Genomic DNA, 57,671 nt, shown 5'->3' with positions numbered 1-57,671 from the left:
ATCGAGTACGGGCCCTTCTCGGACTCGTTCTCGTTCTCGACCGTGGCGGGGTTCGTCCGGGAGTTCAGCCAGTTGCCGCGGCAGGTCGTGACCGGGCTCGGGTAGTCCATCTTGTACGGCGCCGGGTACACCTGCGCCGGGTCGGTGCCCTGCTCGATCGCGGCGGCCGCGGTGATGGCCTTGAAGGTGGAGCCCGGCTGGTAGCCGGCGCCGCCGCCCATGGACTGGCCGACGGAGAGGTTGATCTGCGTCTGGTTCTTCTTGAAGCCGTACGGGCGCGACTGCCCCATCGCGACGATCTTGCCCGTGCCGGGCTTGATCAGCGTCACCGCGGTGGCGACGTCGTCGCTCTGGTAGACGTGATCGCTTATCGACGCCTGGACGGACTGCTGGGCCTTCGGGTCCAAGGTGGTGCGGACGATGAGGCCGCCCTGGTTCCAGCGCTTGGCGCGGTCGGTCTTGGTCTTGCCGAAGGTCGGGTCGGTGAGGAAGACGTCGCGCACGTAGTCGCAGAAGAAGCCGGCGCCGCTGACGGCCGTGATGCAGCCGTTCTTGGGCTGGCTGACCTTGAGGCCCAGCGGCTTCTTCTTGGCCGCGTCGGCCTGCGTCTGCGTGATGTCCTTCAGGTCGGCCATGCGCTGCAGCACGATGTTGCGGCGCTGGGTGGCTTCCTGCGGGTCGTTGACGGGGTCGAAGCGGCTGGGCGACTGGACGATGCCCGCCAGCAGCGCGGACTCGGTCAGCGTCAGGTTCTTGGCGGGCTTGCTGAAGTAGCGCCGCGCGGCGGACTCGACTCCGTAGGCCTGCTCGCCGAAGAAGGTGATGTTGAGGTACTTCTCAAGGATCTTCTCCTTGCCCAGCTCCTCCTCGAGCTGGATGGCGTACTTCATCTCCTTGATCTTGCGGCCCACGGTCTGCTGGGTGGCCTGGGCGACCTTGGTCGGGTCGTCGCCGGCCTCCTCGATGAAGACGTTCTTCACGTACTGCTGGGTCAGCGTGGAGGCACCCTCGGAGACGCCGCCGTCCTGGGCGTTCTTGTTCAGGGCGCGCAGGATGCCCTTGACGTCGATGGCGCCGTGCTCGTAGAAGCGGGCGTCCTCGATGGCGACGATGGCCTGCTGCATCGTCTTGTTGATCGCGCTGATGGGGACGACCTTGCGGTCGCGCGAGTAGACGGTCGCGATCAGACCGCCCTTGGAGTCCAGGATCTGGGTGCTCTGGGAGAGCGGCGGACGCTTGAGTTCGCCGGGCAGCGAGTCGAAGCCGGCCGCGGTCCCCTTGGCGCTCAGCCCGAGCGCTCCCGCCGCGGGCAGCGCGATGCCGGCCAGCACGACGCCGGACAGGACACTGACACCCAGGAACTTGGCGGCCTGCTGCGCGGTGCTGATGCCACCGCCGCGCGTGCCGCCTGATCGCTTGTGACCCATGAGGTGCAGCTTACGTTGCGATTCCTAGGACGTGGGCATGCTTGTTCGCCTAGTCTGTAACAGACAGGCGCCAAAGACGCGCACGCGTCTGTCTTCCGACCTCACTCTTGTGGGTGATGAGAACTGCCCGAATTCCTGTCATATGCCAGCCATATGGCGTGAAGCTCGGGGCGCCAAGGGAGTGGCTTGACCGCTTATGCGCGGTTAGTCCGTTTTGCCACCCGCTCACTCCCCAGGGTGATCTACCGCTGACCCATAGTCCGTTCGGGCCATTCAAGATTGGGCCTGAAAGGGCTGTTGCGTCGTGCCCACCTTCCGTAACGTCCTCAACTGGCAACGGTGAATATGCCGCTTGCCGCCGTGGGGGAGCCTCGATTCGGGAGAGGACGGCGCCAGCATGAGCAGCTGGGTTACGGACTGGAGTACGCAGGCCGCGTGCCGCACGACGGATCCGGACGAGCTTTTCGTCCAGGGAGCGGCCCAGAACAGGGCCAAGGCGGTGTGCACGGGGTGCCCGGTACGCACGGAGTGCCTGGCCGACGCCTTGGACAACCGGGTGGAGTTCGGTGTCTGGGGCGGGATGACCGAGCGCGAGCGCAGGGCACTGCTGCGCCGGCGCCCCACGGTCACCTCGTGGCGCAGGCTGCTGGAGACCGCGCGCACGGAGTACGAGCAGAGCACCGGCGTGCACCTGGGCGACGACGACTACGACGGTGAGTACGACGACTACGCGGCCGTCGGCTGACCCTGCGCGAGGCGTTCGCCGATCTCGCGCAGGCCCTCCAGGTCGTGCACGTCGCCCGGCAGGGCGGCGACGTCGACCATGGGCACTTCGGGGTGTACGGAGACGAAGCGGTCGCGGGTGCGTCGTTCACGCGCGACCAGCTGCATCCGCTCGGCGTGCAGGCGCAGCAGTCCGGCGGCGAGGCGGTCGGCGCTCCACGGATCCGCGTCCGGATCGGTGGGGTCGGAAGTGCTGTGGTCCGTGCTGAGGGTCCCTTCGGTGCCGTCGGCCGTACGGAGTCCAGCCTTCCCGCCGGGCTGATCCACAATGCCGCGGTTTTGAAGATTTTCTGTTGATTCGTCAAACTCCCTGGTCAGCTGGGGAGTTGATGGATTCTTTCCGTCGGGGAAATCGGAATCCCACTCGGCGGTCATGGAGTCGCTGTCGGCGGGGTCGGCAGTGTCAGCTGTGTCCTCGGCCAGCGCCTCCGCCGCGGCCAGCGCCCGTTCGGCCGTGAGCTGCGCCGCACCGCTGCTGTGCACCCGGTTCAGCACCAGCCCGGCCAGCGGCATGTCCTCCGCGGCGAGCCGTTCCACGAAGTACGCCGCCTCGCGCAGCGCGTCCCGCTCCGGCGCCGCGACCACCAGGAACGCGGTGCCGCGGGCCTGGAGCAGCTTGTACGTGGCGTCCGCCCGGGAGCGGAAGCCGCCGAACATCGAGTCCATCGCCGCCACGAAGGTCTGCACGTCCTTGAGCAAGTGGGCACCCATGACCTTGCTGAGCACCCCGGTCATCATCGACATCCCGACGTTCAGGAACTTCACCCCGGCCCGCCCGCCGACCTTCGCCGGGGCCATGAGCAGCCGGATGAAGCGGCCGTCCAGGAAGGACCCCAGCCGCTTGGGGGCGTCCAGGAAGTCCAGCGCGGAGCGGCTCGGGGGCGTGTCGACCACGATCAGGTCCCAGGCGTCCAGCGCCCGCAGCTGGCCCAGCTTCTCCATCGCCATGTACTCCTGCGTGCCGGCGAAGCCCGCGGAGAGCGACTGGTAGAAGGGGTTGTCGATGATCGCGCGGGCCCGGTCGGGGTCGCTGTGCTGCACCACGACCTCGTCGAACGTCCGCTTCATGTCCAGCATCATCGCGTGCAGTTCACCGCCCGCGGACTCGTCGATGCCGGCGACCCTGCGGGGGGTGTTGTCCAGCTCCGTGAGCCCCATCGACTGGGCCAGCCGGCGTGCCGGGTCGATGGTCAGCACGACCGCCCTGCGGCCCCGCTCGGCGGCGCGCACGCCCAGGGCGGCGGCCGTGGTGGTCTTGCCGACCCCGCCGGAGCCGCAGCACACGACGATCCGGGTCGCCGGATCGTCCAGCAGCGCGTCGATGTCCAATACCGGACTGTCCAGACTCATGCGACCCCCAGCCCCTGTTTCCGCAGATTTTCGGCCAATCTGTACAACCCGCCGAGATCGACGCCGTCGGCCAGCTGACCCAGCTCGTACGACGGCAGGCCGAGCCCGGCGAGCTCCGCGCGCTGGGCTCGCTCCAGCGCGACCCGCTCGGCGTGCTCGTGCGCCTGCGCCAGCAGGGGGTCGATCAGCCGCTCCGCCAGCCCGCCGCGGCGGGCGCCGCCCAGGCCGGCCTGGGAGAGCGCCTTGGCGAGGGCGGTGCGCCGCTCGCTGCTCGCCGCGGCCACGGCGTCGCCGTCCATCAGCACCGGGCGGACCATGTTGATGATGACGGCACCGGTGGGCAGACCGGCCGCGTGCAGCTCCGCCACACCGTCCAGGGTCTCCTGCACCGGCATCTCCTCCAGCAGGGTGACCAGGTGCACCGCGGTGTCGGGGGACTTCAGCACCCGCATCACGGACTGCGCCTGATTGTGTATCGGACCGAACCGGGCCAGCCCCGCGACCTCGTCGTTGACGTTCAGGAAGCGGGTGATCCGGCCGGTCGGCGGCGCGTCGAGGACAACCGCGTCGTACGTCCGCCAGCCCGCGCGGTCCTTGCGGCGCACGGCCTCGCACACCTTGCCGGTGAGCAGCACGTCCCGTACGCCCGGGGCGACGGTGGTCGCGAAGTCGATGGCGCCGAGCTTCTTCAGCGCCCGGCCGGCGCGGCCGAGCTTGTAGAACATGTCGAGGTAGTCCAGGAGCGCCTGTTCGGCGTCGATGGCCAGCGCGTGCACCTCGCCGCCGCCCGGGGCGACGGCGATCTTCCGCTCCTCGTACGGCAGCGCCTCGGTCTCGAAGAGCTGCGCGATGCCCTGGCGCCCCTCCACCTCGGCCAGCAGGGTGCGCCGTCCCTCGGCGGCCAGTGCCAGCGCCAGCGCGGCGGCGACGGTCGTCTTTCCCGTCCCGCCCTTGCCCGTCACGATGTGGAGCCTCACGTCTTCGAGCCTAACCAGTGGAGGGCGGGGCTACTCGGGGGCTCGGCTGTGCGAGGCATTACAGTCCCCTCATGACCAAGTGGGAATACGCGACCGTGCCGCTGCTGGTACACGCGACGAAGCAGATTCTGGACACCTGGGGCGAGGACGGCTGGGAGCTCGTCCAGGTCGTGCCCGGCCCCAACAACCCCGAGCAGTTGGTGGCGTACCTCAAGCGGGAGAAGGGCGCGTGAGCGCCGTCGAGCAGCGGCTCGTCGACCTCGGGCTGACACTGCCCGAGGTGGCGGCGCCCCTGGCGGCGTACGTGCCCGCGGTGCTCTCCGGGTCGTACGTCTTCACGGCGGGCCAGCTCCCGCTGGTCGACGGCAAGCTGACGACCTGCGGCAAGGTCGGCGCCGAGGTCACCCCCGAGCAGGCCCGGGACCTCGCGCGCATCTGCGCGCTCAACGCTCTGGCGGCCGTCAAGTCCGTGGCCGGCGACCTCGACCGGGTGAAGCGGGTCGTCAAGGTCGTCGGTTTTGTCGCCTCCGCCCCCGACTTCACCGGGCAGCCCGGGGTCGTCAACGGCGCGAGCGAGTTGCTGGGCCAGGTCCTCGGCGACGCCGGTGTCCACGCGCGCAGCGCGGTCGGCGTGGCCGTGCTCCCGCTGGACGCCCCCGTCGAGGTGGAGATCCAGGTCGAGCTGGAGCCCGCGGGCTGACCTCCCGCGGTCCGTGTCCAGGGGGCCCGGCCCCCTGGACGCCCGGCCCCCGGCGGGGGCGCACTGTCGAACATCCCCGCGCCAGCGCATAGCATCCGCCCCATGACCACCACGAACGGCCAGTGGTTCCCGCCCAGCTGGCCCGAGCGGATCAGGGCGCTCACCCAGGGCACGCTGGAGCCCGTCGAGCCCCGCCGGGCGGCCACCGTCCTGCTGCTGCGCGAGACCGGCCGCGGCCCCGCGGTCCACATGCTGCGCCGGCGCGCCTCCATGGCGTTCGCCGCGGGCGTGTACGCCTACCCCGGCGGCGGTGTCGACCGGCGCGACGAGCGCCCGGTCGCGTGGGCCGGCCCGGCGCCGGAGCAGTGGGCGCGGCGCCTGGGCGAGGGCCTGGGACCGGCCGAGGCGCAGGCGATCGTGTGCGCCGCGGTGCGCGAGACGTTCGAGGAGTCCGGTGTGCTGCTGGCCGGCCCGGACGGGGGCTCGGTCGTGGACGACACCACCGGCGAGGACTGGGAGGCGGACCGCCGCGCGCTGGTCTCCCACGACCTGTCCTTCTCGGACTTCCTGGACCGCCGCTCGCTGGTGCTCCGCTCCGATCTGCTCGGCCCCTGGGCGCGGTGGATCACCCCGGAGTTCGAGGAGCGCCGCTACGACACCTGGTTCTTCCTCACCGCGCTGCCGCCCGGTCAGCGGACCCGCGACGTGTCGGGGGAGGCCGACCGCACGGAGTGGCTGCGCCCGCAGGAGGCCGTCGCCGGTTACGACCGCGGCGAGATGGTCATGCTGCCGCCGACGATCGCGACGCTGCGCGGGCTGCTGCCGTACGACTCCGCCGAGGCGGCCCTGGCGGCCGCCGGGGAGGGCAGGGACCTGACACCGGTCCTGGCGAAGGCCGAACTCGTGGGCGAGGAGATCGTGCTGAGCTGGCCCGGCCACGAGGAGTTCACCAAGCGCATGGGAGCCGGCGAATGACCTCGTCCCTGCCTCCGGGCAACCCCCGCGGCGCGGTCGGCGGCCGCGCCACCGAGCGGGCGCTGTGCGTGCTGGCCCCCAACCCCTCGCCGATGACCCTGGACGGCACCAATACCTGGATCGTCGGCGAGCCCGACTCCGACCTCGCCGTCGTCATCGACCCGGGCCCGCTGGACGAGGGGCACCTGAGCACCGTCGTCTCCACGGCGCATTCGCTCGGCAAGCGGATCGGCCTGACCCTGCTCACCCACGGCCACCCCGACCACGCCGAGGGCGCGGCCCGCTTCGCCGAGTTGACCGGTACCGCCGTACGGGCCCTGGACCCGGCGCTGCGCCTGGGCGACGAGGGGCTGGGCGCGGGGGACGTGATCACCACCGGCGGCCTGGAACTGCGTGTCGTCCCCACCCCCGGGCACACCGCGGACTCCCTGTCGTTCCATCTCCCGGCCGACGGGGCGGTGCTGACGGGCGACACCGTCCTCGGCCGCGGCACCACCGTCGTCGCCCACCCCGACGGCCGCCTCGGCGACTACCTCGACTCCCTGCGCCGGCTCCAGGCGCTGGCTGTGGACGGCGGGGTCACGACCGTCCTGCCCGGGCACGGGCCGGTGCTGGCGGACGCGCGCGGCGCGGTCGAGTTCTACCTCGCCCACCGCGCCCACCGCCTCGCCCAGGTGGAGACGGCGGTGGAGGAGGGGCGCACCACCCCGTCCGAGGTCGTCGCGCACGTCTACGCGGACGTGGACCGGGCCCTGTGGCCGGCGGCCGAGCTGTCGGTGCGCGCGCAGCTGGACTACCTGCTGGAGCACGGGCTGATCTGACGCCGTCCCTCCCCCGGCACGGAACGCGTAAGGGGCGCCCACAAGAGTGGGCGCCCCTTACGGATGTAACGGGTCAGCGCGAGCGCTTGGCCAGCCGCTCGACGTCCAGCAGGATGACCGCGCGGGCCTCCAAGCGCAGCCAGCCGCGGCCCGCGAAGTCGGCGAGCGCCTTGTTCACGGTCTCGCGCGAGGCGCCGACCAGCTGGGCCAGCTCCTCCTGCGTCAGGTCGTGGACGACGTGGATGCCCTCCTCGGACTGCACGCCGAAGCGGCGCGACAGGTCCAGCAGCGCCTTGGCCACGCGGCCGGGCACATCGGAGAAGACCAGGTCCGACATCACGTCGTTGGTGCGCCGCAGGCGGCGCGCGACGGCCCGCAGCAGGGCGGTGGAGACCTCGGGCCGGGCGTTGAGCCAGGGCTGGAGGTCGCCGTGGCCGAGGCCGAGCAGCTTGACCTCGGTCAGTGCGGTGGCGGTCGCGGTGCGCGGGCCGGGGTCGAAGAGCGACAGCTCACCGATCAGCTCGCCGGGGCCCACCACGGCCAGCATGTTCTCGCGGCCGTCGGGGGACGTGCGGTGCAGCTTCACCTTGCCCTCGGTGACGACGTACAGCCGGTCCCCGGGTTCACCCTCGTGGAACAGCGAGTCGCCGCGCGCGAGCGTGACCTCCGCCATCGAGGCGCGCAGTTCAGCGGCCTGCTCATCGTCGAGCGCCGCGAAAAGCGGTGCGCGCCGCAGAACGTCGTCCACGTGCTCTCTCCTTGTCGACATCGCTGGGTCGGTCCCCATCATGCCCGACAGTAAAACAGTGCGATCAATCACAAGTCTGTCTTATGTGTTCGCGGGCGAGCGCCCCGGGGGTCCTTTCGGGGGCCGGATCGCGGCACTCCAGGGCGATTGTCGGTGCCGAGGCTTAGGCTGGCCGGGTGTCTGATACGCCGAGCGTGCGCAGGAAACAGCAGGGTGGAGGGGCCGGGCGGGTGACGCCGGAGGCCGATTCAGCCCTGAGCGAACAGGCTCCCGCGAAGCCCGCCGGCGGCCGTGCGCGAGGTGCCCGGAAGCCCGAGTCCCGTCTGGCGATGGTGCGCCGGGCCCGCCGCATCAACCGCGAACTCGCCGAGCTGTACCCGTACGCCCACCCCGAGCTGGACTTCGAGGACCCCTTCCAGCTCCTGGTGGCCACGGTGCTCTCCGCGCAGACCACCGACCTGAGGGTCAACCAGACCACGCCCCGGCTCTTCGCCCGGTACCCGACGCCGGAGGACCTGGCGGCCGCCGACCCGGAGGAGCTGGAGCAGCTGATCCGCCCCACCGGCTTCTTCCGCGCCAAGGCGCGCTCGCTGCTCGGCCTGTCGGCCGCGCTGCGCGACCGCTTCGGCGGCGAGGTCCCCGGCCGGCTGGAGGACCTGGTCACCCTGCCCGGCGTCGGCCGCAAGACCGCCAACGTCGTCCTGGGCAACGCGTTCGGCGTCCCCGGCCTGACCGTCGACACCCATTTCGGGCGGCTCGCCCGCCGCTTCGGCTGGACCGCCTCCGAGGACCCGGAGAAGGTCGAGCAGGACGTCATGGCGATCTTCCCCAAGAGCGAGTGGACGATGGTGTCCCATCGGCTGATCTTCCACGGCCGCCGGATCTGCCACGCCCGCCGCCCCGCCTGCGGGGCCTGCCCGATCGCCCCGCTCTGCCCGTCGTACGGGGAGGGCGAGACCGATCCGGAGAAGGCGAGAAAACTGCTGAAGTACGAGATGGGCGGCGCCCCGGGCCAGCGGCTGAAGCCGCCTCCCGGTTACCCGGGCACGGCGGCGCCCCCGCTGGAGGTGGAGTGACCGGAGCACGTCATGGCGTCGACGGCATCAACAGCGTCAACAACGTCGAAGGCCCGGGGATCAACGGCGTCGAGGTGCGGCGCGAGGGGCTGCCGGAGTGGCTGGAGCCGGTGGCCCGAGCGGCCGACGCGGTGGAGCCGGAGCAGCTGAGCCGCTTCCTGCCGCCGCCCACCGGAGGGCGCCCCTCCGCCGTCCTGGTCCTCTTCGGCGACGGGGGCGGGACGGGACGCCCCGAGCTGCTCCTGATGGAGCGCGCGGCCTCGCTGCGCTCGCACGCCGGGCAGCCGTCCTTCCCCGGCGGTGCGCTCGACCCCGAGGACGGCGACCCGGAGGGCGCCGGACCGCTGCGCGCCGCGCTGCGCGAGGCATGGGAGGAGACCGGCCTCGACCCCACCGGAGTGCAGCTGTTCGGTGTGCTGCCGCGGCTGTACATCCCGGTGAGCGGGTTCGTGGTGACGCCGGTGCTGGGCTGGTGGCACACCCCGAGCCCGGTGGGCGCGGTCGACCTCGCCGAGACCGCGCGGGTGTTCACGGCGCCGGTCGACGAGCTGACCGACCCCGCGAACCGCGTCACGGTCCGGCACCCCAGCGGCTACCGCGGGCCCGCGTTCCAGGTCGGGGGCGCCCTGGTGTGGGGCTTCACGGCGGGCCTGATCGACCGGATTCTCCACTTCGCGGGCTGGGAGCGGCCTTGGGATCGGGCAAAGACGGTCCCACTGGGTTGAGTGGCCATGAGACGGTGTGCAGGTGAATGTGCTGGACATCGTGCTGCTGCTGGCCGCCGTGTGGTTCGCGATCGTGGGCTACCGCCAGGGATTCATCGTCGGCGTGATGTCGGTGATCGGCTTCCTCGGCGGTGGTCTGGTCGCGATCTACGTGCTGCCCGTGATCTGGCACGAGGTCACCGGGAACTCCGCACCGGGCACGGTCGCGGTGGTCGCCGCCGTGGTCCTGGTGATCGTGTGCGCCTCGGTGGGGCAGGCGTTCACCACGCATCTGGGCAACAAGGTCCGCACACACGTCAGCTGGTCCCCCGCCCGCGCCGTGGACGCGATCGGCGGGGCGCTGGTCAACGTCCTGGCCATGCTGCTGGTGGCCTGGCTCATCGGTTCCGCCCTCGCCACGACCACCACGCTGCCGACCCTGGGCCGTGAGGTCCGCTCGTCCAAGGTGCTGCTGGGGGTGGCGCGGATCGTGCCGCCGGCCGCCGACACCTGGTTCGCCGACTTCAGTTCCGCGCTCGCGCAGAACGGACTCCCGCAGGTCTTCTCGCCGTTCGGCACCGAGCCGATCACCGACGTGCCCGCGCCGGACCCCGCGCTCGCCGGCAGCCGGGTCGTCGGCGAGGCCAGGCGCAGCATCGTGAAGGTCGTGGGCACGGCGCCCAGCTGCGGCAAGGTGCTGGAGGGCACCGGCTTCGTCTTCGCGCCGCACCGGGTGATGACCAACGCCCATGTCGTCGGCGGCGTCGACAACCCCACCGTGCAGATCGGCGGCGTGGGCCGGGTGTACGACGGCAAGGTCGTGCTCTACGACTGGCAGCGCGACATCGCCGTCATCGACGTCCCCGCGCTGTCGGCGCCCCCGTTGGCCTTCACCGGCGGCGACGCCAAGTCCCGCGACGGCGCGATCGTGGCCGGTTTCCCGGAGAACGGCGGCTTCGACGTCCGTGCCGCCCGGGTGCGCGGCCGCATCTCGGCGACGGGCCCGGACATCTACCACCGCGGTACGGTCCACCGCGACGTCTACTCCCTGTTCACCCTCGTACGGCAGGGCAACTCCGGGGGCCCGCTGCTGACTCCCGACGGCCGGGTGTACGGCGTCGTGTTCGCCAAGTCGCTGGACGACGCGGACACCGGCTACGCCCTGACGGCGGACGAGGTCCGGGCCGACGTCCAGGCCGGGCGTACGGCGGACCGGCAGGTCGACACGCAGGCGTGTGCCCTGTGAGAGCCCGTGCGGGCGGGGTGCTTCCGCCGGTGGCGGGGGAGTTCGTCAGCCGCTGCGGGTGTGCCGGAGGCGGGCGCCGACCCATCGGGCGCGCCGCCTCAGGATGTGCGGGATGCCGAGCCCCGAGTCGCCCGGCCGGTGGTCCGGGGCCGCGGTCCCGGTGATGTTGCGCGCTCCGTTGGCGCGGCGATCGCGTGACACGTCACGGTAGTCGTGCGTCCAGCCCATACCGAGCTGTCTGCCCGGGGTCCAAGGTCCGTAATCGCCTGTGGGTCCATCAATTGGCCTATGCGTCCGGCATTTGGCTGATGGTCATATGGGATTAACGGCCGACGATCAACGGTCGGGCTCGGGGTCCTTCAGCCAGTTGATCAGCTCGGCCGAGAACGCCGCCGGGTCCTCCTCGTGCGGGAAGTGCCCGAGACCGTCGAACAGCCGCCAGCGGTAGGGCGCCTCGACGTACTCACCGCTGCCCGCGGCGTGCCGCGCGCGCATCGCCGGGTCGAGCGAGCCGTGCAGATGCAGCGTCGGCACCCGTACCGGGCGCTTCATCCGGCGGTTGAACTGGAAGCCGTCCACCCGGGCCAGCGAGCGGACCATCCAGCGGTACGGCTCGATCGAGCAGTGCGCCGTGGACGGGATGCTCATCGCCCGGCGGTAGACCTCGACCACCTCGTCGTCCGGCATCCGCGGTCCCGACCAGTCCCGCAGCAGCTGCCCCACGAGCGCGGCGTCGTCCGCGACCAGCCGGCGCTCGGGGATCCACGGCCGCTGGAAGCCCCACACGTACGCTCCCGCCGCGCTGTGCCGCAGGTCCGAGAGCATCGCCGTGCGCCAGCGCCGCGGATGGGGCATCGAACTGACCGCCAGCCGGCGCACCAGCTTGGGCCGCATCGCGGCCGCCGTCCACGCCAGGTAGCCGCCGAGGTCGTGGCCGACCAGCGCGGCGTCCGGCTCGCCGAGCGAGCGGATCACACCGGTGACGTCGAGCGCCAGGTTCGCCGGGTCGTAGCCGCGCGGCGTGCGGTCGCTGCCGCCCACCCCGCGCAGGTCCATCGCGACCGCGCGGAAGCCCGCGTCGGCCAGGGCGGTCAGCTGGTCCCGCCAGGTCCACCAGAACTGCGGGAAGCCGTGCAGCAGCAGCACCAGCGGCCCGTCACCCGCCTCGGCGATGTGGAAGCGCGCTCCGTTCGCCGCGACATCCCGGTGGGTCCAGGGCCCGTCGATCCGTACCACCGAGGAACTGTCAGCGACCGTCATGCCTTGAGCGTGTCATACCTTCGCCTGGAGCGTGCCCTCCGTTTCCGAAGGGCGGGGGTGCGGCTTGACGCCCTGGAGCACGGCGGCGGTCTCCTTGGCGGAGGCGATGCTGCGCTCCGGCTTCTTGATCTTCTTGAACTTCGCCATCGCCAGCAGGCCCAGCAGACCGGCCAGCACCAGGAACGCGCCGCCGACGATCAGGAACGACCAGGCGAGCCCCAGGCCCAGGTTGTGGATGCCGTAGGCGGCCGCGAAGCTCAGCACGGGCAGCGCGAAGAGCGCGAGGATGCCGGCCGCGCCGATCGCCCCGCCACCGATGCCGGCACGCTTGGCGTCCTGCCGGAGTTCGGCCTTGGCGAGGGCGATCTCCTCGTGGATCAGCTCCGAGAGATCCGCCGTGGCCGCGGCGAAGAGCTGGCCGAGACTGCGGCCGCCGTTCGCGGTCACGGTCACCGCCACGGGCTTGTCCACGTCCGCTGGGCTCATCGCGTCCTCCGTCGTTCGTCGGTTCATCGTGAAGTCATAACGGGCAAGTGGGTTACGGCTACCCCCCGATCATGCCCGACTCATCCTCGTCCGCGCCGCCGGAGCGCGCCACTTCCGCGAGCCTGCGGTGCTCGGCCGCCTTCGCGTCGTGGATCGCGGCCATGCGCAGATGGAACTCCGGGTTGCCCCATTCGTAGACGTCGGGGATGCCGTCCGCGTCGGTGTCCCGCTCCTCGTCCTCGCACATGCCGCGGTACTTGTTGTCGCGCAGCTTCAGCAGGACGGCGGCGCACAGGGCCGCCGTGCACGAGCCCACCAGCACCGCCGCCTTGATCTCCGGCGTCAGCACCTCGTCCCCCGCGAAGGCCAGCTCGCCGATGAGCAGTGACACCGTGAAGCCGATCCCCGCGAGCGAGGCCACGGCCAGCACGTCCGCCCACGCCAGGTCGCGATTGAGCTCCGCCCTGGTGAAGCGGGCCGCGAGCCAGGTGCCGCCGAAGACACCCACCGCCTTGCCGACGACCAGGCCGAGCACCACTCCCAGCGTCTCCGGACGGGTGAACACCTGCCCGAGCGCTCCCCCGGTGACCGGCACCCCGGCCGAGAAGAGCGCGAACAGCGGCACCGCCAGCCCCGCCGACACAGGCCGCACAAGGTGCTCGATCCGCTCGCCCGGCGACTCCTTCTCACCCTCGCGGTGGTGGCAGCGCAGCATCAGGCCCATCGCCACGCCCGCGATGGTCGCGTGCACCCCGCTGGCGTGCATCAGGCCCCAGTTGGCCACGGCCAGCGGCACGTAGACGTACCAGCCGCGGACCTCCTTGCGCAGCAGCAGCCAGAACAGGAAGAGGCCGGCGAAGGCCAGGCCGAGGGCCGCGAAGTCGATGCCGCTGGTGAAGAAGACCGCGATGATCAGGATCGCGAGGAGGTCGTCGACGACGGCGAGCGTGAGCAGGAAGGCGCGCAGCGCGGAGGGCAGCGAGGTGCCGAGCACCGCCAGCACCGCGAGCGCGAAGGCGATGTCGGTCGCCGTCGGCACCGCCCAGCCCTGCAGCGAGCCCCCGCCCGCCGCGTTCACCACCGCGTACACGGCCGCGGGCACCGCCATGCCGCACACGGCGGCGATGACGGGCAGCGCCGCGGCCGACCGGGTGCGAAGTTCGCCGACCACCAGTTCGCGCTTGAGCTCGATGCCGGCGACGAAGAAGAACACCGTCAGCAGGCCGTCCGCGGCCCAGTGCGACACCGACAGGTCCAGATGCAGGACGGCGGGGCCGAAATGATGGCCGACGGTCGCCGTGTACGAGGCGCTCACCGGGCTGTTCGCCCAGACCAGGGCCGCCACCGCCGCCAGGAGCAGCAGCATGCCGCCGACGGTCTCCGCGCGCAGCGCCTCGGCGACGTAGTTCCGCTCCAGGAGCGGGATGCGCCCCAGGAAGACGGAACGGCGGCGGTTGGACGCGTTCACGGGTGGACCTCCGGTCGGGTGCGGCAATGGCTGTACACCTCGCCGACCAGACTTCCCGGCACGCCCTGTTTTCTGTCGCGTTTCTAACGCGCTTCCAGCCTAACGGGCGGGGCCGCCGGGCTGCTCCGGCCCTGCTCACCTTACGGACCTCCCCCAGGCGTCGCAGGACGCGCGCGGACAGACGAAAGGCCCCCGAAGGGGCCCTGCGTCCGCACCGCGGAGTGTGCTCAGTCCTCGCCGGGGGCGGAGGGCAGCTTCGCCTGGATGAGGTCCATGACCGTGGAGTCGGTCAGCGTCGTGACGTCCCCGAGCTGCCGGTTCTCGGCGACGTCCCGCAGCAGACGGCGCATGATCTTGCCGGAGCGGGTCTTCGGCAGTTCCGCCACCGTGAGGATCCGCTTCGGCTTGGCGATCGGGCCGAGCGTCTTGGCCACGTGGTCGCGGAGCTGGGCGATCAGCTCGTCGCCGTCGTCGCCCAGGGCGGCGCCGCGCAGGATCACGAACGCGACGATCGCCTGGCCGGTGGTGTCGTCGGCGGCGCCGACGACGGCGGCCTCGGCGACCTTCGGGTGCGACACGAGCGCCGACTCGACCTCGGTGGTGGAGATGTTGTGGCCGGACACCAGCATCACGTCGTCGACCCGGCCGAGCAGCCAGATGTCGCCGTCGTCGTCCTTCTTGGCGCCGTCGCCCGCGAAGTAGCGGCCCTCGAACCGGGACCAGTACGTGTCCAGGTAGCGCTGGTCGTCGCCCCAGATGGTGCGCAGCATCGACGGCCACGGCTCGGTCAGCACGAGGTAGCCGCCGGCGCCGTTGGGCACCTCGTTCGCCTCGTCGTCCACGACGGTCGCGGAGATGCCGGGCAGGGCGCGCTGCGCGGAGCCGGGCTTGGTCTCCGTCACGCCGGGCAGCGGGGAGATCATCATGGCGCCGGTCTCGGTCTGCCACCAGGTGTCCACGATCGGGCAGCGGCCGCCGCCGATGTGCTCGCGGTACCAGATCCACGCCTCGGGGTTGATCGGCTCGCCGACGCTGCCCAGGACGCGCAGCGAGGACAGGTCGAACTTGGCGGGGATGTCGTCGCCCCACTTCATGAAGGTGCGGATCGCGGTGGGCGCCGTGTAGAGGATCGAGACCCCGTACTTCTGGACGATCTCCCAGAAGCGGCCCTGGTGCGGGGTGTCGGGGGTGCCCTCGTACAGCACCTGGGTCGCGCCGTTGGCCAGCGGCCCGTACACGATGTACGAGTGGCCGGTGACCCAGCCGACGTCGGCCGTGCACCAGTAGACGTCGGTCTCCGGCTTGAGGTCGAACACCGCGTGGTGGGTGTACGCGGCCTGGGTGAGATAGCCGCCGGAGGTGTGCAGGATGCCCTTGGGCTTACCCGTCGTGCCGGAGGTGTAGAGGATGAACAGTGGGTGCTCGGCCTCGAAGGGCTCCGGGGTGTGCTCGGTGCTCTGCGCCTCCAGCGCCTCGTGCCACCACACGTCGCGGCCCTCGGTCCAGGCGACCTCCTGGCCGGTGCGGCGGACGACCAGCACCTTGCTCACGCTCTCGGTGCGGTCCACGGCGTCGTCCACGGCGGGCTTGAGCGCCGAGGGCTTGCCGCGGCGGTAGCCGCCGTCGGCCGTGATGACGAGCTTCGCGTCCGCGTCCTGGATGCGGGCGGCCAGGGCGTCGGCGGAGAAGCCGCCGAAGACCACCGAGTGGGCGGCGCCGATGCGGGCGCAGGCCAGCATCGCCACGACGGTCTCGGGGATCATCGGCATGTAGACCGCGACCCGGTCGCCGGCCTGGACGCCGAGCGCCGTGAGGGCGTTGGCGGCCCGGCTGACCTCGTCCTTCAGCTCGGCATAGGTGACGGCCCGGGTGTCGCCGGGCTCGCCCTCGAAGTGGAGGGCGACGCGGTCGCCGTTGCCGGCCTCCACGTGCCGGTCGACGCAGTTGTACGCCACGTTCAGCGTGCCGTCGGCGAACCACTTGGCGAACGGCGGGTTCGACCAGTCCAGCGTCTCGGTCGGCTCCTTCGCCCAGGCCAGCCGGCGGGCCTGCGCCGCCCAGAAGCCCAGCCGGTCCTCGCCCGCCTGCCGGTAGGCCTCCGCGGTGACATTGGCACCGGCCGCCAGGTCGGCGGGCGGAGCGAACCGGCGCTCCTCCTTCAAAAGGTTGGCCAGGCTCTCGTTGCTCACGCCGTGCTCCTTCGCAGGGGTCCTCGTGTGTCCCAGGCCATAGCTCACCAGCACGGGGGCGGGATGACAAGGGTTCGCGGCGAATATTGGTTTAGACCTGTCATGGTGGCGGCGCGCGCGATCCGCACCCCGCGCGCACCCCGGCCCGCCGGCGGACGGCCGGCGGGCCGGGGGACAGTGGGTGCGGCGGGGGCTCCGCCGGTCAGCGGACCGGGGCGGGCTCCTCCGGGCGCACGGCGGCGAACGTGCCGGTCCCGGCGTCGAGGACGTACGCCTGGGCCTCCGCGACGTGGAAGTACATGCCGTGCAGCTGCAGGGACCCCTCGGCCACCCTGCGGGCGACACAGGCGTGCGCCATCAGGTGGTCGAGCTGCTGCACGACATTGACCAGGCAGAGCCGTTCCAGGTCGTCGGTCACCGGGCGGTCGGCGACCGCGACCTCGCCGCGCCCCAGCCGGCCGATCCGCTCCATCCGGGCCAGGCTCGGACGCCCGTGCCGCAGCCAGCGCGCCAGCGGCGTCTGCGCGCCCGGATCGCGGCCGGCGCCGCCGAGCAGCGCCTGCATCGCGCCGCAGCCGGAATGGCCGCACACGGTGATGCTGCCGACCTTCAGCACCTCCACCGCGTACTCGATGGCCGCGCCGACCGAGTCGCAGGAGGCGTCGGCACCCGGCGGCGGCATCAGATTGCCCACATTGCGCACCGTGAACAGGTCGCCCGGGCCACTGGAGGTGATCATGCTGGTGACCAGGCGCGAGTCGGCGCAGGTGAGGAAGAGCTGGGTGGGCCGCTGACCCTCACGGGCGAGCCGTGCCAGTTCCTCCCTGACCAGCGGGGCCGTGTTGCGCTGGAAGGCGCTGAGCCCGCCGACGAGTTGCCCGGCCCCGCCGGATCCGGCACCCGGCTTGGTGCAGTGGTGGTTGCGCCACGGCGTCCACGGGCGGCACGCGTGCGTGCTGGCCGGGACCGTGATCGGCGTACCGGTGCGGCCGGTGAGCGTCGCCCAGCCGCCGCGCGCCCGGTGCGCCTCGCACCAGTGGTGCAGGCTTTCGTACGCCGCGTGGTCCATGAAGGAGCCGTCCAGCGTGATCACCGCGTTGGCCCCGTCCGGGACCTCCGCCAGTGACCGGGTCAGCCGGGGCACCGCGAGGAACGTCAACTGACCCCGTACGTGCACCCGGTGGACACCGGACTCCTCCAGCACCGTGATCCGGGTGTGCGTCAGCCGCCGCAGCGACAGAAAGACCGCCACCACGATGCCGGTCGTCACGCCCGCGAGGACGCCGAAGGCGACGACCGCGACCAGCGTGGCCGCGTACACCGGGAACTCCCGGTGCCGCTGCACATGCCTGATGTGCGCGAAGCTCACCATCTTCACGCCGACCACCATCACCAGCGCGGCGAGCGCGGCCAGCGGGATCAGCTCCAGCACCCCGGCCAGCAGCCCGGCGCACACCAGCACCCACACGCCGTGCAGCACCGTGGCCCGGCGGGTGCGGGCGCCCGCGGCGACGTTCGCCGAACCGCGGATCGCACCGCCGGCGATCGGCAGCCCGCCGAGCAGTCCGGAGAAGACGTTCGAGGCGCCCTGGCCGAGCAGTTCGCGGTTCAGGTCGGCGCGGCCGCCGGTGCCGTCGCCCGGTTCGGCGCGGCCCGTACGGAGCTTGTCGATCGCCACCGCGGACAGCAGCGATTCCATGCTGGCCACCAGCGTGACCGTCAGGACGGCGGCCGCGATACCCGCGACCGGCCCCTCCGGCAGCCCCGGCAGCGCCACCGCGTGCAGCGCGGGCAGCTCCACCCGGGGCAGGGCGATGGGGACGCCGACCGCCGTCGCCGCCGCGATCGCGGCCAGCGGCGCCGGCAGGGCGGAGCGCAGCGCGTGGCCCGCCCTGCCCGGCAGCCGCGGCCACAGGACGAGGACGGCCACGGTCACCGCCCCGACCAGCAGCGCCCCGGGATGCGGCGCGGCCAACTGGCCCGGCAGCGCGGCCAGATTGGCCAGGGCGGAGCTGTCCGGACTGCCGCCGAGGGCGACATGGAGCTGGGCGATGGCGATGGCGGCGCCGATGCCGGCCAGCATCCCGTGCACGATCGCGGGGCTGACGGCGAGTGCCGCGCGGGCCACCCGTACGGTGCCGAGGGCGAGTTGGCAGATGCCGGCGAGCACGGTGATGGCGCAGGTGGTGCGCCAGCCGTAGCGTTGGACGAGGTCGGCGGTGACCACGACCAGGCTGGTGGCGGCGCCGCTGACCTGGAGCGGGGCGCCGCCGAGCAGTCCGGCGACGATGCCGCCCACCGCCGCGGCGACCAGTCCGGCCTGGAGCGGGGCGCCGGTCGCCAGGGCGATGCCCAGCGACAGCGGTACGGCGATCAGGAAGACGGCGACCGAGGCGGACAGGTCGTGCCGCCACGCGGCGGCGGAATGTCCGCCGCGGGCTCCCGGCGACGGCTGGGGACGGGCCCCGGGGGCCCGCGGTGGTTCTTTCGGGGAGCCCTGCGGGCGGCGGGGACGGCCGGGCGGCTGGGCTTTCGGCTGGTGCGTGGGGTGCATGTTCCCGTCTCCTCCGGGGCGGCGCGGCTGCGTGCGGTGTGCGCGTACGCGGTCGTGGTCACGGCTGTGCGGCGGGTGCTGTGCTGAGCTGCTGCTGCCGAATTCTGGGCAGGGGTGTCGACGGAACGTGACGGTCTCGTCACTGCCAAGAGTCGGTAAATGGAGAGTAATCCACACAAATGGACTTTGGATGAAGATTCGCCCGTCCGGGCGAGCGATTACCTCGCGAGGGTGAGCCGTTCGTCCAGGACGAAGGCCGGGTCGACCTGGGCGGCCAGATCGGCGCCGGTGCGCTCGTTCCCCCAGCTCTCGGCGTTCTTCAGGTGGAAGTGGACCATCTGCCGGGTGTAGCGCTCCCGGTCCCGCGACCCGTACGAGGCGTCCGCGGTCTCGTGCATCACGCGCAGGGCGCTGCGGTTGGGCTCCTCGAGCGAGGCGAAGTGCGGCGGCCGGCCCTTCTCCATGGAGCGCACCCAGTCGGAGTGGCCCACGGTCACCAGCAGGTCGTCCCCGGTCTCCGCCCGCAGGAACTCCAGGTCGTCCGGCCCCTGCACCTTGTTGCCCACCACGCGCAGCGCGACGCCGTAGTCCCGCGCGTACTCCTTGTACTGGCGGTAGACGGCGACGCCCTTGCGGGTCGGTTCGGCGACCAGGAAGGTCATGTCGAAGCGGGTGAACATCCCGGAGGCGAAGGAGTCGCTGCCGGCCGTCATGTCGACGACCACGTACTCGTCACGGCCGTCCACCAGATGGTTGAGGAACAGCTCCACCGCCCCGACCTTGGAGTGGTAGCAGGCCACGCCGAGGTCGGACTCGTTGAAGGGGCCGGTCACCATCAGGCGGGCCTTGCCGCCCTCCAGGGGCAGCGGGCGGGCGCACGCGCCGTAGACCGGGTTGTCCTCGGTGACCCGCAGGAGGCGCGAGCCGTGCCCCGGCGGGGTGGTCTTGATCATGGTCTCGGCGGACGCGATCCGCGGATTGGCGCCGCGCAGGTACTCCTTGATCTCCGGCAGGTGCGCGCCCATCGCGGGGAAGGCGGCGGCTTCCTCCTCGTCGAGCCCGAGCGCCGGGCCGAGGTGCTGGTTGATGTCCGCGTCGACGGCGACCACGGGGACGCCGGCGGCGGAGAGGTGGCGGACGAACAGGGAGGACAGCGTGGTCTTGCCACTGCCGCCCTTTCCGACGAAAGCGATCTTCATGTTCGTTAAGCGTAGTCGTGGCCATGCCGCATTTCCGCGTGTCACGCCGGGAGTTCACCCGTCGGTGGACGCGCCCGTCACGCGGACGGGCCTGTGACCGGGCGGCGGGTTCGCCGCTGGAAGCCGTCCGGTGTCCTGCCCGGGGGCGCTGCCCGCGCCTGTGGCCCGGCGGCTTCCGGTGGCCTTTGGCCGCCGCCGGCCCGGGTGACGAACCCCACTCGCCCGCCGGGGCACCGACCGGGGTGCGTAGGGTCGTACTCATGGGTACGACAGCTGATCCGCTCGCCGTTCTCGGCTCGCTCCCCGGAGTCGCCGATTCCGTGGCCCTCGTCCGCAAGGCCGTGGACCAGGCCTACGGGCACCGGGTGATGCGCCGCCGCTCCGACGAGGTGGCCTCCGAGGCCGCGCTGCGCGGGGCCCGCGCCTCGGCCGCGCTCGCCGGTGCCGACTGGGCGCTGGAGGAGGTACGGCGGCGCAGCGACTTCTCCGTCGACGGCGAGGCGCGCACCGTCGGCGCCGCGCTGCGGCTGACCGCCGAGTCCGGCCAACTGCTCGGCGTCTGGCGGCAGTCGCCGCTCCAGGCACTGGCCCGTTTGCACCTCGTCGCGGCCGGCGGCGCCGCCCCGGACGAGACCGTCGGCCGCCCTCGGCTGGCGGGCGAACCGGTGGACGAACCCCTGCTGCAGGAAGCGGAGTTCCCGCTGCCGGCCGCCTCGGAGGTCGTGGCCCGGCTGGACGGCCTCGCGGACCTGCTGCTCGCGGGCAGCGACGCGCCCGCGCTCGTCGTCGCGGCCGTCGTGCACGGCGAGCTGCTGTGCCTGCGCCCCTTCGGCACGTACAACGGGCCGCTGGCGCGGGCGGCGCAGCGCCTTGTACTGGTCGGCAGCGGTCTCGACCCCAAGTCGATCTGCCCGGCCGAGGTCGGCCACGCGGAGCTGGGCCGTGCCGACTACCTCAAGGCACTGCGCGGCTACGTCTCCGGCACACCGGAGGGCATGGCCGCCTGGATAGCGCACTGCGGCCAGGCGGTGGGGCTGGGCGTCCGGGAGAGCGTGGCCGTGTGCGAGGCCCTGCAGCGCGGTGCCGCCTGAGGGGCTGAACAGGGCTGCGAGAGCTCGGGGAGCTCCGGGGGCTCCGGAACGAAGTTGCGGCGGCACCGCGAGGGTGCCGCCGCTGGCATGATCGTCGAGTTACCAAGCGTGCACGATATTTGCCCATCAGGTCGGGGTCTTTGCCCGTACCTGGTGCGGCCGGCCCGGTCAGCGGGTCTGCGTCGCGTGGGTGCCCGGTGGTCATGCTCGGTCCGTGGGGCCTGATACGACGGGGTTCCTCTCGGATGTCCGTGGTCACGCGGGCCTTACGACCTTTTTACTGCACCTGGGGAGGAACCGGAACCCCTCACCGCACTTCTTTGCATATCGGGACGATCCGGGCGCCGCGCACCGGACGGACGGTGGTGGCGGTGGGGCCCAGGGGCGCGGTGGTGCGCCGCGGTCAGGCGGTACGGCGGCGCCGGGTCGCGTACCAGACCAGGCCGGCCGTCGCCGCGGCCGCGCCCACCGCGGCGAGCGCCAGGGCGGGGCCCGTGGGGATCGCCAGCGACGGCACCCGCTGGTGCAGCCGCACCGGACGGCTGAAGGTGAGGACCGGCCACTCGCGCGACACCGCCTCGCGGCGCAGCCCGCGGTCGGGGTTGACGGCGTAGGGGTGCCCCACCGCCTCCAGCATGGGGATGTCGGTGACGGAGTCGCTGTAGGCGAAGGACCGCTCGAGGTCGTAGCCCTCGGACTCGGCGAGCCGGGCCACCGCCTCCGCCTTGGCCGGGCCGTAGACGTAGTGGTCGATGCTGCCGGTGTAGCGGCCGTCCTCCACGGTCATCCGGGTGGCGACCACGTGGTCGGCGCCCAGCATCTCGCCGATCGGTTCCACGACCTCGGCGCCCGAGGCGCTGACGATGACGACGTCGCGGCCGGCGAGGTGGTGCTCCTCGATGAGGGAGGCGGCTTCGTCGTAGATGATCGGGTCGATGAGGTCGTGGAGTGTTTCGGCCACGATCTCCCGCACTTGCTGCACATTCCAGCCACGGCAGAGGTCGGAGAGGTACTTTCGCATCCCCTCCATCTGGTCGTGGTCCGCGCCGCCGAGCAGATAGACGAACTGGGCGTACGCGGTCCGCAGCACGGCGCGCCGGTTGATGAGGCCGCCTTGATAGAAGGGCCTGCTGAACGCCAAGGTGCTCGACTTGGCGATCACCGTCTTGTCGAGATCGAAGAACGCGGCGGTGCGCGGCGACAGGTGGTTTTCCACGAGGACGAGCATAGGGACCCACCATTCGGCGTAAGCTCGGGCGCGTGGGTTTGCCTGAGAAGGCCTTCGGGTACACCATGGAAGTCACGGATCGTTCGCGACCGTGCTAACCCGGTCTGGCTCCTCCCCCCCCGAGTCGGACCGTGGGGACGACCCCCGCTCTCCCCCCCGGCGGGGGTCGTCGCATGTCCGGGGACACTTTCAGCGCTGAGGCCCGGGTGGCCCCGCTCCGTTTTCCGCACTCCACCGCGTCGGCGGGTGGGGTCTGTCATGCCCCTTGATTGTCACCGTGTGTGACGTCTTGCATTCGGTGCGAATCCGGTGTGCCGTCCAGCGGAAGTGGCCGAACTCACCCGCACGGGTGGCGGAGATATCCACAACCCCTGAGTTATCCACCGATTCTCATCAAGATCAACAACTTTCGCCAACTCGCGTGACTCTGGCCGTAAATGTTGCGCCGGAGATGTGCTCGGCGCTTATGCCCGGTGCCGCTGGGACGGACCGGAACGAGCGAGGAGGGCGGGGTAGGTCGTGGTCGATTCAATCAAAGCCGGGGCAAAGGGAGCGCGGGGCGATAATCGGGCAAGCGGCATGCTGTCCGGAAGGCCGCGTGGAACGTCGCGTGACCCGGGACCGGGGACGCGCCGGGGAACGGGGGCGGAAGGCGCGCCTCCCGGTGTGCCGGAGCGCGGTGGCACGGGCGGCCCGGGAGGCGGCGCCGGACCGCTGATCGTCACCGAGGACGGTGACCTGCTGGACGACCTGCTGCGGCTGTGCGCCGCGGCGGGTGCCGAGCCCGAGGTGGTCTTCGGCGCGCCGCCGGGGCCGCGGAGCTGGGAGCGCGCCCCGCTCGTGCTGGTCGGCGCGGCCGACACCCGGCGGCTGTCGGGCACGGCCCGGCGCCGCGGTGTGCTCCTGGTGGGACGTGATCTGGACGACCCCGATGTGTGGCGGCGCGCGGTGGACGTCGGCGCCGACCATGTCGCCTTCCTGCCCGACGCCGAGTCCTGGCTGACCGACCGGATCGCCGACGCGGCGGAGGGTGTCGGCGACCCGGCCCTGACCATCGGGGTTGTCGGCGGCAGCGGTGGCGCCGGGGCCAGCACGCTGGCGTGCGCGCTGGCCGTCACGGCCGCACGCACCGGCCGCCGCACGGTACTGGTCGACGCCGACCCGCTCGGCGGCGGACTGGACGTACTGCTCGGCGCGGAAAGAGTGGCCGGGCTGCGCTGGCCCGACCTCGCCGAGTCCCGGGGCCGGGTCAACAGCGGCGCCCTGGAGGAGTCGCTGCCGCGTGCGCACGCCCTCAGCGTGCTGAGCTGGGACCGCGGGGACACCGTGGTCGTCCCGCCGCAGGCGATGCGGTCCGTCATGGGCGCCGCCCGCCGGCGCGGCGGCGTGGTCGTCGTGGACCTGCCGCGGCGGATGGACGAGGCCGTGACCGAGGCCTTGGCCCAGACGGACGTGGGCCTGCTGGTCGTGCCCGCCGAGCTGCGGGCCTTCGCCGCGGCGGGCCGGGTCGCCTCCCGGATGGGCATGGTGCTGCGCGACCTGCGGGCCGTCGTCCGCGGGCCGTTCGCCTCGGGGCTGACCGACGCGGCCGTCGCCGACCTGGTGGGCCTGCCGCTCGCGGGCGAGCTGCCGGCCGAACCGGGGCTGCCCGCGTCGCTGGACGGGGGCGAACCGCCCGGAAGCGGCGTGCGCGGACCGCTCGCGCGGTTCTGCACGGCGTTCCTGGCGGCCGCCCTGCCGAGCCTGCCGAGCGGCGGGAGCGTGACCGCATGAGCGCCGACACGATGGCCCCCGGGCTGCTCGACGCCGTGCGGCTGCGGCTCGCCGCCGCCGGTGACGAACCGACACCGGCGGGCGTGGCCGCGGCCCTGCGGGCACAGGGCCGGCTGCTCGGCGACACCGAAGTCCTCGACGTGGTGGCCAGGTTGCGCTCGGAGATGGTCGGGGCCGGTCCGCTGGAATCACTGCTCGCCGAACCGGGCGTCACCGATGTGCTGGTCAACGGGCCCGACGAGGTCTGGGTCGATCGCGGCGCGGGGCTGGAGCGCACCGGCGTGCGGTTCGCGGACCCGCTCGCGGTGCGCCGGCTGGCGCAGCGGCTCGCGACCGCCGCGGGCCGCCGCCTGGACGACGCCCGCCCCTGGGTGGACGCCCGACTCCCGGACGGCACAAGGTTGCACGCCGTACTGCCGCCGGTGGTGGTCGGTGCGCCGTGCCTGTCGCTGCGCGTCGTGCGCACCCGCGCCTTCGCGCTGGAGGAACTGGTGGCGGCGGGCAGCATGGACCGCGGCACGGCGGCACTGCTGCGGGCGGTGCTCGACGCCCGCCTGTCCTTCCTCGTCTCCGGCGGCACGGGATCGGGCAAGACGACCCTGCTGAGCTGCCTGCTCGGCCTGGTCGACCCGGGTGAACGCATCGTCCTCGCCGAGGACTCGGCCGAGTTGCGGCCCCGGCACCCGCACGTCGTACGCCTGGAGACCAGGCCCCCCAACCAGGAGGGCGCCGGGCTCGTCACGCTGCGGGACCTCGTACGGCAGGCCCTGCGGATGCGGCCCGACCGGCTCGTCGTGGGCGAGGTGCGAGGGCCGGAAGTACTGGATCTTCTGAGTGCGTTGAACACCGGGCACGAAGGCGGCTGCGGCACTGTGCACGCGAACGCGGCCTGCGACGTACCGGCGCGGCTGGAGGCGCTGGGAGCGGTGGCCGGGCTGGACCGGGCCGCGCTGCACAGCCAGCTGGCCGCCGCCCTGTCGGTGGTCGTGCACCTGGTCCGCGACCGTTCGGGACGGCGCCGCGTCGCCGAGGTCCATGTGCTGGAGCGTGGTGCGGACGGCATCGTCGGCACCGTTCCCGCCCTGCGCGACGGTGAACGGGGCACGGGATGGCCGCGGTTGGCCGCGCTGTGCGAGCGGGGTGCGGCATGAGCGCCCCGGCTCTCGTCGCCGCACTGTGCGCGGGCGTCGCGGCCTGGGTGCTGTGCGGACGGGACGAGGCGGTGCGCCGCGCGCGAACGCTCCTGGCGGGCCCCTGGCAGCCGCCGGGGCCCTCGGGCGGGGTCCCGGGGCCGCGGAGGCTGGAGATGCGCGCCCAGGCCGTTCTGGAGCCGTTCCGGGCCCGTTTCGGATGGCGGCTCGGACGTGAACTTCTGTGTCTGCCACCCGGGTTGGCCATCGCGGGGCTCACGCACTCGGTGGTGCCCGCGGTGCTGGCGGCCGGCGCGGTGCCGCTCGCGGGGCGATGGCTGCGCGGCCGGGAGTCGCGGGCGGTTGCCGAGGAACGGGCGGCTGCCGTGGGGGCGTTGTGCGCCGCCGTCGCGGGTGATCTGCGGGCCGGACTGGCCCCGCAGGGTGCGCTGGCCGGAGTGCTGCTGCGGGAGGGCTGGCCCGGCAGGCCCGCCCTCGCCGACGCGGCGCTGCCCCTGCTGGCCGCCGCGCGCTTCGGCGGCGACGTGCCGGGGGCACTGCGGACGGCCGCCCGGCTCGACGGGGCCCAGGGGCTCGCCGGGGTGGCCGCGTGCTGGCAGGTCGCGGTGGACGGGGGCGCCGGCCTCGCGGACGGCCTGGACCGGATCGCCGCCGCCCTGCGGTCCGAGCGCGATCAACGGGAGGATCTGCGGGCCCAGTTGGCCGCACCTCGTTCCACGGTGCTGATGCTGGCGCTCCTGCCGCTGTTCGGGCTGGTGCTGGGCACCGGGCTGGGCGCGGACCCGGTGGGGACGCTGCTGCGCACCCCGTTCGGGCTGGGCTGCCTGGCCGCCGGCGGAGTACTGGAGTGGGCCGGGCTGGCCTGGACCGCGCGGATCGTGCGGACGGCGGAGGCGTCATGAACGGCGAGTTCGTCCACAGGCTGGGGATCGTCGTGGCGGTCGCGGCCGCCGCCCTGTGCACGGCGGGGGCAATGGCCGCGGCCCGCCGTGAGAGGGCGGCCCGGCGCCGGGGCCGGCGACTCCTGGGAGCCCCGGCCCACCACGCCCGCACCCGGGCACGGCCGCGGCGGGACGCCCTGCGGGTGTGGGCGCCGGTCGCCGGCGTCGCCCTGGGCGCCTTCGCCCTGGTCGGCGGCGTGCCCGGATGCCTTGCCGGGCTGGCCGCGGCGTACGGGATGCGGCGGTGGCAGCGCCGGCGGCCCACCGACGGGGACACGGACCCGATCCGTGCGGAGCGTCAGCTTCCGCTCGCCGCCGATCTGCTGGCCGCCTGCGTGGCGGCCGGGGCGGGGCCGCGGGAGGCCGCGGAGGCGGTGGGGCCTTCGCTCGGCGGACCTCTCGGCGAGGCCCTGACCCGGGCCGCCGCGGAACTACGGCTGGGCGGCGACCCGGCCGAGTGCTGGGCCCGGCTGGACCGGCTCGGCTGCCGGGAACTGGCCCGCTGCATGGAGCGCGCGGCGACGACGGGCGTGCCGCCGGTCGAGGAGATCTCGCGGCTCGCCGCCGGCTGCCGGGCCGCGTACGCCCGGCAGGGGCTCGCCCGGGCACGCCGTGCCGGAGTACTGATCACGGCCCCGCTGGGGCTGTGCTTCCTGCCGGCCTTCCTCCTCGTGGGGGTCGCGCCGGTGGTCATGGGACTGGCGGGGACGATCCTCGCCGGCGGAACGATCTGAGGGGGAGTCATGCGATTTCTGAGGAAGCTGGCGCGCCGCTGCAGGACCGGCGAGAGCGGGATGACGACGGCCGAGTACGCCGTCGGCACCCTGGCCGCCTGCGGGTTCGCCGCCGTGCTCTACAAGGTGGTCACCTCCGGCGTGGTGAGCGAGGCGCTCGGCGGGCTGATCAAGCGGGCCCTCGATGTGGCGTTCTAGGCGGGCCCGGGACGGCGGCTACGTCACCGCCGAGGCCGCCGTCGTCATCCCGTCGCTGGTGCTCCTGACCGCGATGCTGCTGTGGGGACTCGCGGCCGCCGCCGCGCAGATCCGGTGCGTCGACGCCGCGCGGGCCGGGGCCCGCGCGGCGGCCCGGGACGAGCCGGAGGGTGCCGTACTGGCGGCCGCGCGGTCGGCGGCACCCGCCGGTGCCGGCGTCGCGGTCCGGCGGGGCGACGGCCTGGTCCGGGTGACCGTCGAGGCCCGTTCGCTCTCCTTGACGCTCCACGGCGAGGCGGTCGCCGCCGTCGAGGGGCAGGAAGGGCGGCAGGCACCCGCCGGGCAGCCGGGGGAGACGCCATGAGGCCCGGCAGGGACCGGGGCTCGGCCACGGTGTGGGCGACGCTGCTGGGCGCCGTCCTGGTCCTCGCGGCCTGCGCGGTGCTTGCCCTGGCAGCCGCGATCACCGCCCGGCATCGCGCGGGGGCCGCCGCGGACCTCGCCGCCCTCGCCGCGGCCGACCACGCCCTGCGCGGTGGTGAGGCGGCCTGCGCCCTCGCCGCGAGGGTCGCCGCGGCGCAGCACGCCCGTCTGGTGCGCTGCGCGGTGACCGGTGAGATCGCCGACGTTGCGGCCGCCGTGGGGCCCGCGGAGGTCCGGTCCCGGGCCGGGCCTCAGGACTCCGCGGGCGGCTCGCCGCCGTCGTCGGCGCCCGTGCCGGGCTCGTCACCAGTGGTGGCCAGGAGCACGTCCAGGACGCGCACCGCGGCCGCCTTGTCCAAGGGGTCGTTGCCGTTGCCGCACTTGGGGGACTGCACGCACGAGGGGCAGCCGAACTCGCACTCGCAGGACGCGATCGCCTCACGGGTCGCGGTCAGCCAGGTCCTGGCAGTGCGGAAGGCGCGTTCGGCGAAGCCCGCGCCACCCGGATGGCCGTCGTACACGAAAACGGTCGGCAGCCCGGTGTCCGGGTGCAGCGGCACGGAGACACCGCCGATGTCCCAGCGGTCGCAGGTGGCGAAGAGCGGCAGCAGGCCGATGGAGGCGTGCTCGGCGGCGTGGAGGGCGCCGGGCAGCTCCTCGGGGTGGACGGCCGCCGCGTCCAGCTGAGCGTCGGTGAGCGTCCACCACACGGCGCGGGTGCGCAGCGTACGGGGCGGGAGGTCGAGCTTGCTCTCGCCCAGGACCTCGCCGGTGATCAGCCGGCGGCGGAGGAAGGAGACGACCTGATGGGTGACCTCGACGGAGCCGAAGTGGAGGCGGGCCTCGCCCCACTCCTCCACCAGGTCCTCGTCGAGCACGGCGATCGAGGTGGTGTCGCGGGCCATCGTCGAATACGGCGGATCGGCCTCCTGGACCAGCGCGACCGACTCCTCCAGGTCCAGTTCGCGGACCAGGTAGGTGCGGCCCTGGTGCAGGTGCACCGCGCCCTGGTGGACGGTGGTGTGCGCGGCGCCCGCGTCGACCGTGCCCAGCAGGCGGCCCGTGCCGGCCTCGACGACCTGGACGGGCTTGCCGCCCTCGCCCCGGATGTCCGTGAGGTCCGCGGCCCGCTCCCGGCGCGTCCAGTACCAGCCGCCGGCCCGGCGGCGCAGCAGCCCGCGGCGCTCCAGCTGGGGCAGCAGGACGGCCGCCTCGGGGCCGAAGAGTTCCAGGTCGGCCTCGGTCAGCGGGAGCTCCGCGGCGGCCGCGCACAGGTGCGGGGCCAGCACGTACGGGTTGTCCGGGTCCAGCACGGTCGACTCCACCGGACGGCGGAAGAGGGCGTCCGGGTGGTGGACCAGATACGTGTCCAGGGGGTCGTCACGGGCGATCAGCACGGCCAGGGCCCCCTGCCCGGCGCGCCCCGCCCGGCCCGCCTGCTGCCACAGGGACGCCCGCGTACCCGGGTACCCGGCCAGGAGCACGGCGTCGAGCCCGGAGACGTCCACACCCAGCTCCAGGGCCGTTGTGGACGCCAGTCCGAGCAGCCGCCCGGAGTGCAGCTCGCGCTCCAGGGCGCGCCGCTCGTGCGGGAGGTAGCCGCCGCGGTAGGCCGCGACACGCCGGGGCAGGGAGCGGTCGATCTCGGCGAGCCGTTCCTTGGCGATCACGGAGATCAGCTCAGCGGCGCGCCGGGAGCGGACGAAGGCCACCGTGCGCGTGCCGTCCAGGACGAGGTCGGTCAGCAGGTCGGCGGCCTCGGCGGTCGCCGTGCGCCGCACCGGCGCGCCGTGCTCGCCGCTCAGTTCGGTGAGCGGCGGCTCCCACAGCGCGAAGGCCAGTTCGCCGCGCGGGGACGCGTCCTCGGTGACCTCGGCCACCGGGACGCCGGTCAGGCGGGTGGCCGTCGCACCGGGGTCGGCGGCGGTCGCCGACGCCAGGAGGAAGACCGGATCCGCCCCGTACCGGGCGCAGACACGCCGGAGCCGGCGTATGACCTGGGCGACGTGCGAACCGAAGACACCGCGGTAGGTGTGGCACTCGTCGACCACCACGTAGCGCAGCTGCTTGAGGAAGGAGGCCCAGCGCGAATGGCCCGGGAGGATCCCCAGATGGAGCATGTCGGGGTTGGTGAGCACATAGGTCGCGTACTGGCGGACCCACTCGCGCTCCTCGAACGGCGTGTCGCCGTCGTAGACCGCCGCCCGTACGGCCTTGCCGAGCGGGGCCGCGAGATCGGCCACGGCGCGCCGCTGATCGGCCGCCAGGGCCTTCGTGGGGGCCAGGTAGAGCGCGGTGGCCCCGCGGCCGTTCGGGGCCTCGGAGCCGTCCATGAGGGCGCTCAGGACCGGCACGAGGTACGCCAGGGACTTCCCGGAGGCCGTCCCCGTGGAGACCACGGCCGACCTGCCCGCGAGCGCGTGCGCGGCGACCTGGGCCTGGTGCTCCCAGGGCCGGTCGATGCCGGCCAGCCGGACGGCGTCGATCACTTCCCCGCGGATCTGATCAGGCCAATCGGCATGGCGACCCACCCTCGGGGGCAAGTGCTCCGTATGGGTGATGCGCGCGGCCCTGCCCACCCCCGACGCCAACCGCTCCAGGAGAGCGCGGGGGGAGGTGCGGCCGTGCGCCGACTGCGGAAGATGATCCTGAGCCATCGGCACTCAGTGTGTCACTGGCATGACGGACAATCGCCGTAAGGCGTCGTGCATGCCCGCTGGTAAGTGATTGAATGCCATCGCGGCTGCCGATCCATGGGGGGCGACCGCTCGATGCAAGGTGCTGGAGGATCCGTGGACCTGTCCCTGTCGACTCGAACCGTCGGCGACCGTACGGTCGTCGAGGTCGGCGGCGAGATTGATGTGTACACCGCACCCAAGCTGCGTGAGCAGCTGGTTGAACTCGTGAACGACGGCAGCTACCACCTGGTCGTGGACATGGAAGGCGTGGACTTCCTGGACTCGACCGGGCTCGGTGTGCTCGTCGGCGGGCTCAAGCGGGTTCGCGCGCATGAAGGCTCGCTGCGCCTGGTGTGCAACCAGGAGCGCATTCTCAAGATTTTCCGTATCACCGGCCTGACCAAGGTGTTTCCCATTCACACCTCGGTCGACGAGGCCGTCGCGGCGACCGATTGACGGCCGACGCCGGACCGCGGGGCACCGGGCGACGCCGACGCCCGGGCCCCAGTGTTGCTTGCCCACAGGCACGAGGGGGAGGCCATGCCCACCGTTGAACTGCTCTTCAGCGCACTGCCGGAGCACGTCCGCACCGCACGACTGGTGGCGGCTGCGGTAGCCCGCAGGGCAGGGGTGGACGAGGCCGTCCTCGACGAGGTCCGGCTCGCCGTCGGTGAGGCGTGCAGCCGGGCCGTCAGCCTGCACCGCGGAAGCGGTGAGGACCGGCCCGTGCACGTGCGGCTCACCGAGGAGGAGAAGAAGTTCACCATCGAGGTCGGTGACAACGGCCCCGATCCCTCGGACGCCTCGGATCGCTCGGCCATCGGTTCCTCCGTCACCGGTTCGGACGCTTCCGGCGCCTCCGTTCCCGCGGCGCGCACCGACGGGCCCGCCGAACACCCGGTGCCGCATCCGGACGGCGTGGATTCCTCCGAGACCTCGGAGGCCGAGGACGAGAGCCAGATGGGTCTCGCCGTCATCAGCGGTCTCGTCGACGACGTCGAGGTCGTCTCCGGCGAGTACGGCGACGTCATTCGGATGAGCTGGCCGCTCAATCCGGTCGCGCTCTAGCGTTCCCGCCGCGGGCCGCCCTGTCACGGGCCCCGCGGCATTCCGGCGCCGCCGCGCGCATGTGTCGAACGGGCGTTCCGTGTCGCATCCGGAAACGCCCCGCGACGGCTGCCCGAACGCCTCCGCCGCAGGTCAGTGCGGCGGTCTCGCCGGCGTCCCGGTTCACTCTTCCTGTTGATCCACTTACCCGCGGACTGTTCACCTTTTCCGGTGATATCTGCGGGTGAGGGGCTTTGCTATTCCCTGGTGGCGGCGAAATTCGGTTCCTGCGCCCTGTTTTGATCTAGTTGGGCTCCCTACAATCCGTCCATCTTTGCTCAGCTCACAAGCCTGAGTGTCGCGGCTGCGAAGTCGCCGAAGCCGCGCGCCCATGTGCCAAACGTCAAGGAGGACGAATGGCGGGGCCACTTACCCCTCACCTGCAGGACATCGCTCAACCACTGGCCGCATCGCCCGTACTGACCGACGGAAACCGCAATCTGGTGATCGTCATCGCGGTGGTCGCCCTGGCCGCACTGGGCCTCGCCGTGGTGCTGGTCCGTCAAGTGCTCAGTGCCGACGAGGGCACCGACAGCATGAAGAAGATCGCCGCTGCCGTGCAGGAGGGGGCCAACGCCTATCTCGCACGGCAGTTCCGCACCCTGGGCGTCTTCGCGGTCGCCGCGTTCTTCCTGCTGATGCTGCTGCCCGCGGACAACCTGTCGCAGCGCATCGGCCGCAGTGTGTTCTTCCTGGTGGGCGCCGTGTTCTCGGCGATCACCGGCTACATCGGCATGTGGCTCGCGGTGCGCAGCAACGTCCGTGTGGCGGCAGCCGCCCGGGCCGCCACCCCGTCGGAGGGTGAGCCCGCGGCGGATCTCACGACCGTCTCGCACCGCGCCATGAAGATCGCCTTCCGTACCGGTGGCGTGGTCGGCATGTTCACGGTGGGTCTCGGCCTGCTGGGTGCCTCCGCCGTCGTCCTGCTCTACAAGGCCGACGCGCCCAAGGTGCTGGAGGGCTTCGGCTTCGGCGCCGCGCTGCTCGCGATGTTCATGCGTGTCGGCGGCGGCATCTTCACCAAGGCCGCCGACGTCGGTGCCGACCTGGTCGGCAAGGTGGAGCAGGGCATCCCCGAGGACGACCCGCGCAACGCCGCGACCATCGCGGACAACGTGGGCGACAACGTCGGCGACTGCGCGGGCATGGCCGCCGACCTGTTCGAGTCGTACGCCGTCACCCTGGTGGCCGCGCTGATCCTCGGCAAGGTCGCCTTCGGTGACTCGGGACTGGCCTTCCCGCTGCTGATCCCGGCGATCGGTGTGCTGACCGCCATGATCGGCATCTTCGCGGTGGCCCCCCGGCGCAAGGACCGCAGCGGCATGACCGCGATCAACCGCGGTTTCTTCGTGTCCGCCGTCATCTCGCTGGTGATGGTGGCCGTGGCGGCGTTCGCGTACCTGCCCTCGACGTACGCGGACCTGAAGAACGTGCCCGGCGACATCGCCTCGCACTCCGGTGACCCGCGCGTCCTCGCGCTGGTCGCGGTCGCCATCGGCATCGTGCTGGCCGCGCTCATCCAGCAGCTGACCGGCTACTTCACCGAGACCAGCCGCCGGCCTGTGCGCGACATCGTCAAGACCTCGCTCACCGGACCGGCCACCGTCATCCTGTCCGGCATCTCGATCGGCCTGGAGTCGGCGGTCTACTCGGCCGTGCTCATCGGCCTGTCGGTGTACGGCGCCTTCCTGCTGGGCGGCGCCTCGGTGTGGCTGGCGCTCTTCGCGGTCGCGCTGGCCGGTACCGGCCTGCTGACCACCGTCGGCGTGATCGTGGCGATGGACACCTTCGGCCCGGTCTCGGACAACGCGCAGGGCATCGCCGAGATGTCCGGGGACGTCCACGGCGAGGGCGCGCAGGTCCTCACCGACCTCGACGCGGTGGGCAACACCACCAAGGCCATCACCAAGGGCATCGCGATCGCGACCGCCGTCCTCGCGGCGACCGCGCTCTTCGGTTCCTTCAAGGAGGCCGTGGACACCGCCGTCCGGGACGCCAATGTCTCGGCGGGCGATCTGCGGTGGCTGGACCTGGACATCTCGCAGCCGAACAACCTGGTCGGGCTGCTGCTCGGCGCGGCCGTCGTCTTCCTCTTCTCCGGACTGGCCATCAACGCCGTGTCCCGGTCGGCCGGTTCGGTCGTCTTCGAGGTGCGCCGGCAGTTCCGCGAGCGGCCCGGGATCATGGACTACACCGAGCAGCCCGAGTACGGGCGCGTGGTCGACATCTGCACGAAGGACGCGCTGCGCGAGCTGGCCACGCCGGGTCTGCTCGCGGTGCTCGCCCCGATCGCGGTCGGCTTCTGCTTCGGCGTGGGCTCGCTCGGCTCGTACCTGGCCGGTGCCATCGCCGCGGGCACCTTGATGGCGGTGTTCCTCGCCAACTCCGGCGGCGCCTGGGACAACGCCAAGAAGATGGTCGAGGACGGCCACTACGGCGGCAAGGGCAGTGAGGCCCATGCCGCCACCGTCATCGGCGACACCGTCGGCGACCCGTTCAAGGACACCGCGGGCCCCGCGATCAACCCGCTGCTCAAGGTCATGAACCTGGTGGCGCTGCTGATCGCCCCGGCCGTCGTCAAGTTCTCCTACGGCGACGACGCCAGCGTCGGCGTGCGCGTCGGCGTCGCGGTGATCTCGCTGGCGGTCATCGTCGGCGCCGTCTACATGTCCAAGCGCCGCGGTATCGCGGTCGGGGACGACGACGTCGACGACAAAGGCGGGGACTCCGGGTCCGCCAAGCGATCAGCCGACCCGTCCGCGACGGCGGCCGTCTGACGCGCAGTGAGCTGAATCCGGCACGAACCGTGCGGGCGCGGCGGGCGTCATCCACAAGGATGGCGCCCGCCGCCCGCATTCGCGTCAGATCCCTCACCCTCTTTCTGGTTCATATGGGTCATTGATCGACATATCGTGCGGAGCGGATATGGTCCGTGGGCACGGGCCGTGTAGGTTCCCGGGCCGTGAAGAAGAAACTCGCGGCCGCACTGCCCGCTACGGCTCTGATCCTGGCGACGGGGACGCTGGCGGGATGCGGTGACAACGGCAACGAAGAGCTCGACACCTGGGCGAAGACGGTCTGCACCCAGGCAGCCACCCAGGTGAAGCAGATCAACGACGCCAACACGAAGATCAGCAACACTCCGAGCAACGGCAAACCGATCGAGGTCAGGCGGGCCGACTCCAGCGCGTTCCAGCAGATCTCGGACGCCTACCGGCAGCTGGCGCAGATCGTGAACAAGGCCGGGGACCCGCCTGTCGACAACGGCGCCCAGCTCAGGAAGGACGCGGTCGGCGACCTCGACTCGCTGTCCACCTCGTACGCAAACCTGCGCCGGCAGATGGACAAGATCCCGGTCAACGACCAGGCGAAGTTCGCCGACGGCCTCAAGGGCGTCTCCGACAACCTCGCCAAGGTCAGCAAGAGCGGTGAGCAGGCACTCGACACACTCCGCAAGGGCGAGGTCGGCCAGGCCATGGCGAAGCAGCCCGGCTGCCAGGAGTCCGGCTCCGCCCCGGCGAGTTCCTGAGCGCGCGAGGGCGGGTGAGCGACCCGCCGGGGGTGACAATGGCTGCGTGAGTACGCAGCCGCCCCCGCCGCCCCTGCCCGCCCCCGACAGCGCCCCTCTCCTCAGGGACGCCCTGCGTGCCGCCGCCTTCACGGCGGACGGCTGCCTGGACCTGCTCGGCGCGACGGCCTACGCGGCCCTGTCGCGCGCCGAGACCGTGCCCGCCCTGCGCGCCACGCGCGGCGGCAGCCCGCTGGAGAGCCTGGTGCGGCTCTTCCTGCTCCAGCAGCCCGTCCCGTACGGCCGGCTGCGCGACGTGCTCCCGCTCGACGCCGCCGTCGCCGGCGGCTGGCTGGTGCGGGACGGCGACGAGGTGCGGGCCACGGTCGACGTACGCCCGTACGGGGGTGACGACGGCGAGGACTGGTGGATCGTCTCCGACCTCGGCTGCGCCGTGGGCGGGTCGCGGGGCGTGCGCGGCATCGGCACGGCGCCCGGCGTGGACCGGGCGGACCTGGTGCTCGGCGTGGGCGGTGCGTCCACCACGCTGGCCGGGATCACCGTGCGCAGGTCCGTGGCGAACGCGCTCGACCTGGGCACCGGCTCCGGCATCCAGGCGCTGCACGCCTCACGCCACGCCACCCGGGTCACCGCGACGGATCTCAACCCGCGCGCCCTGCACTTCACCCGGCTCACCCTCGCGCTGTCCGGTGCCCCGGAGCCCGATGTGCGGCAGGGCAGCCTGTTCGAGCCGGTCGGCGACGAGCGCTTCGACCTGATCGTGTCCAACCCGCCGTTCGTCATCTCGCCCGGCGGCCGCTTCACCTACCGCGACGGCGGCATGGCCGGTGACGACCTGTGCCGCACCCTCGTCCAGCAGGCCGGCGACCACCTCACCGAGGGCGGCCACCTCCAGTTGCTCGCCAACTGGGAGCACACCGAGGGCGAGGACTGGCGGGACCGCGTCGCCTCCTGGGTGCCGCGCGGCTGCGACGCGTGGATCGTGCAGCGCGAGGTGCAGGACCCCGCGCAGTACGCCGAGTTGTGGCTGCGCGACGGCGGCGACCACCTGGCGGGCGCGGAGGAGTACGCGGCCCGCTACGACGCCTGGCTCGACGCTTTCGAGCAGCGCAAGACCAAGGGCGTCGGCTTCGGCTGGATCACGGTGCGCAAGTCCGGATCGGACCGGCCCGTGGTGGTCGCGGAGGAGTGGCCGCACCCCGTGGAGCAGCCGCTCGGCCCGCACGTCGACGCGTGGTTCGGCCGCCAGGACTTCCTGCGGGTCCACGACGACGCGGCCCTGCTGGACGCCCGTTTCCGGCTGGCGGACGAGGTGGTGCAGGAGCAGGTGGGCATGCCCGGCGCCGAGGACCCCGAGCACGTCGTGCTGCGTTCGCAGCGCGGCATGCGGCGTGCGACCAGGGTCGACACGGTGGGCGCGGGCTTCGCGGGCGTCTGCGACGGCACGCTGTCGGCCGGCCGGATCCTGGACGCCATCGCCCAGTTGCTCGGTGAGGACCCGGTGGTGCTGCGGGACCGTACGCCGGAGGCGATCCGGCTGCTGGTGGAGCAGGGCTTCATCGAGCCGGTGTGATCTGTGCGAACGGCCCGCGTCCGCAGGCGGACGCGGACGCGGGCCGTACGGCGGCGGAGTGATCAGCCGCGCAGGACGCGGCCCTTGGCGTCGGTGCGGTCGTTGCTGGTGAAGAAGAGGATCGCGTCGATCAGCGACCAGATGCCGCAGCCGCCGAGGGTGACGAGCTGGCCGATGGCCATGCCGGTGTGGCCGGTGTAGAAGCGGCCGATGCCCAGACCGCCCAGGAACAGCTGCAGCAGGCCGGCGGTCACCTTGGACTTGTCGGACAGCGGGCGGCCGGCCTGGTCGAAGCCGAACGGGGCGTCAGGGGTGGGCGTAGCCATGGGACGTGCTCCTTGCGCATGGGGACGTACTGGCAGGAGCGCACGCATCATCGGATCCGGCCCCCCGCCGCGGATGAGCCACATCCAAGCATCGAATTCGCACATCTGCCCCAGTGGTCAACAGACGTCACGAAAACGTGATCACCGCGTTGTCATACCGCGTTACGTACGACGCCCCAGGCCAGGGCCACGGCGAGCACCGCGATCTGGCCGCGGGGGTGGAGTTCGGGGTGGTACGAGCGCCCCCGCAGGCCCTCGACCACCCACCGGACGTAGAGATAGAGGCCGACCGGGCTCGCGATCAGGAGCAGGCGGTTGTCGTGGAAGGCCGCGGTGAGGTCGCCGTGCATCAGGTCGTAGACCATGCGCGTCGCCCCGCAGGCCGGGCAGAGCAGCCCCGTCGCCCAGTTGAGGGGGCATCGGGGCAGCCAGTGGCCGTGTTCGTGGGGGTCGGTGCCCCACAGGTACGCGGCGCCGGCGATGCCGGCGGCCAGCGACGCCAGCGGGGCCGCGGCCGGTCGTCCGGCCACGGCCTTGAGGCGGTGCAACGTCATGGAGGTCATCGTCGTCCTCAGCTGCGCAGCAGGCGGCCCTGCGAGTCGGTGCGGTCGTTGCTGGTCAGGTAGAGGATGCCGTCGATCAGCGACCAGATGCCGAACCCGCCGCAGGTGAGGAGCTGGGCTATGCCGATGCCGACGTCGCCCACGTAGAAGCGGCCGATGCCGAGGCCGCCGAGCAGCAACTGCAGCACCCCCGCGACGACCTTGGACTTGTCCGACAGCGGGCGGCCGTACGGGTCGTACCCGTAGGGCGCGTTGGGGTCGCCGGTGTAACCGCCCTGCTGCGGGTAGCCGTAGGCGGGCTGCTGGTAGCCGCCCTGCTGCGGGTAGCCGTACCCGGGTTGCTGGCCGTAGGGGCCGGGGCCGGCTGCCGGCGGCTGCTGCGGATAGCCGTAACCGTCCTGCTTGGGCTGGCCGTACGGGTTGTTCGGGTCGGACATCTTCGGGCTCCCCCTACGAGAAGACGGTCTGTGTTTCCGCCATCTTGTCAGCCACGTCAAGAACGTCAGGGCGGGTGCGGCGGGTGCGGGGGAGCGTGCGGGGAGCGCGGAGCGGCGGACGGGAGCGAAAGGATCCGGCCAGTTCGCCGGGCCGTGAGTTCACCGCGGATTGGCCCGGTGGACCCCGGGGCGTGCGATTCTCCGGGTCGGGGCGGGTGTCCGCCCGACCGGGTGGACACAGGAGGTGCGGGAAGTCATGGACATGGAAACCGTGCCGGGAGCCTTCGCCGGAGCGGTGTTCGCGCTCTTCGGCGCGGCCCTGCTGGTCTGGACGGTCACCCGCGCCGTGCGCGACGAGCCGGTGACGCCGGGAGCCGGCACGCTGGGCACGGCCGTGGCCGGTTTTTTCGCGATCGGTTCGCTGTTCGTCGGGGTCTGGCTGTTCCTGACCCTCTGAGCTGGACAAAACGGGCATGGCTGGCAGTCCGTGCGGCAGACAGGACGCTTGTCGGGTTACCGTTCGAGTGGCGTTGCGGACTTTTCCCGTTTGACACGGGACCGGGATGTACGGTCACACTCCGCAGCGAGACCACCTTCGACCCGGAGAGAAGAGCGAAGTTGTCCCCGACCCGCGACACCGCAGAGGGCGGCGGCCGCCGACTCGTCATCGTCGAGTCGCCGGCCAAGGCGAAGACGATCAAGGGCTACCTCGGCCCTGGCTATGTCGTCGAGGCCAGCGTCGGGCACATCCGCGACCTCCCGAACGGGGCCGCCGAAGTGCCGGCGGAGTACAAGGGCCAGCCGTGGGCGCGGCTCGGCGTGAACGTCGACAGCGAGTTCCAGCCGATCTACGTTGTCAACGCCGACAAGAAGGCCCAGGTCAGGAAGCTCAAGGACCTGCTGAAGGAGTCCGACGAACTCCTGCTCGCCACCGATGAGGACCGCGAGGGCGAGGCCATCGCGTGGCACCTGCAGGAAGTCCTCAAGCCCAAGGTCCCGGTCCGCCGGATGGTCTTCCACGAGATCACCAAGGACGCCATCCAGGAAGCCGTCCGCAACCCGCGCGAGCTGAACCAGACCCTCGTCGACGCCCAGGAGACCCGCCGCATCCTCGACCGCCTCTACGGCTACGAGGTCTCGCCGGTCCTGTGGAAGAAGGTCATGCCGCGTCTGTCGGCCGGCCGAGTGCAGTCCGTGGCCACCCGGCTCGTCGTCCAGCGCGAGCGCGAGCGCATCGCCTTCCGCTCCGCCGAGTACTGGGACCTGTCGGCCACCTTCGCCACCGGCCGGACCGGTGACGCCACCGACCCCGGCGCCTTCGGTGCCAAGCTCAGCTCCGTCGACGGCAAGCGCGTCGCCCAGGGCCGCGACTTCGGGTCGACCGGGCAGCTCCGCGAGGGCGCCGGCGTCCTGCACCTGGACGAGGCCGCCGCCCGCGCGCTCGCCGCCGCCCTGGAGGGCGCGGCCTTCTCGGTCCGCTCGGTCGAGTCCAAGCCGTACCGCCGCTCGCCGTACGCGCCCTTCCGCACCACGACCCTGCAGCAGGAGGCCAGCCGCAAGCTCGGCTTCGGCGCCAAGGCCACTATGCAGGTCGCCCAGAAGCTGTACGAGAACGGCTTCATCACCTACATGCGTACGGACTCCACCACGCTGTCGGAGACCGCGATCAGGGCCGCCCGCGCCCAGGTCACCCAGCTGTACGGCGCGGACTACCTGCCGGACAAGCCCCGCGTCTACGCGGGCAAGGTCAAGAACGCCCAGGAGGCGCACGAGGCGATCCGCCCCTCGGGTGATCGTTTCCGCACGCCGGCCGAGACCGGTCTGACCGGTGACCAGTATCGCCTGTACGAGCTCATCTGGATGCGCACCGTCGCCTCCCAGATGAAGGACGCGGTCGGCCAGTCCGTGACCGTCAAGGTCGGCGGCCGTTCCTCCGACGGCCGCGACGCCGAGTTCTCCGCGTCCGGCAAGATCATCACCTTCCACGGCTTCATGAAGGCCTACGTCGAGGGCGCCGACGACCCGAACGCCGAGCTCGACAGCAGCGAGCGCCGGCTGCCCGCCGTCGCCCAGGGCGACGCCCTCACCGCGCGGGACATCACCGCCGACGGCCACGCCACCAAGCCCCCGGCCCGCTACACCGAGGCCTCGCTGGTCAAGGAGCTGGAAGAGCGCGAGATCGGCCGTCCGTCGACCTACGCCTCGATCATCGGCACCATCCTCGACCGCGGCTACGTGTTCAAGAAGGGCACCGCCCTGGTGCCGTCCTTCCTCTCGTTCGCCGTCGTCGGCCTGCTGGAGAAGCACTTCGGCCGGCTGGTCGACTACGACTTCACCGCCCGCATGGAGGACGACCTCGACCGCATCGCCCGCGGCGAGGCCCAGGCCGTGCCGTGGCTGCGCCGCTTCTACTTCGGCGAGGGCGACGGCCCCGAGGCCGTCGGCGGCGCCGCCGACGCCGGCAACGGGGACGGCGACCACCTCGGCGGCCTCAAGGAACTCGTCGAGGACCTCGGCGCCATCGACGCCCGCGAGGTCTCCTCCTTCCCGGTCGGCAACGGCATCGTGCTGCGCGTCGGCCGCTACGGCCCGTACGTGGAGAAGGCCGGCGAGGTCGAGGGCGAGACCGGGCAGCGCGCCGACGTCCCCGACGACATGCCGCCGGACGAGCTGACCGTCGAGCTCGCCGAGGAACTGCTGGCCAAGCCCAGCGGCGACTTCGAGCTGGGCGCCGACCCGGAGACCGGCCGCCAGATCGTCGCCAAGGACGGCCGCTACGGCCCGTACGTCACCGAGATCCTTCCCGAGGGCACCCCGAAGACCGGCAAGAACGCGGTCAAGCCGCGCACCGCCTCCCTCTTCAAGTCGATGTCCCTCGACACGGTGACGCTCCAGGACGCGCTGAAGCTGATGTCGCTGCCGCGCGTCGTGGGCGCCGACGCCGAAGGCGTCGAGATCACCGCACAGAACGGCCGCTACGGCCCGTATCTGAAGAAGGGCACCGACTCGCGCTCCCTGGAGACCGAGGACCAGCTCTTCACGATCACCCTCGACCAGGCCCTCGCGATCTACGCCCAGCCCAAGGTGCGCGGCCGCGCCGCCGCCAAGCCCCCCCTGAAGGAACTGGGCACCGACCCGGTCAGCGAGCGCCCCGTCGTTGTCAAGGACGGCCGCTTCGGCCCGTACGTCACCGACGGCGAGACCAACGCCACGCTGCGCCGTGACGACGACGTCGAGACGATCACGCCCGAGCGCGGCTACGAGCTGCTCGCCGAGAAGCGGGCCAAGGGCCCCGCCAAGAAGACGGCGAAGAAGGCGCCCGCGAAGAAGACCACCGCGGCGAAGAAGACGACGACGGCGAAGAAGACGACGGCCGCGACGGCCGCCAAGAAGACCGCGGCCAAGAAGACGGTGGCCAAGAAGACCGCCGCCAAGAAGACGACGGCCGCGGCGAAGAAGACCGCGGAATAGCCCCCGGGGAACCGGCGGCGGCGGAATCCGGCCCGCCGCCGGTTGTCACGGCCTTTCAACGGTCGTGACGGGCGCCCGTCACGCGTGCGGCCGCTGCCGATAGGCTGGCCAGATGACGCGATCCGAGCTGCCGACGGACACGTTCGCCGACGACCTCGCCGCCGACTCGCGGGAACGCGCGGTCGGGGCGCTGCTGAAGATCCCGCCGCTGCGCAAGCTGTGGGGTGCCCAGCTGACGGGTGCCGTCGCCGACCGCCTCGCCCTGCTGGTGCTGGTGGTGCTGACGGTGCAGGCCGCCGTCGCCACCCAGACCTTCGGCGACGGCTACCGCGGTGCGGCCTTCGCCGTCGCGGCGGTCTTCGGCGCCCGGCTGCTCGCCACGCTGCTGTTCGGCGCGGCCCTGCTGGGCCCGCTGGGCGCCCTCACCGGGCCGCAGGGACCGCTCGACCGGCGCTGGACCATGATCGGCTCGGACGTCCTGCGGGTCGCCCTCCTCATCGTGGCCCCGCTGTGGATCACCTGGGTGCCCGACGACGCCGGCGCCTGGCTGCTCGTGACCGTCTTCGTCACCGGTGTCGCCGAACGCCTGTGGACGGTCGCCAAGGACGGCGCCGCCCCCGCGCTGCTGCCCGCCCCGGCGCCGGGCGCAGGAACGGTACGGCCGCTGCCCGACCACCTCGACGCGCTGCGCCGGCTCGACCTGCGGACCGGCTTCGTCGCCTTCCCGCTGGCCGCCGCGGCCCTCGTTGTCATCACCCTGATCGGCAACCTCATCGCGGTCGGCGTCGACTGGTTCTCCCTCCACCAGGTCGCCCTCGGCTCGTACGTCGCCGCCGGGCTGTTCGCCGCGTCCCTCGCCGTCCTGTACTTCCTGGAGCTGCCCGGCGGCCAGTCCGCCCCGCTCCACTCCCCGCTGCAGGGGCTGCGGCTGGCGGACCGCGGGCGCACCGGGTCCATCCCGGTGCTGGTCCTCGGCACCGCCACCGTCGCCGGGGCCGTCGCGGCCTCCGTCGGCCTCGCCGTCCTGCACGCCTCCGACCTCGGCGGCGGCCCGGTCGGCTACGGCCTGCTCGTGCTCGCGCTCACCGCCGGCCCGGTGATCGGCATCCGCCTCGCCCCGCGCATCCTGCCCGGCCTGTCCCGGCGCCGCCTGCTGGCGATCTCCGTCGCCGTCACGGGCCTCGCGCTGCTGCTCGCCGGCATCGTCCCGGACGCCACCACCGTGCTGCTGCTGGCCCTGCTCGCCGGCGTCGCGGCCGGCGTCGTCGCCAACACCGGCCACACCCTCATCGACCAGGAGAGCGAGGAGTCCCGGCGCGGCCGGGCCACCGACCACCTCCACGCCGTCACCCGGCTCCTCATGGCCCTCGGCGTCGTCGCCGCGCCCCTGCTCGCCGCCGGCATCGGCCCGCACCGCGTCGAGAACGGCCACTTCACCTTCGACCACGGCGGCGCCGCCTACACGCTGATGCTCGTCGGCGCACTGCTGCTGCCCGTCGCGGCCCTCGTCCTCGGCAAGGCCGACGACCGCCAGGGCGTCCCCCTGCGCCGCGACCTCCGCGAGGCGTTGCGCGGCGGCGACCCCGCCCAGGCGCCCGCGCCCGCCGGCTTCTTCATCGCCGTCGAAGGCGGCGACGGGGCCGGCAAGTCCACCCAGGTCGAGGCGCTCGCCGACTGGATCCGCGCCAAGGGCCACGAGGTCGTCGTCACCCGCGAGCCGGGCGCCACGGCCGTCGGCAAGCGCCTGCGGTCCATCCTGCTGGACGTCTCCAGCGCCGGCCTGTCGCACCGCGCCGAGGCCCTGCTCTACGCCGCCGACCGGGCCGAGCACGTCGACACCGTCGTACGCCCCGCCCTGGAGCGCGGCGCCGTCGTCCTCTCCGACCGCTACATCGACTCCTCCGTCGCCTACCAGGGCGCCGGACGCGACCTGGCCCCGACCGAGATCGCCCGCATCTCCCGCTGGGCCACCGACGGCCTCGTCCCGCACCTCACCGTGCTGCTCGACGTCTCCCCGGAAGCCGCCCGCGAGCGCTTCACCGAGGCCCCCGACCGGCTGGAGTCCGAGCCCGCCGAGTTCCACGCGCGCGTCCGCGCGGGATTCCTCACGCTCGCCGCCGCCGACCCGGCCCGCTACCTCGTGATCGACGCCGCGCAGGAGCCCGAGGCGGTCACCACGGTGATCCGTCACCGGCTCGACGAGATCCTCCCCCTGTCGGAGAAGGAGATCGAGGCCCGCGAGGAGGCCCGCCGCGCCGCCGAGGAGGAAGCCCGCCGCCTCGCCGCGGAGGAGGCCGCCCGCAAGGCCGAGGAAGAGCGGCTCGAACGCGAACGCCAGGCCCAGCTGGAGAAGCTCCGCCAGGAAGAGGAGGAGCGCCGCCGCCTCGACGAGGAGGCCGCCCGCCGCGCCGCCGAGGAGGCCGCCGCGGAAGAGGCGCGCCACCGCGCGGAGGAGGCCCGCCGCCTCGCAGAGGAGGAGCGGGTCCGCCGCGAGGCCGAGGAGCGCATCCGCCGCGAGGAACAGGAACGCCTGCGCCGCCAGGCCGACGAGGAGGCACGCCTGCGTGCCGAGGCGGAGGAACGCCGCCTCGAGCGCCAGCGGAAGGCCGAGGAGGCCCTGCTGCGGGCGGAGGAGGCGCGGCTCGCCGCCGAGGACACGACGGTGACGGTCGAGACGCCGACGCCGCGGCCGGCTGCGCCGGCGGGACCGAACGCGCCTGCCGGGCCTGCTGCGCCTGCCGCGCCTGCTGCTTCTGCGGCGCGGGCGGCCGATGACGAGACGGCCGTTCTGCCGGCGGTACCGGCTGCGCCGGACGCCACGGAGACTGCCGTGCTGCGGGCCGTTCCCGCCGAGCCGGATGTCGCGGAGACCGCCGTGCTGCGGCCCGTCCGCGCGGACGACGAGACGGCGGTCATCCCGCCCGTCCGGCCGGACGCGCGCGTGCCCTCCGACTTCTTCCGTCCGGAGGAGGACGGGAACGAGCGGACGCGCGAGCTGCCTGCGGTGCCCGAGGCGGGGGCGGGGGCGGAGGCGAAGCCGAGGCGGCCGAGGCCTTCGTGGGCGGAGGAGACGCCGCTGGACGATTTGCCGACGTTGGCGGACGAGCTGCTGGGTCCTCGGGAGGACGACGACCCCGATCCGCGTCGCCGCCCCTGACGCTTCGCGTCCGGTCCGGTCAGGTTTTTTCCCCGCCCTCCCGCCCGTGCGCCCGGCGCGGTAAGTGCGGGCCCTGCGCTGCGTGCGTTGTGGGGTCGGCGCCGCTCCGGAGTCCTCCCCCAACCTTCGGCCGGGGGGACCCCCACGGCGCTCGCGGGTCACCCCTGCAATTCGTGTACCGCGGTCGCCGCTCGTCCCTCCCCCAGCTACCTCTGGGAGGTGCCCCCAGCGGGCGGACCCCGGCGCACCCCCTCCCAGGGTCGTTGGGGCGACTTACGGCCGGTGGGGGTCCTGTAGGCGGTGACGGCTGCGCACTTTGTTGGCGCTGTGCCTACGGGTGCCCGAGCACGGTGCCGCTTCAGACCACCCACCGGGGATCAGGCGCTTGCAACTACGGAGGGGGCGGGGTCGGAGGGGTGGCGTTCTGGACACTGGAGCATATTTGGGTGCACAACCCGGAGCGATCAGGCCGAGTACCTGAGGCACCTAAATGTGCTGTCCAGAATGGCAGCCCCGGAGGGCCCGCACCCGGCCCCCCCCAACGACTTGCGTCGGGGCGCCCAGACCTTGCCGGGCACACGGGCGGGCGGGTGGGGAGGACACCGGGGAAACGGCGGAGCCAAAGGCCCGGGGGATCGGGAGAATGGCCACGTGCGGTACCTGATACTCGGCGCCACAGAGGTGCGCAGCCTCACCGATGCGCCCGTCCCCCTGGGCAGTGGGAAGCGCCTGCGCGCCCTGCTGGCCGCTCTGGCGCTGCGCGCCCCGCACCCGGTGTCGCCGGAGGCGCTGATCGCGGAGGTGTGGGGCGGGGAGGGCGACGACCCCCCGCAGGATGCCGCGGGCGCCCTGCAGGCGCTGGTGTCGCGTCTGCGCCGCGCCCTCGCGGACAGCGGGGACGGCAAGGAGACGGTCGCGTCGGGCCCGGATGGATACCGCCTGGTGGTGGCGTCCCCGGAGGACGTGGACCTGAACGTGTTCGAGCGTCTGGCCCGTGAGGGTGCTGCCGCGCTGGAGGCCGGCGATGCCGAGGGCGCCGCGGACGTCCTGGGCCGGGCGCTCGCGCTGTGGCGGGGTCCGGCGCTGGCGGATCTGCCGGACCGGGGCGCGGCCGCGGCCCGGCTGGGGGCGTTGCGGCTGACCGCGACGCACCACCGCATCGAGGCGTTGCTGGCGCTGGGCCGCGCGGCGGAGGTGCTGCCGCAGGTGCGGGGGCTGGTGGCGGAGCATCCGTTGCACGAGCCGTTCCGGGCGCAGTGGATCCGCGCGCTGCGCGCGACGGGCCGTCCGGCGGACGCGCTGGGGGCGTACGAGGAGTCCCGGCGCACGCTCGCCGAGCGTCTCGGTACCGACCCGGGCCCGGAACTGCGGTCGCTGCACGCCGAGTTGCTGTCCGCGGAGGGGGCCGAGCCCGCACCGGCGCCGCCCGCGCCCCGCGCGGGGAACCTGCGGGCCCGGCTGACCAGTTTCGTGGGCCGGGAGACCGAACTCGTCGCGCTCCGCAGGAGTCTGGTGGAGGGCCGGCGGCGCCTGGTGACGCTGACGGGCCCGGGCGGTGCGGGCAAGACGCGGCTGTCGCAGGAGGCCGCGCAGGCCGTGGAGGCGTCCGGGGCCTATCCGGACGGTGTGTGGCTGGCGGAGCTCGCACCGCTGGAGCATCCGGAGGCCGTGCCGGACGCGGTGCTGAGCGCGGTCGGGCGCCGTGACACGGCGGTGCTGGCGGCGGCCCGGGAGGTGCGCGGTGTGCCCGACGCGGATCCGACGGCGCGGCTGCTGGAGTTCTGCGCGCAGCGCCGCCTCCTGCTGATCCTGGACAACTGCGAGCACGTTGTGGAGGCCGCCGCCGCGCTCACCGACCGGCTGCTGGCCGCGTGCCCGGGGGTGACGGTGCTGGCCACCAGCCGGGAGCCGCTGGGGCTGCCGGGCGAGGCGGTGCGTCCGCTGGAGCCGCTGCCGCTGCCGACCGCGCGCCGGTTGTTCGTGGAGCGCGCGGCCGCGGTGCGTCCCGGGTTCGACGCCTCCCGGGACCACACGGAGGCCGTGGACGAGATCTGCCGCCGCCTGGACGGCCTGCCGCTGGCGATCGAGCTGGCGGCGGCGCGGCTGCGAGTGCTGTCGACGCGTCAGATCGCCGACCGGCTCGACGACCGCTTCCGGCTGCTGACCGGCGGCAGCCGTACCGCGCTGCCGCGCCAGCAGACGCTGCGGGCGGTCGTCGACTGGAGCTGGGACCTGCTCAGCGGACCGGAACGGACCGCGCTGCGCCGCCTCAGCGTCTTCGCGGGCGGCTGCACTCTGCCGGCGGCCGAGGCGGTGTGCGGCGAGGACGCGCTGGAGCTGATCGGGCAGCTGGCCGACAAGTCCCTGATCGTGGTCGAGCACGGCGTGGACGAGGTGCGCTACCGGCTCCTGGAGACGATCCACGAGTACGCCGCCGAGCGCGCCGCCGCGGACCCCGGTGACCGGGCGGCGGCCGCGGCGCGGCACACCGCGTACTGGCTGGAGTTCACCGGTGCCGCGGACCTCGGCATGCGCGGCCCTGAGCAGTTGGCGTGGGCCGCGCGGGTGGAGGCGGACCTCGACAACGTCCGTGCCGCGCTGGACCGCACCATCGTGGCGGGCGGTCACGAGGACGCGATCGCGCTCGTGCTGAACATGGGCTGGTTCTGGTGGCTGCGCAACTACCGCGACGAGGCGACGACGTGGATCGAGCGGCTGATGGAGGCCACCGATCTCCCCGAGGACCGCGACGCCCCCGGCTTCTGGCCGCGGATGAATCTGCGGCTGCTGCACCTGTTCGTCGTCAGCGACACGGTGGCACGCGAGGTGATCCAGGGCCCGGCGATGCTGGAGCTGGCGCGTCGCGTCGTTGCCGCCTACGAGGAGCCGAGCCCGCAGTCGGCGCGTTTCCCCGGCATGCTGTGGCCGTTCGCCGACTACATCATGGGCCGCCACGACAGGATCAAGGAGCACGCGGACGCGATGGTCGCCTGCTGCCGCCGGTTCGGCGGCGACTGGGAGCTGGCGGCAGCGCTGATGTTCCGTACGCACATCACCATCGACCTGCCGGGGGGCCTCGCCCACGCCGACGAGGACTGGCCGGAACTGCTGGAGCTCAGCGAGCGGATCGGCGACCGCTGGATGCGCGCCCAGGTGTGCGAGGCCGGCGCCGAGATGGCCCTGGCCTACGGCGACTACCCGGCCGCGCAGGCGGACCTCGAGGAGGCGCTGCGGTACGGCTCGGAACTGGGCGCGCATGTGGAGGGCATCTTCGTCCGGTCCCGGATGGGCGAGCTGGCGTACCGCTCAGGGGACGACGAGCGGGCCGAGAAGCTGCTGCTCCAGGCGGCCGAGGAGGCCGAGCAGTACGGGGTGTGGGACGCCCGCGCGTACATCAGGGTGCTGCTGGCGCAGATCGCGCTGCGGCGCGACGAGGTCGTGCGTGCCCGGGAGCTGAGCGAGCTGGCCCGGGGCGAGGGCAGCATGGGCACGCCGCCACCGGACTTCGAGCTGCTCTGCGAGAGCCTGGCCGCCCGGGTCCTGGCCGCCGAAGGCGATCCCGCCGGGGCCCTGGCGGGGCTGGCGACAGCGGTCCGTGCCGGGGTCGGCGGGTACTGCGCGGAGATCCGGCTGGCGGCTGTGGTCGAGTACGGCGCCGAGGTGCTCGTCGCCCTCGGCGACCCGGTCCGTGCCGCCCTGCTGCACGGTGCGGCGGACGGACTGCGGAACGGGCTGCCGCGTCCGGTCCCGGAGGCGGAGGGTGTCCGTGCCGCCGAGGCGGCGGCCCGCGCGGCGCTGGGCGGCACCGTTTACGAGACGACCCGCGCCCGGGGGCACGAGCTGGGCGGCATGGGGGCGTACGACGTGATGAACGAGGCGATCGCCGCCTAGCGGGCGGGATTGCCGGGGGTGGCCGGCGCGTTGCATCTTTGAGCTTTCAACCGATGATGGAGTGCGCATGAAGGTCGAGATCTACAGCGACATCGCCTGCCCCTGGTGCTACGTGGGCAAGCGCCGTTTCGAGCGTGCGCTGGCCGCGTTCCCGCAGGCCGCTCAGGTCGAGGTGGTCTACCGGCCGTTCCAGCTGTCGCCGGAGAAGTCCGAGACCCCCGAGCCGCACCGCGAGTACCTGAGCGCGCGCTTCGGCCCGCAGGCGACCGCGATGGACGCCCGGTTGGAGGAGCTCGGCCGCGCCGAGGGCCTGGCGTTCGACTTCGACCGCGCCATCGAGAACAACACGCTCCTCGGCCACCGCCTGCTGTGGCACGCCCTCACCGTCTACGGCCCGGCGGTGCAGGCCGCGCTCAAGGACCGGCTGCTCGTCGCGCACTTCGCCGAGGGCGCCGACGTCGGCGACCGCGAGACGCTGGCGTCGCTGGCCGCGGAGGCCGGGCTCGACCGCGACCGGGCAGCCGCGTTCCTCGCGGGCGACGAAGGCCGCGAGGAGGTGCTCGCCGAGATCGACGAGGCCCGCACGATCGGTGTGAACGCCGTGCCCACGTTCGTCTTCGAGGGCAAGTGGGCCGTCCAGGGCGGCCAGGAGACCTCCACGTTCCTGCGCGTCCTGGAGCAGGTGGCGCAGGAGACGGGCACCGCCCCCGTCGCGGACGACGCCGCCGCGTGTGCCGACGGCGCCTGCGAGGTTCCGGCCTCCTAGCCGCAGCTGAGCCGCGCGTCCGCCCAGTCGGCGACGTTCGCCAGGTGCAGGCGGCGGGACGGTTCGACGACCAGGCGGATCGTCTTGTAGCCCGCGATCGGCACATGGACGGGCACGCCCGGGTCACCGCCGTGGATCACCTGGGAGCGCCAGAGCCGTGTGTCGTCGCCGTAGACGGAGAAACGCGCGGCGCCGAGGCCCAGGGCGAGGTCGTCGATGCCGGCGACCGCGTCGTAGGAGGTGCAGGGGCGGTTGAGCAGGATCGTGACCGAGGACGGGGCGGCGACGGTGACGCCGCCCGCGTACGAGGTGCCGTCGATGCCGAGGCGCCAGCGCTGCCACATCCAGTCGCCGAGGCGGATCACGGGCCGGTCCGACGCGCCCGGGGCGCCGTAGCCCAGCCGGTTGAGCGGGAAGAGCCGGGGCTCCGGCGGCGGGGCCGGCTTCGTGGTGCTCGGGGCGGGGGTCGGGGTGGGTGTCGGTGTCTGCGGGGGCGTCGGTGTCGGTGTCGGTGTCGGCGTGGGCTCCACGGTCGGCGCCGGGGTGGGTGTGGGTGTGGGGGTCACCTCGGGGGTGACGCTCGGCCGGACGGCCGGCTTCGGGGTGGGGAGCGGAGCCTGCGCGCGCGGCGGCCGCGAGGCCGGGGGCGGCGACGCCTTCGAGGGGGTGGGGCTCGGCGTGGGCAGTGGCACCACCGGGGCGGCCGCCGGTTGCCGGTGCGCCTGCGGCTTCGGCTGCGTGTCGGTGCCGGACAGGGCGATCGCGACGGCCACCCCGGCCGCGGCGACGACCACACCCGTGGCGACGGCGATCTTCAGCGGAAGACTGGCTCCCTCGGCCGCCGCGGCACCACCGGCTCCCGCGCCGGCGCCGCCTGCGGCACCCGCACCCGCGGCCGCCGCGCCCGCTCCCGCGCCCACCGCGGCTCCCACGGCGGCGGCACCGGCCGCCTTGACTGCGTACGAGGCGGCGAACCACCCGATGACCGCCACGGGCAGCAGGCCCTTGAGCGCCGCGTTCACGTCCGCCAACTCGGCTGCCGCGAGACGGCACTTGGCGCACTCCTCCAGATGCTTGCGCAGTTCCCGGTCGGCCCGCATCCGCAGGCCGCCGCGGGCGTGGGCGCCCAGCCGGTCGGCGTACTGGGCGCAGGAGCCCTCGGCGGTGAGCGACGCGGAGACGTGAGCCTGGAGATACGCCTGGCGCAGCCCTTCGCGCGCCCGGTGGGCCAGCACCGCCGTCGCGTTCGCGGTGAGTCCGAGCAGGGGCGCGACCTGGCTGGGCGACTCCTCCTCGACCGCGGTGTGCCAGAGCACCGCCTGCCAGCGTTCGGGCAGCGTGCGGAACGCCTGCATGGCCAGCGACCGTTCGGCGACCTGCATGGCGCGTACGTCCGCGCCGAGGTCCGTGGTGTCGCCCGTTGTGCCGGACCCGGCGGCCGACACCGCGAACACCGCGAAGTCGTCGACCAGTTGCTCGCGCCTGGCGCTGCCCGTCCAGGACGCGGCGACGCGGCGCACGGTGGTCAGCAGATAGGCGCGGACGGCCGCGTCGGGGCCGCTGCCGCCGCGGATCGCCTGGAGGGTGCGGGCGAAGACCTCGCCGGTGAGGTCCTCGGCGGTGTGCGTGTCGCGGCAGCAGCCGCGCGCGTAGCGGCGTACGGCGGCGGCGTGGCGGCGGTACAGCTCCTCGTACGCGCTGTCGTCCCCGCCGCGCACCCGCGCGACGAGATCGGCGTCGGACACGGGCGAGTGCGCGGCGGCGGCGTCCGCCGGACCCGGCTCCTTCGCCCGCGGGGTGGGCATCTCCACGGTCGGCGGGTCGTCCGGCACCCGGTCGTCGGGTGCCCGGCTGCCCGGGACGGGGGCCTCACGGCGGCCGGCCAGCGGCTCCCGCTGGCCCGGCACACGGCCGGGGGACTGCTCCTCGCCGGACTCCGATCCCGCCTCCGGGGCGGGCTCCGGCTCCCCGTTTCCTTCATCCACGGGCGTAAGAGTGGCACACCCGTCGCTTCCGGCGACCGGTCAAACATCAGAACCACCCGTCCGGGGAGTTTTCACTCCCCGGACCGCACACCATCACCCGGACGGGGCAGCGTCACGCACCCGGACGGGAACGCAGCCCGTCCAGCAGGATGTCCAGCAGCCGCGCGGAGGCGGCCGCCTGGTGGGCCGCGTCGGGCAGCGAGGGCGCCGCGGTGGCGATCACCAGCAGCACATCGGCCACGGATATGTCCGCCCGCAGCTCACCGGCCGTACGCGCCCGTTCCACCAGCTGGCCGACGACCTCCAGCAGGGCCTCGACCCCGGCACCGGCCACGGCGTCCTCCGCCGCGCCGCGCTGCTGCGGCACCCGCGTCTCCTCGGCGCCCTGCCCGGGAGCCCCGGCCGGCTGCACCTGAAGCACCTGCGGCGGCAGCAGCCGTCCCGCGCCCGAGGCGACGGACGTGCGCAGGAACCGGGACAGCGCCGACCAGGCCTCGTCCTCCTGACCGAGTGCGGCCCGGGCCTGCTCGGTCAGCCGCGCGGTCTCCTCCTCGGCGATCCGCCGGACCAGCACGTCCTTGCTCGGGAACCGCCGGTAGACCGTGCCGACGCCCACCCGGGCCCGGCGCGCCACGTCCTCCATGGGCGCGCCGTAGCCGAGTTCGCCGAACACCTCGCGCGCGGCCCGCAGCACGTGCTCCAGGTTCCGCTGCGCGTCGACCCGCAGCGGGGACGTGCGGCTGCCGCCCCCTCCTCCGTGGTGACCTGCGGGATCGACCGCGGTGACCACCGAAGCGGGCGAGGCCACGGATGCCCAACGAGGGTCCTGAATATGCATATGTGTATCCCCCGGAAATCGCGTCTCCCCCCGGAGACTCCCCACCCCAAGATCGCCGGGCCGCTGCGGCGACTCGCCACTCGGACATCCCGACGGGATACGAACATAGTTGAGGGCAGGTCAAGAGAGAAGGGGCAACCTGCCCACGATCGGAGTACCCGGGCCTCGCCGGCCACGCACATGCACGTCACAGGGGCCGTGAACCTGCCCGTGACCTGCCGGGCAACAGGATTCAGCCATTCATTGCCGTACGCCCTGTGGACAAACCCCGAGCGCTCATTGCCTCATGGAACGATGGCAGCACTCGAGGAGCCGTCCGGCGCGGGCCGCGAGCCCCGGATCCCGCGCGTCCTGGTGGTCGGCGGCGGATACGTCGGCATGTACACCGCCCTGCGCCTGCAGCGGAGGCTGAGGCGCGACGAGGCGGAGATCGTCGTCGTCGAACCGCAGCCGTACATGACCTACCAGCCCTTTCTCCCGGAAGCGGCCGCTGGCTCCATCTCCCCGCGGCACGTCGTGGTCCCGGTGCGCCGTGTCCTCGACCGCTGCGCGCTGGTCATCGGCGAGGCCCGGCGGATCGACCCCGTGCGGCGGATCGCCACGCTGTCCACCCTCGCCACCGAGGAGGACGGTTCCGGCGAGCTCCCGCTGCCGTACGACCACCTCGTCCTCGCCCCCGGCTCGGTCTCCCGGACGCTGCCCATCCCCGGCCTTGCCGAGCACGGCATCGGCTTCAAGACCGTCGAGGAGGCCATCGGCCTGCGCAACCACGTCCTGGAGCAGCTGGACATCGCCTCCTCCACCCGGGACGTGGAGGTCCGCGACGCCGCGCTGACCTTCGTCTTCGTCGGCGGCGGCTACGCGGGCGTGGAGGCGCTGGCCGAGCTGGAGGACATGGCCCGCCACGCCGTGCGCTACTACCACAACGTCGAGGCCGACGACCTGAAATGGGTCCTGGTCGAGGCCACCGGCCGGATCCTGCCCGAGGTCGGCGAGGAGATGGGCACCTACGCCGTCCGCGAGCTGCGCGGCCGCAACATCGACGTCCGGCTGAACACCCGGCTGGAGTCCTGCGAGAAGCGCGTGGTCGTCCTGGACGACGGTTCGCGGCTGCCCGCCCGCACCGTCGTGTGGACGGCCGGCGTCAAGCCGCACCCGGTGCTGTCCCGCACCGGCCTGCCGCTGGGCGACCGCGGGCGCGTCCGGTGCGCCGCCACGCTGCGCGTCGACGGCACCGAGAACGTGTGGGCCGCGGGCGACGCCGCCGCCGTGCCGGATCTCGCCTCCGGCGATCCCGGCGCGGTGTGCGCCCCCAATGCCCAGCACGCCGTGCGCCAGGCCCGCGTCCTGGCCGACAACATCGTCGCGAGCCTGCGCGGCGAGCCCCTGAGCGACTACCGTCACGCCTACGCGGGCTCGGTCGCGTCCCTCGGACTCCACAAGGGCGTGGCACAGGTCTACGGCCGCAAACTCACGGGCTACCCTGCCTGGTTCATGCACCGCGCGTACCACCTCAGCCGGATGCCCACCGTCAACCGCAAGGCGCGCATCCTGGCCGAGTGGATCCTGTCCGGGCTCTTCAAACGGGAGATCATCTCTCTCGGCTCCCTGGAGAACCCGCGTGCGGAGTTCGAGCTCGCGGCGGGCGCCGGCCGCAAGCCCGACGCGCCCTGACCGACCAGTGCGGATGCGGTCGCCGATTCCCCCGGAGCGGCGGGTCGGCCACACTGGACCCTGTGACCAAGCGTGCGTCAGCACCTGCAAAGAGTGACAAATACGAGGAATCGGACGTTTGAACCTCACGCGCTGGAGCGCCCGGCTCCCCGGAACACAACGTCGCAATGCCCAGGCGGCGGCCGCGAGCACCGAACCGTCCTCCGGCGGGGCGGTCCCCGCGGCGCGCGGCCAGGCAGGCGACCACGCCGACGCGCCGGCGCACACCCTCGACGCGCTCCCGGTACGGGAGGTGCTGGCCCGCCTCCCCGCACTCATCGCGGTCACCCACGGCTCCGCCCACCGCCTCGGCTACGTCAACGAGGCGTACACGGAGGTCTTCGGCACCCGCACCCCCGGCGAACCCGCCCGCGACGCCCTGCCCGAACTGGCGGAACTCGGCCTGCTCCCCCTGATGGACCAGGTCTTCCGCAGCGGCAAGCCCCGCACCGTGAAGGCCCGCAAGGTCGCCACCGCCACCCGGCAGGGCTACTTCACGATCACGTGCAGCCCCGTTCCGGTGAAGGACGGCGGCGACACCGGCGGCGTCCTGGTTTTCGCCACCGATGTCACCGACCAGGTGCAGGCCGCCGAGCGGCTGCGCGAGAGCGAACGCCGCCTGCACGCGACCGCCGTCACCCTCCAGCGCAGCCTGCTCCCCCAGGAGCTCGAACAGCCCGACGACCTCCGCGTCGCCGCGACCTACCAGCCCGGCGGCACCGACGCCGCCGTCGGCGGCGACTGGTACGACGTCATCACCCTCGGCGCCGGCCGCACCGCGCTGGTCATCGGCGACGTCATGGGCCGCGGCGTCCGCGCCGCTGCCGTCATGGGCCAGCTGCGCACCGCCGTTCGCGCCTACGCCCGGCTGGACCTGCCCCCGCACGAGGTGATCCAGCTCCTCGACGGCCTCGCCGCCGAGATCGACGCCACCCAGATCGCCACCTGCGTCTACGCCGTCCACGACCCGAGCGAGAGCCGGCTGGCCTACGCGTCCGCCGGCCACCTGCCGATCGTCGTCCGCGACGCCGACGGCACCGTGCACCGCGCCGACGAGCCCACGGGGCCGCCGCTCGGCACGGGCGGCTGGGTCCACACCTCGGGCACGGTGCCCCTGGGCCCGGGCGCCACCGCCGTCCTGTACACCGACGGCCTCATCGAACGCCGCGGCGAGGACATCGACGAGGGCGTCTCCGCCCTCATGAACACCCTCGCCGGCGCCACCGGCAGCCCGCAGGTCATCTGCGACCGACTGCTGCGCGCGCTCGGCGTCACCTCCGAGCACGCGGACGACGTGGCCGTGCTCGTCATGCAGTACCCGCAGCGCGAGGGCACCGACTCCGAGCTCTTCCGCAACGCCTCGCTGGAACTGCTCGGCGGCATCGAGGCGGCCCCGCGCGCCCGCGCCTTCGCGCAGGGCGTCCTGACCTCGTGGCGCTTCCCCGTCGAACTCGTCGACCTCGGCGTCCTCGCCGCGAGCGAACTGGTGGCCAACTCCCTGCAGCACGGGGTGCCGCCCATGCGGCTGCGGCTGCGCCGCACCGACCGCCGGCTGATCATCGAGGTCACCGACGGCGACGACCACCTGCCGCGGCGCCGCCGCGCCGAACCCGTCGACGAGGCCGGCCGCGGCATCTCGATCATCGCCACGATCGCCTCCGCCTGGGGCTCCCGGCGCACCCCGGGCGGCGGCAAGGCCGTGTGGTGCGAGTTCGCGCTCCCGGGCTGAAGCCTGTGTACCGGGCTATGCCGCCAGCACGGGCTCGCTCAGCGGCGCGTCCTGGTGGACCGTCAGCCGGCGGCCCAGGCGCAGCGACAGCGCGGTGATGCCGAGCGAGCAGACGACCAGCATCAGGATGTACTCCGGGTACATCCCGGCGCCCGCCATCAGCCCGCCCACCGCGGGCCCCACGGCCATCGCGAGCTGCTTCACCAGCGCGAAGGCCGAGTTGTACCGGCCGACCATGCCCTGCGGGGCCAGGTCCGCCACCAGCGGTGCGAGCGTCGGCGAGAGCATCGCCTCGCCGAGCCCGAAGAGCGCGTATGTGGAGACGAGCATCGCCGTCGCGATCCCGTGCGCGCCGCCCATGAGCCCGGACACCCCCGCGACCAGCCAGGCCGCGGCCCACAGCACACCCACTGCCGCGATGACCCGGCTGCGGCGCCGCCGCTCCACCGGCCGCAGGACGAGGAACTGCGCGACCACGATGGCCGCGGTGTTCGCCGCCAGCGCGATGCCCAGCGTCGACGTCGACACCTTGGTCACCTCGACCGCGTACGCCGCGAGCCCCGACTCGAACTGCCCGTAGCAGGCGAAGAACAGCACACCGCCGAGCACGCACAGCTGGACCATCGCCCGGTGCCCGAGCAGCGCGCGCAACCCGCCCGCCGCGTGCTCCGAGGGCGCCGGCTCCATCCGGGCCGTCCTCGGCAGGCGTACGGAGGCCGCCACCGCGGCCAGCACCACGAACATCGCGGCCTCGACGGAGAACAGCAGCGTGAACGAGCCCGGCCGCGCGGTGTCGGCCAGCAGGCCGCCGAGCAGTCCGCCGATACCGAGCCCCAGGTTGTTCAGGAAGAACTGCGTCGCGAAGGCCCGGGAGCGCGTCGCGGGGGTCGAGCACCACACGATGAGCGTGGCCAGCGCGGGCTGCATCACCGCGATGCCGGCCCCCATCACCGCCGAGGCGGCGATCACCAGGGGCGCGGTCGCCGCCAGCCCGAAGCCCAGCGCACCCACCGCGGACGCCACCGCCCCGGCCAGCAGTACGGGCAGCGGGCCGTTCCGGTCGATCGCCCGCCCGGTGAACGGCAGCACGGCCAGTGCCGACACGGCGAACGCCGACAGCACGACACCCGCGGTCCCCGCTCCCAGGCCGCGCACCTGCGACACGTAGACGAACAGGAACGGCACGGTGAAGCCGTTGCCGAACGCGCTCAGCGCGTTCCCCAGCTGGATCCGGCGCAGCGCGGCGCCCATCGCGGTGGTCACACTCACCCCTTAGGTCGGAAGTCCTCGAATGCTAAGACTTCAACAGTAAAGTTCGAAGTTGAACAGTACACAACGGAAGTCTTTAGGGCCAATGAGTTCCATGGCACACTCGTGCCATGACGAGCGCAGGCGACGGCCAGTCCAACTCCCCGCAGGAGCTGGACCTCGATGAGCAGATCGCGATCTACCAACGCGAGTTCCCCGAGGTCGACCCCCAGGTCGAGAAGATCGTCACGGCACTCGGCAGGCTGAACCGGCGCCTCCACGTGGGCTACAGCCGCCACTTGTCGGCGGTCGGCATCACCGCCGCCGAATGGGAGGTCCTCAAGGCCCTCGTCGTGGTGGGCCGGCCCTACCGGCTGGGCCCCGGCGACCTGGCCAAGCGGCTCGGCCTCACACCCGCCGCCATGACCCACCGCATCGACCGGATGGTCTCCGAGGGCCTGGTCACCCGTGAACGCGACGAGTCCAACCGGGTGCGCGTCATCGTGGAGCTCACCGACGTCGGCCGAGGCAAGTGGCTGGAGACCATGCGTATGGCCGCCGCGTTCGAGGGCGACCTGCTCCAGGACCTCGAGCCGGACGAACGCACCGTCCTCGGCGACCTGCTGACCCGCCTTCTGCGCCGCGTCGAGGCCGACCAGCCCGACGCCGGCGGCAGGCTCCAGGACCTCGACTGACCCGGTTTGACACCCACGTCCCCGATCCGTAGTGTTCTCCGGGTTGCCCGCCGGTGAACAGTAGGTCTGTGCCGGTTCCCGGGCGGCCATCCCGAAGCAAGCTTCCGAACGGACGACGAGCAGTCGTTTCGTTTTCGTGCGCGCTTTCGGAATGAGGATCGGCGGAATTGCTCGATTGGCATCGGGCGCCACTGATCCGCTAACGTTCAACTCGTCGGAACGGCCCAACAGCCGGGAAGACAAGCCCCGCTGACTGGGAATCAGGACGGAAACGGTCTGATAGAGTCGGAAAAGCCGAAAAGCGAAAGCCGGACGGCACACCCGCTCCAGAGGGTGGCAGAGAAGGAAATCGGATCTGCTAAGCTGGGGACAACGAAGGGAAAGCCCGGAGGGGCCGGTGAAACGGTCTCGAAGGAAGCTTCCGTTCCTTGAGAACTCAACAGCGTGCCAAAAGTCAACGCCA

The 57,671-nt window shown here is 72.8% G+C and carries 47 protein-coding genes and 1 pseudogene (1 of these 48 running past the window's edge); 29 read left to right on the top strand and 19 right to left on the bottom strand.

From position 1 onward, the window contains the following. Positions 1-1,427, bottom strand: partial view of a transglycosylase domain-containing protein gene (locus ACIP64_RS26920; protein ID WP_401591602.1) — the 5' portion only. Its footprint begins 904 nt before the window's first position; only the first 1,427 of its 2,331 coding nucleotides appear in the window; it begins with the start codon at positions 1,425-1,427; its stop codon lies off the left edge, out of view. 397 nt (positions 1,428-1,824) lie between these two features. Here ACIP64_RS26920 and ACIP64_RS26915 point away from each other — a divergent pair, with 397 nt between their 5' ends. Then, complete coding sequence (locus tag ACIP64_RS26915) at positions 1,825-2,172, top strand: WhiB family transcriptional regulator (RefSeq protein ID WP_319665424.1); 348 nt, start codon at positions 1,825-1,827, stop codon at positions 2,170-2,172. Here ACIP64_RS26915 and ACIP64_RS26910 read toward each other — a convergent pair. Further along, positions 2,154-3,560: an ArsA family ATPase gene (locus ACIP64_RS26910; protein WP_401591600.1), complete on the bottom strand. Its 1,407-nt coding sequence runs from the start codon at positions 3,558-3,560 to the stop codon at positions 2,154-2,156. The two genes, ACIP64_RS26915 and ACIP64_RS26910, sit on opposite strands and share 19 nt — an antisense overlap. After that, entirely contained in the window at positions 3,557-4,537 is a 981-nt protein-coding gene (locus tag ACIP64_RS26905; RefSeq protein WP_401591598.1) for an ArsA-related P-loop ATPase, read from the bottom strand. Before ACIP64_RS26905 ends, ACIP64_RS26910 begins: the two co-directional genes overlap by 4 nt. Before the next feature lie 71 nt (positions 4,538-4,608). Between ACIP64_RS26905 and ACIP64_RS26900 the strand changes: the two genes are divergently transcribed. From ACIP64_RS26900 to ACIP64_RS26885, 4 genes are all read left to right on the top strand, one after another. Next, on the top strand, positions 4,609-4,770 hold the full coding sequence (locus ACIP64_RS26900; protein WP_106965770.1) for a DUF4177 domain-containing protein: 162 nt from the start codon (positions 4,609-4,611) through the stop codon (positions 4,768-4,770). Then, positions 4,767-5,237: a RidA family protein gene (locus tag ACIP64_RS26895; protein ID WP_360913191.1), complete on the top strand. Its 471-nt coding sequence runs from the start codon at positions 4,767-4,769 to the stop codon at positions 5,235-5,237. The genes ACIP64_RS26900 and ACIP64_RS26895 overlap by 4 nt, the downstream gene beginning before the upstream one ends. Positions 5,238-5,339: 102 nt before the next feature. Continuing rightward, a complete protein-coding gene (locus tag ACIP64_RS26890) occupies positions 5,340-6,212 on the top strand; it encodes an NUDIX hydrolase (RefSeq protein WP_401591596.1) in 873 nt (290 codons plus the stop codon). Then, positions 6,209-7,033 (top strand): MBL fold metallo-hydrolase, encoded by an 825-nt coding sequence (locus ACIP64_RS26885; RefSeq protein WP_360913195.1) that lies wholly within the window; start codon positions 6,209-6,211, stop codon positions 7,031-7,033. Before ACIP64_RS26890 ends, ACIP64_RS26885 begins: the two co-directional genes overlap by 4 nt. Before the next feature lie 73 nt (positions 7,034-7,106). On the opposite strand, the gene ACIP64_RS26880 is transcribed toward ACIP64_RS26885, so the two are convergent. Beyond that, on the bottom strand, positions 7,107-7,781 hold the full coding sequence (locus ACIP64_RS26880) for a Crp/Fnr family transcriptional regulator (protein ID WP_319665417.1): 675 nt from the start codon (positions 7,779-7,781) through the stop codon (positions 7,107-7,109). Positions 7,782-8,035: 254 nt separating this feature from the next. Between ACIP64_RS26880 and nth the strand changes: the two genes are divergently transcribed. Genes nth through ACIP64_RS26865 form a run of 3 tightly spaced genes read left to right on the top strand, consistent with a single transcriptional unit; the run spans position 8,036 to position 10,807 of the window. Further along, positions 8,036-8,857, top strand: coding sequence for an endonuclease III (gene nth / locus ACIP64_RS26875; RefSeq protein WP_401591810.1), 822 nt, complete (start codon positions 8,036-8,038; stop codon positions 8,855-8,857). 26 nt (positions 8,858-8,883) lie between these two features. After that, entirely contained in the window at positions 8,884-9,582 is a 699-nt protein-coding gene (locus ACIP64_RS26870; RefSeq protein WP_401591808.1) for an NUDIX hydrolase, read from the top strand. 22 nt (positions 9,583-9,604) lie between these two features. Next, complete coding sequence (locus tag ACIP64_RS26865) at positions 9,605-10,807, top strand: MarP family serine protease (RefSeq protein WP_401591593.1); 1,203 nt, start codon at positions 9,605-9,607, stop codon at positions 10,805-10,807. 336 nt (positions 10,808-11,143) lie between these two features. Here the strand turns inward: ACIP64_RS26865 and ACIP64_RS26860 are convergent, their stop codons facing one another. From ACIP64_RS26860 to ACIP64_RS26835, 6 genes are all read right to left on the bottom strand, one after another. Next, a complete protein-coding gene (locus tag ACIP64_RS26860) occupies positions 11,144-12,067 on the bottom strand; it encodes an alpha/beta fold hydrolase (protein WP_401591591.1) in 924 nt (307 codons plus the stop codon). A 12-nt stretch (positions 12,068-12,079) separates the two neighbouring features. Beyond that, positions 12,080-12,553: a phage holin family protein gene (locus tag ACIP64_RS26855; protein ID WP_401591589.1), complete on the bottom strand. Its 474-nt coding sequence runs from the start codon at positions 12,551-12,553 to the stop codon at positions 12,080-12,082. A gap of 58 nt (positions 12,554-12,611) precedes the next feature. Further along, entirely contained in the window at positions 12,612-14,021 is a 1,410-nt protein-coding gene (gene nhaA, locus ACIP64_RS26850; RefSeq protein WP_401591587.1) for a Na+/H+ antiporter NhaA, read from the bottom strand. Positions 14,022-14,248: 227 nt separating this feature from the next. Further along, positions 14,249-16,210, bottom strand: a complete 1,962-nt coding sequence (acs, locus tag ACIP64_RS26845; protein WP_360913207.1) for an acetate--CoA ligase — start codon at positions 16,208-16,210, stop codon at positions 14,249-14,251. A gap of 202 nt (positions 16,211-16,412) precedes the next feature. After that, complete coding sequence (locus ACIP64_RS26840) at positions 16,413-18,764, bottom strand: SulP family inorganic anion transporter (RefSeq protein WP_401591585.1); 2,352 nt, start codon at positions 18,762-18,764, stop codon at positions 16,413-16,415. Positions 18,765-18,982: 218 nt separating this feature from the next. Next, entirely contained in the window at positions 18,983-19,963 is a 981-nt protein-coding gene (locus ACIP64_RS26835; RefSeq protein ID WP_401591583.1) for an ATP-binding protein, read from the bottom strand. A gap of 260 nt (positions 19,964-20,223) precedes the next feature. On the opposite strand from ACIP64_RS26835, the gene ACIP64_RS26830 reads away from it, so the two are divergent. Further along, positions 20,224-21,054 carry an oxidoreductase gene (locus ACIP64_RS26830; protein ID WP_401591581.1) on the top strand — a complete coding sequence of 277 codons (831 nt, stop codon included), beginning with the start codon at positions 20,224-20,226 and terminating at the stop codon, positions 21,052-21,054. Between the two features lie 403 nt (positions 21,055-21,457). Here the strand turns inward: ACIP64_RS26830 and ACIP64_RS26825 are convergent, their stop codons facing one another. After that, positions 21,458-22,282 carry an HAD family hydrolase gene (locus ACIP64_RS26825; protein WP_401591579.1) on the bottom strand — a complete coding sequence of 275 codons (825 nt, stop codon included), beginning with the start codon at positions 22,280-22,282 and terminating at the stop codon, positions 21,458-21,460. Positions 22,283-22,861: 579 nt separating this feature from the next. On the opposite strand from ACIP64_RS26825, the gene ssd reads away from it, so the two are divergent. The 7 genes and pseudogenes from ssd to ACIP64_RS26790 all read left to right on the top strand — a co-directional run. Next, positions 22,862-24,055 carry a septum site-determining protein Ssd gene (ssd, locus tag ACIP64_RS26820; protein ID WP_401591577.1) on the top strand — a complete coding sequence of 398 codons (1,194 nt, stop codon included), beginning with the start codon at positions 22,862-22,864 and terminating at the stop codon, positions 24,053-24,055. Next, positions 24,052-25,206 carry a TadA family conjugal transfer-associated ATPase gene (locus ACIP64_RS26815; RefSeq protein ID WP_401591575.1) on the top strand — a complete coding sequence of 385 codons (1,155 nt, stop codon included), beginning with the start codon at positions 24,052-24,054 and terminating at the stop codon, positions 25,204-25,206. The genes ssd and ACIP64_RS26815 overlap by 4 nt, the downstream gene beginning before the upstream one ends. Further along, positions 25,203-26,108, top strand: a complete 906-nt coding sequence (locus tag ACIP64_RS26810) for a type II secretion system F family protein (RefSeq protein ID WP_401591573.1) — start codon at positions 25,203-25,205, stop codon at positions 26,106-26,108. Before ACIP64_RS26815 ends, ACIP64_RS26810 begins: the two co-directional genes overlap by 4 nt. After that, positions 26,105-26,881: a type II secretion system F family protein gene (locus ACIP64_RS26805; RefSeq protein ID WP_401591571.1), complete on the top strand. Its 777-nt coding sequence runs from the start codon at positions 26,105-26,107 to the stop codon at positions 26,879-26,881. The genes ACIP64_RS26810 and ACIP64_RS26805 overlap by 4 nt, the downstream gene beginning before the upstream one ends. A 9-nt stretch (positions 26,882-26,890) precedes the next feature. Beyond that, entirely contained in the window at positions 26,891-27,079 is a 189-nt protein-coding gene (locus tag ACIP64_RS26800) for a DUF4244 domain-containing protein (protein WP_360913224.1), read from the top strand. After that, complete coding sequence (locus ACIP64_RS26795; RefSeq protein ID WP_401591569.1) at positions 27,066-27,443, top strand: TadE family type IV pilus minor pilin; 378 nt, start codon at positions 27,066-27,068, stop codon at positions 27,441-27,443. Before ACIP64_RS26800 ends, ACIP64_RS26795 begins: the two co-directional genes overlap by 14 nt. Continuing rightward, positions 27,440-27,691: pseudogene (locus ACIP64_RS26790) on the top strand (Rv3654c family TadE-like protein); the annotation flags it as partial. The gene ACIP64_RS26795 and the pseudogene ACIP64_RS26790, both read left to right, overlap by 4 nt. A gap of 62 nt (positions 27,692-27,753) precedes the next feature. On the opposite strand, the gene ACIP64_RS26785 reads toward ACIP64_RS26790, so the two are convergent. Further along, positions 27,754-30,159 (bottom strand): DEAD/DEAH box helicase, encoded by a 2,406-nt coding sequence (locus ACIP64_RS26785; RefSeq protein ID WP_401591567.1) that lies wholly within the window; start codon positions 30,157-30,159, stop codon positions 27,754-27,756. 135 nt (positions 30,160-30,294) lie between these two features. Between ACIP64_RS26785 and bldG the strand changes: the two genes are divergently transcribed. The 5 genes from bldG to ACIP64_RS26760 all read left to right on the top strand — a co-directional run bounded on the left by bldG (position 30,295) and on the right by ACIP64_RS26760 (position 36,389). Next, on the top strand, positions 30,295-30,636 hold the full coding sequence (gene bldG, locus ACIP64_RS26780) for an anti-sigma factor antagonist BldG (RefSeq protein ID WP_018562186.1): 342 nt from the start codon (positions 30,295-30,297) through the stop codon (positions 30,634-30,636). An 84-nt stretch (positions 30,637-30,720) separates the two neighbouring features. Further along, entirely contained in the window at positions 30,721-31,248 is a 528-nt protein-coding gene (locus ACIP64_RS26775; protein ID WP_401591565.1) for an ATP-binding protein, read from the top strand. A gap of 395 nt (positions 31,249-31,643) precedes the next feature. After that, positions 31,644-34,064, top strand: coding sequence for a sodium-translocating pyrophosphatase (locus ACIP64_RS26770; RefSeq protein WP_401591563.1), 2,421 nt, complete (start codon positions 31,644-31,646; stop codon positions 34,062-34,064). Between the two features lie 185 nt (positions 34,065-34,249). Beyond that, positions 34,250-34,816 carry a small secreted protein gene (locus tag ACIP64_RS26765; RefSeq protein ID WP_401591561.1) on the top strand — a complete coding sequence of 189 codons (567 nt, stop codon included), beginning with the start codon at positions 34,250-34,252 and terminating at the stop codon, positions 34,814-34,816. Between the two features lie 46 nt (positions 34,817-34,862). After that, complete coding sequence (locus tag ACIP64_RS26760; RefSeq protein WP_401591559.1) at positions 34,863-36,389, top strand: methyltransferase; 1,527 nt, start codon at positions 34,863-34,865, stop codon at positions 36,387-36,389. 62 nt (positions 36,390-36,451) lie between these two features. Here ACIP64_RS26760 and ACIP64_RS26755 read toward each other — a convergent pair whose 3' ends face one another. The 3 genes from ACIP64_RS26755 to ACIP64_RS26745 all read right to left on the bottom strand — a co-directional run bounded on the left by ACIP64_RS26755 (position 36,452) and on the right by ACIP64_RS26745 (position 37,715). Beyond that, positions 36,452-36,715, bottom strand: coding sequence for a TM2 domain-containing protein (locus ACIP64_RS26755; RefSeq protein ID WP_401591557.1), 264 nt, complete (start codon positions 36,713-36,715; stop codon positions 36,452-36,454). A gap of 152 nt (positions 36,716-36,867) precedes the next feature. Continuing rightward, a complete protein-coding gene (locus ACIP64_RS26750; protein ID WP_401591555.1) occupies positions 36,868-37,278 on the bottom strand; it encodes a DUF2752 domain-containing protein in 411 nt (136 codons plus the stop codon). Between the two features lie 8 nt (positions 37,279-37,286). Beyond that, complete coding sequence (locus tag ACIP64_RS26745) at positions 37,287-37,715, bottom strand: NINE protein (protein WP_401591553.1); 429 nt, start codon at positions 37,713-37,715, stop codon at positions 37,287-37,289. Between the two features lie 256 nt (positions 37,716-37,971). Here ACIP64_RS26745 and ACIP64_RS26740 point away from each other — a divergent pair, with 256 nt between their 5' ends. The 5 genes from ACIP64_RS26740 to ACIP64_RS26720 all read left to right on the top strand — a co-directional run bounded on the left by ACIP64_RS26740 (position 37,972) and on the right by ACIP64_RS26720 (position 49,000). Further along, positions 37,972-38,172, top strand: a complete 201-nt coding sequence (locus tag ACIP64_RS26740; protein WP_401591551.1) for a hypothetical protein — start codon at positions 37,972-37,974, stop codon at positions 38,170-38,172. Between the two features lie 161 nt (positions 38,173-38,333). Continuing rightward, complete coding sequence (topA, locus tag ACIP64_RS26735; protein WP_401591549.1) at positions 38,334-41,186, top strand: type I DNA topoisomerase; 2,853 nt, start codon at positions 38,334-38,336, stop codon at positions 41,184-41,186. A gap of 112 nt (positions 41,187-41,298) precedes the next feature. Then, positions 41,299-44,343, top strand: a complete 3,045-nt coding sequence (tmk, locus tag ACIP64_RS26730; RefSeq protein ID WP_401591547.1) for a dTMP kinase — start codon at positions 41,299-41,301, stop codon at positions 44,341-44,343. Positions 44,344-44,994: 651 nt separating this feature from the next. Then, positions 44,995-48,234 carry a BTAD domain-containing putative transcriptional regulator gene (locus ACIP64_RS26725; RefSeq protein WP_401591545.1) on the top strand — a complete coding sequence of 1,080 codons (3,240 nt, stop codon included), beginning with the start codon at positions 44,995-44,997 and terminating at the stop codon, positions 48,232-48,234. Positions 48,235-48,301: 67 nt separating this feature from the next. Next, positions 48,302-49,000 (top strand): DsbA family oxidoreductase, encoded by a 699-nt coding sequence (locus ACIP64_RS26720; RefSeq protein ID WP_401591543.1) that lies wholly within the window; start codon positions 48,302-48,304, stop codon positions 48,998-49,000. Here ACIP64_RS26720 and ACIP64_RS26715 read toward each other — a convergent pair. Continuing rightward, a complete protein-coding gene (locus ACIP64_RS26715) occupies positions 48,997-50,985 on the bottom strand; it encodes a sigma-70 family RNA polymerase sigma factor (protein WP_401591541.1) in 1,989 nt (662 codons plus the stop codon). The genes ACIP64_RS26720 and ACIP64_RS26715 overlap by 4 nt on opposite strands. A gap of 112 nt (positions 50,986-51,097) precedes the next feature. Further along, positions 51,098-51,823, bottom strand: coding sequence for a TetR/AcrR family transcriptional regulator (locus tag ACIP64_RS26710; protein ID WP_401591539.1), 726 nt, complete (start codon positions 51,821-51,823; stop codon positions 51,098-51,100). Positions 51,824-52,117: 294 nt separating this feature from the next. Between ACIP64_RS26710 and ACIP64_RS26705 the strand changes: the two genes are divergently transcribed. Continuing rightward, the gene (locus ACIP64_RS26705; protein ID WP_401591537.1) at positions 52,118-53,497 is read left to right on the top strand and encodes an NAD(P)/FAD-dependent oxidoreductase; all 1,380 of its coding nucleotides are present in this window, start codon (positions 52,118-52,120) and stop codon (positions 53,495-53,497) included. 118 nt (positions 53,498-53,615) lie between these two features. After that, entirely contained in the window at positions 53,616-55,265 is a 1,650-nt protein-coding gene (locus tag ACIP64_RS26700; protein WP_401591535.1) for a SpoIIE family protein phosphatase, read from the top strand. 15 nt (positions 55,266-55,280) lie between these two features. Here the strand turns inward: ACIP64_RS26700 and ACIP64_RS26695 are convergent, their stop codons facing one another. After that, positions 55,281-56,528 carry an MFS transporter gene (locus tag ACIP64_RS26695; RefSeq protein ID WP_401591533.1) on the bottom strand — a complete coding sequence of 416 codons (1,248 nt, stop codon included), beginning with the start codon at positions 56,526-56,528 and terminating at the stop codon, positions 55,281-55,283. Positions 56,529-56,644: 116 nt separating this feature from the next. Here ACIP64_RS26695 and ACIP64_RS26690 point away from each other — a divergent pair, with 116 nt between their 5' ends. Then, positions 56,645-57,208 carry a MarR family transcriptional regulator gene (locus ACIP64_RS26690; RefSeq protein ID WP_360913263.1) on the top strand — a complete coding sequence of 188 codons (564 nt, stop codon included), beginning with the start codon at positions 56,645-56,647 and terminating at the stop codon, positions 57,206-57,208. Between the two features lie 260 nt (positions 57,209-57,468). Here ACIP64_RS26690 and ACIP64_RS26685 read toward each other — a convergent pair. Further along, on the bottom strand, positions 57,469-57,671 hold a 203-nt coding region (locus tag ACIP64_RS26685; RefSeq protein ID WP_401591530.1), incomplete at its 5' end, for a hypothetical protein.

The organism is Streptomyces sp. NPDC088733 (assembly GCF_044751185.1).
GTDB lineage: Bacteria > Actinomycetota > Actinomycetes > Streptomycetales > Streptomycetaceae > Actinacidiphila.
This window is presented reverse-complemented; position numbering and strand designations above follow the sequence as displayed.

Excerpts from the sequence above, each read along its gene's own strand:
- ACIP64_RS26915 (WP_319665424.1), top strand. The coding sequence starts at position 1,825 with ATGAGCAGCTGGGTTACGGACTGGAGTACGCAGGCCGCGTGCCGCACG.
- ACIP64_RS26910 (WP_401591600.1), bottom strand. The coding sequence starts at position 3,560 with ATGAGTCTGGACAGTCCGGTATTGGACATCGACGCGCTGCTGGACGAT.
- ACIP64_RS26900 (WP_106965770.1), top strand. The coding sequence starts at position 4,609 with ATGACCAAGTGGGAATACGCGACCGTGCCGCTGCTGGTACACGCGACG.
- ACIP64_RS26890 (WP_401591596.1), top strand. The coding sequence starts at position 5,340 with ATGACCACCACGAACGGCCAGTGGTTCCCGCCCAGCTGGCCCGAGCGG.
- ACIP64_RS26885 (WP_360913195.1), top strand. The coding sequence starts at position 6,209 with ATGACCTCGTCCCTGCCTCCGGGCAACCCCCGCGGCGCGGTCGGCGGC.
- ACIP64_RS26860 (WP_401591591.1), bottom strand. The coding sequence starts at position 12,067 with ATGACGGTCGCTGACAGTTCCTCGGTGGTACGGATCGACGGGCCCTGG.
- ACIP64_RS26855 (WP_401591589.1), bottom strand. The coding sequence starts at position 12,553 with ATGAGCCCAGCGGACGTGGACAAGCCCGTGGCGGTGACCGTGACCGCG.
- ACIP64_RS26840 (WP_401591585.1), bottom strand. The coding sequence starts at position 18,764 with ATGCACCCCACGCACCAGCCGAAAGCCCAGCCGCCCGGCCGTCCCCGC.
- ACIP64_RS26835 (WP_401591583.1), bottom strand. The coding sequence starts at position 19,963 with ATGAAGATCGCTTTCGTCGGAAAGGGCGGCAGTGGCAAGACCACGCTG.
- ACIP64_RS26830 (WP_401591581.1), top strand. The coding sequence starts at position 20,224 with ATGGGTACGACAGCTGATCCGCTCGCCGTTCTCGGCTCGCTCCCCGGA.
- ACIP64_RS26825 (WP_401591579.1), bottom strand. The coding sequence starts at position 22,282 with ATGCTCGTCCTCGTGGAAAACCACCTGTCGCCGCGCACCGCCGCGTTC.
- ssd (WP_401591577.1), top strand. The coding sequence starts at position 22,862 with ATGCTGTCCGGAAGGCCGCGTGGAACGTCGCGTGACCCGGGACCGGGG.
- ACIP64_RS26815 (WP_401591575.1), top strand. The coding sequence starts at position 24,052 with ATGAGCGCCGACACGATGGCCCCCGGGCTGCTCGACGCCGTGCGGCTG.
- ACIP64_RS26810 (WP_401591573.1), top strand. The coding sequence starts at position 25,203 with ATGAGCGCCCCGGCTCTCGTCGCCGCACTGTGCGCGGGCGTCGCGGCC.
- ACIP64_RS26805 (WP_401591571.1), top strand. The coding sequence starts at position 26,105 with ATGAACGGCGAGTTCGTCCACAGGCTGGGGATCGTCGTGGCGGTCGCG.
- ACIP64_RS26800 (WP_360913224.1), top strand. The coding sequence starts at position 26,891 with ATGCGATTTCTGAGGAAGCTGGCGCGCCGCTGCAGGACCGGCGAGAGC.
- ACIP64_RS26795 (WP_401591569.1), top strand. The coding sequence starts at position 27,066 with ATGTGGCGTTCTAGGCGGGCCCGGGACGGCGGCTACGTCACCGCCGAG.
- ACIP64_RS26785 (WP_401591567.1), bottom strand. The coding sequence starts at position 30,159 with ATGGCTCAGGATCATCTTCCGCAGTCGGCGCACGGCCGCACCTCCCCC.
- ACIP64_RS26775 (WP_401591565.1), top strand. The coding sequence starts at position 30,721 with ATGCCCACCGTTGAACTGCTCTTCAGCGCACTGCCGGAGCACGTCCGC.
- ACIP64_RS26770 (WP_401591563.1), top strand. The coding sequence starts at position 31,644 with ATGGCGGGGCCACTTACCCCTCACCTGCAGGACATCGCTCAACCACTG.
- ACIP64_RS26755 (WP_401591557.1), bottom strand. The coding sequence starts at position 36,715 with ATGGCTACGCCCACCCCTGACGCCCCGTTCGGCTTCGACCAGGCCGGC.
- ACIP64_RS26750 (WP_401591555.1), bottom strand. The coding sequence starts at position 37,278 with ATGACCTCCATGACGTTGCACCGCCTCAAGGCCGTGGCCGGACGACCG.
- ACIP64_RS26745 (WP_401591553.1), bottom strand. The coding sequence starts at position 37,715 with ATGTCCGACCCGAACAACCCGTACGGCCAGCCCAAGCAGGACGGTTAC.
- ACIP64_RS26740 (WP_401591551.1), top strand. The coding sequence starts at position 37,972 with ATGGACATGGAAACCGTGCCGGGAGCCTTCGCCGGAGCGGTGTTCGCG.
- tmk (WP_401591547.1), top strand. The coding sequence starts at position 41,299 with ATGACGCGATCCGAGCTGCCGACGGACACGTTCGCCGACGACCTCGCC.
- ACIP64_RS26720 (WP_401591543.1), top strand. The coding sequence starts at position 48,302 with ATGAAGGTCGAGATCTACAGCGACATCGCCTGCCCCTGGTGCTACGTG.
- ACIP64_RS26710 (WP_401591539.1), bottom strand. The coding sequence starts at position 51,823 with ATGCATATTCAGGACCCTCGTTGGGCATCCGTGGCCTCGCCCGCTTCG.
- ACIP64_RS26705 (WP_401591537.1), top strand. The coding sequence starts at position 52,118 with ATGGCAGCACTCGAGGAGCCGTCCGGCGCGGGCCGCGAGCCCCGGATC.
- ACIP64_RS26690 (WP_360913263.1), top strand. The coding sequence starts at position 56,645 with ATGACGAGCGCAGGCGACGGCCAGTCCAACTCCCCGCAGGAGCTGGAC.